41 protein-coding genes and 4 pseudogenes (1 of these 45 running past the window's edge) are annotated in these 57,671 nt (G+C 43.1%); 34 read left to right on the forward strand and 11 right to left on the reverse strand.

All coding sequences use genetic code 11. The features are described from left to right. Together tnpA and tnpB are read left to right on the forward strand one after the other, a co-directional pair. A partial coding sequence (gene tnpA / locus C6H66_RS08590; protein WP_105395356.1) for an IS66 family insertion sequence element accessory protein TnpA occupies nt 1-270 on the forward strand: 270 nt, incomplete at its 5' end. Beyond that, nucleotides 264-467 (forward strand): annotated as a pseudogene (gene tnpB, locus C6H66_RS08595) (IS66 family insertion sequence element accessory protein TnpB); the annotation flags it as partial. The gene tnpA and the pseudogene tnpB, both read left to right, overlap by 7 nt. A 207-nt stretch (nt 468-674) precedes the next feature. Here tnpB and C6H66_RS08600 read toward each other — a convergent pair. Further along, complete coding sequence (locus C6H66_RS08600; RefSeq protein ID WP_105395357.1) at nt 675-1,553, reverse strand: LysR family transcriptional regulator; 879 nt, start codon at nt 1,551-1,553, stop codon at nt 675-677. A 169-nt stretch (nt 1,554-1,722) separates the two neighbouring features. On the opposite strand from C6H66_RS08600, the gene C6H66_RS08605 reads away from it, so the two are divergent. Further along, nucleotides 1,723-2,934, forward strand: coding sequence for an MFS transporter (locus tag C6H66_RS08605; protein WP_105395358.1), 1,212 nt, complete (start codon nt 1,723-1,725; stop codon nt 2,932-2,934). A 64-nt stretch (nt 2,935-2,998) separates the two neighbouring features. Beyond that, nucleotides 2,999-4,018, forward strand: coding sequence for an alpha/beta hydrolase (locus tag C6H66_RS08610; RefSeq protein ID WP_105395387.1), 1,020 nt, complete (start codon nt 2,999-3,001; stop codon nt 4,016-4,018). Nucleotides 4,019-4,738: 720 nt separating this feature from the next. Here the strand turns inward: C6H66_RS08610 and C6H66_RS08615 are convergent. Both C6H66_RS08615 and C6H66_RS08620 read right to left on the reverse strand, forming a co-directional pair. Further along, the gene (locus C6H66_RS08615; RefSeq protein WP_105395359.1) at nt 4,739-5,479 is read right to left on the reverse strand and encodes an SDR family NAD(P)-dependent oxidoreductase; all 741 of its coding nucleotides are present in this window, start codon (nt 5,477-5,479) and stop codon (nt 4,739-4,741) included. A gap of 670 nt (nt 5,480-6,149) precedes the next feature. Continuing rightward, the gene (locus C6H66_RS08620; RefSeq protein WP_105395360.1) at nt 6,150-6,890 is read right to left on the reverse strand and encodes an SDR family NAD(P)-dependent oxidoreductase; all 741 of its coding nucleotides are present in this window, start codon (nt 6,888-6,890) and stop codon (nt 6,150-6,152) included. A gap of 1,631 nt (nt 6,891-8,521) precedes the next feature. Between C6H66_RS08620 and astC the strand changes: the two genes are divergently transcribed. From astC to C6H66_RS08690, 13 genes and pseudogenes are all read left to right on the forward strand, one after another. Then, on the forward strand, nt 8,522-9,730 hold the full coding sequence (astC, locus tag C6H66_RS08630; protein WP_105395362.1) for an aspartate aminotransferase family protein: 1,209 nt from the start codon (nt 8,522-8,524) through the stop codon (nt 9,728-9,730). Nucleotides 9,731-9,771: 41 nt separating this feature from the next. Then, nucleotides 9,772-10,804, forward strand: a pseudogene (astA, locus tag C6H66_RS08635) (arginine N-succinyltransferase). 2 nt (nt 10,805-10,806) lie between these two features. After that, the gene (gene astD, locus C6H66_RS08640) at nt 10,807-12,282 is read left to right on the forward strand and encodes a succinylglutamate-semialdehyde dehydrogenase (RefSeq protein WP_105395363.1); all 1,476 of its coding nucleotides are present in this window, start codon (nt 10,807-10,809) and stop codon (nt 12,280-12,282) included. A 49-nt stretch (nt 12,283-12,331) separates the two neighbouring features. Beyond that, the gene (gene astB / locus C6H66_RS08645; protein ID WP_105395364.1) at nt 12,332-13,675 is read left to right on the forward strand and encodes an N-succinylarginine dihydrolase; all 1,344 of its coding nucleotides are present in this window, start codon (nt 12,332-12,334) and stop codon (nt 13,673-13,675) included. A gap of 12 nt (nt 13,676-13,687) precedes the next feature. Further along, on the forward strand, nt 13,688-14,674 hold the full coding sequence (gene astE / locus C6H66_RS08650) for a succinylglutamate desuccinylase (RefSeq protein ID WP_105395365.1): 987 nt from the start codon (nt 13,688-13,690) through the stop codon (nt 14,672-14,674). A 94-nt stretch (nt 14,675-14,768) separates the two neighbouring features. Continuing rightward, nucleotides 14,769-16,223, forward strand: a complete 1,455-nt coding sequence (locus C6H66_RS08655; RefSeq protein ID WP_105395366.1) for an amino acid permease — start codon at nt 14,769-14,771, stop codon at nt 16,221-16,223. Between the two features lie 721 nt (nt 16,224-16,944). Then, entirely contained in the window at nt 16,945-17,829 is an 885-nt protein-coding gene (locus C6H66_RS08660) for an LPD16 domain-containing protein (protein WP_046395973.1), read from the forward strand. Nucleotides 17,830-17,841: 12 nt separating this feature from the next. Next, a complete protein-coding gene (locus tag C6H66_RS08665; protein WP_105395367.1) occupies nt 17,842-18,996 on the forward strand; it encodes a cysteine desulfurase family protein in 1,155 nt (384 codons plus the stop codon). Nucleotides 18,997-19,007: 11 nt separating this feature from the next. Next, nucleotides 19,008-19,832, forward strand: coding sequence for a class I SAM-dependent methyltransferase (locus tag C6H66_RS08670; RefSeq protein ID WP_046395975.1), 825 nt, complete (start codon nt 19,008-19,010; stop codon nt 19,830-19,832). 672 nt (nt 19,833-20,504) lie between these two features. Then, on the forward strand, nt 20,505-21,137 hold the full coding sequence (locus tag C6H66_RS08675) for a hypothetical protein (RefSeq protein WP_065389793.1): 633 nt from the start codon (nt 20,505-20,507) through the stop codon (nt 21,135-21,137). 621 nt (nt 21,138-21,758) lie between these two features. Continuing rightward, nucleotides 21,759-22,403 (forward strand): hypothetical protein, encoded by a 645-nt coding sequence (locus C6H66_RS08680; RefSeq protein WP_046395977.1) that lies wholly within the window; start codon nt 21,759-21,761, stop codon nt 22,401-22,403. Nucleotides 22,404-22,911: 508 nt separating this feature from the next. After that, a complete protein-coding gene (locus C6H66_RS08685) occupies nt 22,912-23,562 on the forward strand; it encodes a hypothetical protein (RefSeq protein WP_036781393.1) in 651 nt (216 codons plus the stop codon). A 612-nt stretch (nt 23,563-24,174) separates the two neighbouring features. Further along, entirely contained in the window at nt 24,175-24,819 is a 645-nt protein-coding gene (locus tag C6H66_RS08690; RefSeq protein ID WP_105395368.1) for a hypothetical protein, read from the forward strand. Between the two features lie 113 nt (nt 24,820-24,932). Here C6H66_RS08690 and C6H66_RS08695 read toward each other — a convergent pair. The 3 genes and pseudogenes from C6H66_RS08695 to ackA all read right to left on the reverse strand — a co-directional run. Then, nucleotides 24,933-25,049 (reverse strand): annotated as a pseudogene (locus C6H66_RS08695) (type II toxin-antitoxin system HicB family antitoxin); the annotation flags it as partial. 72 nt (nt 25,050-25,121) lie between these two features. Beyond that, nucleotides 25,122-27,248, reverse strand: a complete 2,127-nt coding sequence (gene pta, locus C6H66_RS08700) for a phosphate acetyltransferase (protein ID WP_219847611.1) — start codon at nt 27,246-27,248, stop codon at nt 25,122-25,124. An 87-nt stretch (nt 27,249-27,335) separates the two neighbouring features. Beyond that, nucleotides 27,336-28,538 carry an acetate kinase gene (ackA, locus tag C6H66_RS08705; protein WP_036781389.1) on the reverse strand — a complete coding sequence of 401 codons (1,203 nt, stop codon included), beginning with the start codon at nt 28,536-28,538 and terminating at the stop codon, nt 27,336-27,338. 392 nt (nt 28,539-28,930) lie between these two features. Here ackA and yfbV point away from each other — a divergent pair, with 392 nt between their 5' ends. Further along, a complete protein-coding gene (yfbV, locus tag C6H66_RS08710) occupies nt 28,931-29,386 on the forward strand; it encodes a terminus macrodomain insulation protein YfbV (protein WP_036811929.1) in 456 nt (151 codons plus the stop codon). Nucleotides 29,387-29,561: 175 nt separating this feature from the next. Next, nucleotides 29,562-31,394 (forward strand): SLC13 family permease, encoded by a 1,833-nt coding sequence (locus tag C6H66_RS08715; protein WP_105395370.1) that lies wholly within the window; start codon nt 29,562-29,564, stop codon nt 31,392-31,394. Here the strand turns inward: C6H66_RS08715 and yfbR are convergent. Beyond that, nucleotides 31,391-31,984 carry a 5'-deoxynucleotidase gene (yfbR, locus tag C6H66_RS08720; protein WP_065389800.1) on the reverse strand — a complete coding sequence of 198 codons (594 nt, stop codon included), beginning with the start codon at nt 31,982-31,984 and terminating at the stop codon, nt 31,391-31,393. The two genes, C6H66_RS08715 and yfbR, sit on opposite strands and share 4 nt — an antisense overlap. A 682-nt stretch (nt 31,985-32,666) precedes the next feature. Continuing rightward, on the reverse strand, nt 32,667-33,887 hold the full coding sequence (locus C6H66_RS08725) for a pyridoxal phosphate-dependent aminotransferase (RefSeq protein ID WP_036781379.1): 1,221 nt from the start codon (nt 33,885-33,887) through the stop codon (nt 32,667-32,669). Between the two features lie 811 nt (nt 33,888-34,698). Here C6H66_RS08725 and hexA point away from each other — a divergent pair. The 14 genes from hexA (at nt 34,699) to nuoN (ending at nt 51,345) form a co-directional block, all read left to right on the forward strand. Further along, nucleotides 34,699-35,628: a transcriptional regulator HexA gene (hexA, locus tag C6H66_RS08730; RefSeq protein ID WP_036781377.1), complete on the forward strand. Its 930-nt coding sequence runs from the start codon at nt 34,699-34,701 to the stop codon at nt 35,626-35,628. 706 nt (nt 35,629-36,334) lie between these two features. Continuing rightward, complete coding sequence (locus tag C6H66_RS08735; RefSeq protein WP_011147306.1) at nt 36,335-36,784, forward strand: NADH-quinone oxidoreductase subunit A; 450 nt, start codon at nt 36,335-36,337, stop codon at nt 36,782-36,784. Between the two features lie 17 nt (nt 36,785-36,801). After that, nucleotides 36,802-37,476 carry a NuoB/complex I 20 kDa subunit family protein gene (locus C6H66_RS08740; RefSeq protein WP_011147305.1) on the forward strand — a complete coding sequence of 225 codons (675 nt, stop codon included), beginning with the start codon at nt 36,802-36,804 and terminating at the stop codon, nt 37,474-37,476. Between the two features lie 118 nt (nt 37,477-37,594). Then, nucleotides 37,595-39,394: an NADH-quinone oxidoreductase subunit C/D gene (gene nuoC / locus C6H66_RS08745; protein ID WP_105395371.1), complete on the forward strand. Its 1,800-nt coding sequence runs from the start codon at nt 37,595-37,597 to the stop codon at nt 39,392-39,394. Between the two features lie 2 nt (nt 39,395-39,396). Further along, on the forward strand, nt 39,397-39,945 hold the full coding sequence (gene nuoE / locus C6H66_RS08750) for an NADH-quinone oxidoreductase subunit NuoE (RefSeq protein ID WP_105395372.1): 549 nt from the start codon (nt 39,397-39,399) through the stop codon (nt 39,943-39,945). Beyond that, complete coding sequence (nuoF, locus tag C6H66_RS08755; protein ID WP_036811921.1) at nt 39,942-41,306, forward strand: NADH-quinone oxidoreductase subunit NuoF; 1,365 nt, start codon at nt 39,942-39,944, stop codon at nt 41,304-41,306. Before nuoE ends, nuoF begins: the two co-directional genes overlap by 4 nt. A gap of 75 nt (nt 41,307-41,381) precedes the next feature. After that, nucleotides 41,382-44,105, forward strand: a complete 2,724-nt coding sequence (gene nuoG / locus C6H66_RS08760) for an NADH-quinone oxidoreductase subunit NuoG (RefSeq protein WP_105395373.1) — start codon at nt 41,382-41,384, stop codon at nt 44,103-44,105. Then, entirely contained in the window at nt 44,105-45,082 is a 978-nt protein-coding gene (nuoH, locus tag C6H66_RS08765) for an NADH-quinone oxidoreductase subunit NuoH (RefSeq protein ID WP_046395986.1), read from the forward strand. Before nuoG ends, nuoH begins: the two co-directional genes overlap by 1 nt. Nucleotides 45,083-45,096: 14 nt before the next feature. Then, complete coding sequence (gene nuoI / locus C6H66_RS08770; RefSeq protein ID WP_036781362.1) at nt 45,097-45,639, forward strand: NADH-quinone oxidoreductase subunit NuoI; 543 nt, start codon at nt 45,097-45,099, stop codon at nt 45,637-45,639. 12 nt (nt 45,640-45,651) lie between these two features. Beyond that, nucleotides 45,652-46,197, forward strand: coding sequence for an NADH-quinone oxidoreductase subunit J (gene nuoJ, locus C6H66_RS08775; protein WP_036781359.1), 546 nt, complete (start codon nt 45,652-45,654; stop codon nt 46,195-46,197). Continuing rightward, nucleotides 46,194-46,496 carry an NADH-quinone oxidoreductase subunit NuoK gene (nuoK, locus tag C6H66_RS08780; protein ID WP_011147297.1) on the forward strand — a complete coding sequence of 101 codons (303 nt, stop codon included), beginning with the start codon at nt 46,194-46,196 and terminating at the stop codon, nt 46,494-46,496. The genes nuoJ and nuoK overlap by 4 nt, the downstream gene beginning before the upstream one ends. After that, nucleotides 46,493-48,340 carry an NADH-quinone oxidoreductase subunit L gene (nuoL, locus tag C6H66_RS08785; protein ID WP_105395374.1) on the forward strand — a complete coding sequence of 616 codons (1,848 nt, stop codon included), beginning with the start codon at nt 46,493-46,495 and terminating at the stop codon, nt 48,338-48,340. Before nuoK ends, nuoL begins: the two co-directional genes overlap by 4 nt. Nucleotides 48,341-48,360: 20 nt before the next feature. Beyond that, nucleotides 48,361-49,881, forward strand: a complete 1,521-nt coding sequence (gene nuoM / locus C6H66_RS08790) for an NADH-quinone oxidoreductase subunit M (protein ID WP_046395988.1) — start codon at nt 48,361-48,363, stop codon at nt 49,879-49,881. Between the two features lie 6 nt (nt 49,882-49,887). After that, nucleotides 49,888-51,345 carry an NADH-quinone oxidoreductase subunit NuoN gene (gene nuoN / locus C6H66_RS08795; protein ID WP_036811909.1) on the forward strand — a complete coding sequence of 486 codons (1,458 nt, stop codon included), beginning with the start codon at nt 49,888-49,890 and terminating at the stop codon, nt 51,343-51,345. A 1,197-nt stretch (nt 51,346-52,542) separates the two neighbouring features. Here nuoN and C6H66_RS08805 read toward each other — a convergent pair. The 3 genes from C6H66_RS08805 to C6H66_RS08815 all read right to left on the reverse strand — a co-directional run bounded on the left by C6H66_RS08805 (nt 52,543) and on the right by C6H66_RS08815 (nt 55,727). After that, nucleotides 52,543-53,073: a hypothetical protein gene (locus C6H66_RS08805; RefSeq protein ID WP_046395990.1), complete on the reverse strand. Its 531-nt coding sequence runs from the start codon at nt 53,071-53,073 to the stop codon at nt 52,543-52,545. Between the two features lie 318 nt (nt 53,074-53,391). Beyond that, complete coding sequence (locus tag C6H66_RS08810; RefSeq protein WP_046395991.1) at nt 53,392-54,453, reverse strand: alpha-xenorhabdolysin family binary toxin subunit B; 1,062 nt, start codon at nt 54,451-54,453, stop codon at nt 53,392-53,394. A gap of 47 nt (nt 54,454-54,500) precedes the next feature. Continuing rightward, nucleotides 54,501-55,727 carry an alpha-xenorhabdolysin family binary toxin subunit A gene (locus C6H66_RS08815; protein ID WP_105395375.1) on the reverse strand — a complete coding sequence of 409 codons (1,227 nt, stop codon included), beginning with the start codon at nt 55,725-55,727 and terminating at the stop codon, nt 54,501-54,503. A gap of 1,017 nt (nt 55,728-56,744) precedes the next feature. Here C6H66_RS08815 and menF point away from each other — a divergent pair. Next, a pseudogene (gene menF / locus C6H66_RS27245) lies at nt 56,745-57,671 on the forward strand (isochorismate synthase MenF) (it continues 394 nt past the right edge of the window).

The following is a 57,671-nucleotide window of genomic DNA, read 5'->3' on the forward strand; positions in this document are numbered from 1 at the left end:
CAACACCATGTGGCCCAATGGCGCCACAGTAACCTGACCCGAAAACAGTATTGCGAACAGCATCAGCTGAGTTTTTCCTCTTTCCGCGACTGGATTGCCGACAGTCACAAAATGCGCCAACCTCTCAGCCAGACACTGCCCGCCCTCTTGCCGGTTTCACTCCAGCCTGACGACGCGCCCACCGTCACCCTGCATACCCCAGACGGCTATGCCATCGCCTGTCCCTTGACGCTGTTGCCTGACGTGATGCGGGTACTGGCCCGATGCTGAAACCGCAACAGCTTTTTCTGGTGCGAGAGCCCGTCGACATGCGCCGGGGCATTGATGCCCTGACCCAACACCTCGAGGGACTGAATTTACGCTGGCAGGACGAAGCCGCTTTTGTCTTCTGTAACAAGGCCCGCTCCCGTCTCAAGGTGTTGCGCTGGGACCGACACGGTGTCTGGTTGTGTATCCGCCGTCTGCATGCCGATACCGATATCGCGGTGCTGGAGACCCAGCTTTCACGCCTGCATCTCCCGGAAGCTCCCCGGCGGCCCGCCCCAAACGACAGCCTTTACCGACGACTTTATCCCGAGAAGATATCCGGCTGGAGATGGAGCCTTACTTTTATTACCAGAGAACCGTTGATATTTTTTCTATCTCCGCCCCGGAGACAGTTATGCTTATTTACTCTAGACGTGATACCTGACGGCTTCCACAAAAGCCATAAAAGCCGGTGAAGCTTGTCGCCGGTTGGGATAATAAAGATGAAATCCCTGAAAATATGGGCACCAGTCTGCTAAGACTTCTTTTAGTTTCCCGTCGGCAATGTAGGGTTTAGCTAAATATTCAGGAATATAAGCCAGCCCTATACCATCCAGTGCGCTATTCAGAAGATGAATAGTACTATTTGAGGTAAATTGCCCATTGACCCGAATATTCAGCTTTCTGCCATCTTTCTCAAATTCCCACACGTAAACACCGCCAACAACTGAATAACGGGCATTAATACAACGATGGTTTGTCAGATCATGAGGAGATTGCGGAATTGGATGCCGCTCAAAATAGGCGGGCGCCCCAACTACGGAGAGGCGCCAATCCGGACCAAGACGTACTGCTATCATGTCTTTACTGATAGCTTCGCCAAGCCGGATTCCTGCATCAAAACGCTCACTGACAATATTCGTGAAGCCGTAATCGATATTGACCTCCACGTTGATGTCAGGATATCTGGCAAGAAACTTGGCAAGCATGGGCCTCAGGATCATCTGTCCCGCATCGTCTGAACAAGTGATCCGAATTGTACCCGCAGGTTTATCCCGAAGTTCACCCAATCTTTCAATTTCAGCGTTAATCTGCTCAAAAAGAGGACTAATAGAATGTAATAATCTTTCCCCTGCTTCTGTCGGTGCGACATTACGTGTTGTGCGGGTTAATAAACGTACCCCGAGTCTTTCCTCCAGAGCTTTAATGGTGTGGCTGAGTGCTGATGGCGTGACGCCCATTCTTGCCGCAGCCTTTGTAAAGCTTCGCTCCCCTGCCACTAACAAAAATGCTTGCAGATCATCCATCCTGAAACCTCAATTGTTGAATTTTTCTCACAAGAGCATGCTAATTATAGCGTCTAATCAAAGAAACACTATGCAATTAAGATCTACATGAGTTTGATTATCGCCATAGTTGTTTGGGATGCATAAAGCACGTCATTCCGTTCTGCTATCAAATGAATGCCGGAGAAAAATGAAAACTGTTGATATTGATGTAAGACCATACACGCATTCAACACAGCCTCCTGCATGGGGAGCGGTCTTTTCGATGGCTCTCTGTGTTGTTGTATTGATTGCGTCAGAATTTATGCCCGTCAGCTTGCTAAGTCCAATCGCACAGGACTTGCAGATGAGCCAGGGGCAGGTGGGTCAGGCTATTTCAGTTTCAGGCTTTTTTGCCGTGCTGACCAGCCTACTAAATACTCCCCTGACAGGTAAATTCGACCGGAAAAAAGTGCTGCTGAGTTTCACGCTGCTTCTGACAACATCCGGGGTGATTGTGACACTGGCCGCTAGTAACGTGGAGTTCATGGTCGGACGGGCTTTATTGGGCATCGCCATTGGTGGTTTCTGGTCAATGGCTACGGCGACTGTGATGAGGCTGCTTCCACCTGATTCTGTTGCGAAAGGGTTGGCTCTGATAAACGGTGGCAATGCGCTGGCAGCGACCATTGCTGCCCCGCTAGGTAGTTTTTTGGGACAGTATATTGGCTGGCGAGGCGCCTTTTTTATGGTAATCCCACTTGCCATACTGGCGTTTGCCTGGCAATGGCAGGGGATTCCTGCGATGGAAGCCAGTAAAAAAAATGAAGTAGTCAATCCATTCAGGTTGTTGAAGAGAGCGCAGGTTGCTCTGGGTATGGCTGGCATCATGTTGTTATTCATGGGGCAGTTCGCTGTTTTTACCTATCTGCGGCCGTTTCTGGAAACGATTACTGGCATCAGTGTGACTGAATTATCCCTCACGTTCCTTCTGTTGGGTGCTAGCGGTCTGGTTGGAACATATTTCATCGGATTGTTGTTAAAAAAACGGTTGTTTGCCTACCTGATTGCTATCCCTCTCGCGATGGCAGTGGTTGCGGTAGTCCTTACCATTTTCGGAAATTCTGGCATAGCGGTTGCGGCGTTACTGGCAACTTGGGGATTAGTCGCCACGCCAGCACCGGTTGCCTGGGGACTCTGGTTGAGCCGCGCACTGCCGGATGATGCGGAAGTTGGTGGTGGCTTGATGGTCGCGACTATTCAGCTAGCTATTACGTTGGGAGCCAGCTCCGGCGGAGCAATGTTTGACGTCATGGGTTGGAAAAGTCTCTTCGTCTTTGGCGCGGTATTACTGTCGTTATCTGCCATTTTTACCTGGGCTGCACAACGTTCAGCCCATCCTGGCGTTATTGCTTATGGGTAAGCATGGACAATAGCAGAGAAAAACGTACTGACTTTTATATTTCATTAAAGGCAAATATATGAACATGAAAAAGATAGTTTCAGCAATAGCTTTGAGTACGATGTTATCAACATCGGCAGTAGCATCTGCCGCGGATACGCTGGCTTGGGATAAAACATTTGCGCAAAGTGACAAGGTAATCCACCAGAAGGTGTCGTTCTATAACCGTCTGGGAATTAATCTGGTTGCCGATATGTATATTCCAAGAAACTTGGATATGTCGAAAAAACACCCAGCTATTATTGTTGGTCATCCTTTTGGTGGCGTCAAAGAGCAGAGCTCAGGTTTATACGCCCAGACAATGGCAGAGCGTGGTTTTGTCACTCTGGCTTGGGATGCATCCTATAACGGCGAGAGCGGCGGTGAACCTCGTTCGATTACCTCCCCAGAAGCTTTTGTGGAAGATTTCAGTGCTGCTGTTGACTTTATTGGCACCCGCTCATTTGTTGACAGAAATCGCATTGGTGTCATTGGTATCTGCGGGAGCGGAGGGTTTGCACTCAGTGCTGCAGCTGTCGATCCTCGGATGAAGGCCATAGTGACTATCAGTATGTATGATATGGGCCGGGATCGCCGTCAGGGATTGGGGGACACAATGATCAAAGAGGATAGGATCAAAGCACTTGAAGACATTGCCCAGCAACGCTACGTCGAATTTGAAGGTGGGCAGAAACGCTATGTTATCGGGACTCCGGAAGAAATTACCGCCGAGTCACCCGCTGTAGCTCGCGAGTTCTATGATTACTACCGGACGCCGAGGGGACACCATCCTCGTTCAACAACAGCAATGTCTCTGACCAGCAACCCGGCATTAATGAATTTCTTTCCGTTCTCTCAAATAGAGGCAATCTCGCCCCGTCCGATTCTGTTCATTGCGGGTGAGAAAGCTAATTCCCGTTACTTCAGCGAGGATGCTTACAAATTGGCGGCTGAGCCTAAGGAACTTTACATTGTTTCCGACGCATTGCATGTGGACTTATATGATCGGACGAAATTCATTCCATTTGACAAGATTACATCATTTTTCACTCACAACTTGAAATAAGATAATAACAAACTAAAGGCGCCTTTAGTTCCAGGCTGCTGATAAATCGCGTTTAAAATAGAGAGGTTCGTCAGCGGCCTGAATACCCTTTTTATAACAGGCATCAACAATGTGGAGCATATCAGCCGTATTGCGCCTAGATTTTAGGATATATACCTAATGAACTTCAAGATGCTTGAACAACAAGATATAAAAACATTTAAATTCAACAATATAGTTGTTTTTCAAACATGCACCTTGAAGTGTTTTGAGTATATAGTTTGTTTTTTAGGTAGTGATCAAAATAAAATTTTTTTGTTTAATCTCATTTGATATTTTTTTAATAATTTTGTTTGGTATTAATGGGGGTGGAATAAAGTATAGTCTGATTTAGTGTTCATGCATAATAAATGCAGATAACTGTTTTGTTTTTAATGATGAAATTCAGTGTATGCTAATGAAAATTGCAGAAAATGAAAGGAAATTATTTAAGAAATAAAAACCAAAATGAAATATTTTATTTAGAATGACAAATTGATAGTTAAGATAAGACACCGTATGGTTAATTTGTTACAAACAATCTAAGTATATTTTGTCCTGAAAAATTGATACGGACAAAGCAACAATAATTTCCTTGTCAGGCTTATTACGGCTAAAGGAGGCTACTGTCTGCTTTGCCCGGTTTTAATATGGCTCAGAGCTGAATGATGATGCTCCGCTAAAATCTAAGATATAAAGAGATCAACGTGCGGTATATCCACCATCAACGAGGTGGTAACTACCGGTAATGAAAGACGCATCCTGAGATAATAAGAAGCAAACTAGTGCAGCGACTTCATCTGGTGTTCCGCGGCGGCCGATAGGATGATCATTGATCATCTCTTGGACTACATTGGTGTCGAGCCTAGATAACATAGGTGTGTCGGTGCAAGCGGGCCCGACGGCGTTAATCCGGACCCCTTGTTTTACATACTCCAGCGCGGCGGTCTTTGTCATGCCTAGCACTGCATGCCCGGCGGCTGCGTATGCAATCAAGTTGACGAGACCAACACTACTTGCGGCCGAGGCCATGTTAACAATTGCACCACCACCAGAAGCCAGCATTGCGGGGATCTCGTACTTCATTGAGTACAGCACACTGTGCATGTTGGTGTTGATGACCTGATGCCAATCATCCAACGGATAGTCCGCGGTCGGATGGAGCGGGCCGGCTATCGCTGCGTTGTTGACTGCCAGGTGTAGCGCCCCAAAGGTCTTTACTGTTTGGGCCACTAAGCGCTCTACCGCAGACGCTTGGGTAACGTCGAGCTGAATGGCGATAGCATTATCAAGGTCATTGGCAAGGGCTTGAGCTGCGTTGCCGTCGATATCGGCTACGACAATTTTTGCACCGTTTGCCGCCAGTCTGCGGCAGATTGCAGCACCAATACCCATTGCACCGCCGGTAACGATTGCCACTTTATTATTAAAATCTAATGTCATATAATTCTATTCCTGCAAGTGAATGATACAAACTAATTAGTTTTAGCTTGCGTTGGTTTTTTTTCTATATTGTCGTAAAATAACGTCTAATAAATATTTTTTCAACTTAGCCTTATGTTTTTTTGTGATCTGGTATATTGGATGATTTTGTGAATATTGAGTAAGTTGTATTATTAATTAATATTGCGCCAATTTTTTAGGATATATAGTTTGTTTTTTAGGTAGTGATCAAAATAAAATTTTTTTGTTTAATCTCATTTGATATTTTTTTAATAATTTTGTTTGGTGTTAATGGGAGTTGAATAAAATACAGTCTGATTTAGTGTTCATGCATAATAAATGCAGATAACTGTTTTGTTTTTAATGATGAAATTCAGTGTTTGCTAATGTAAATTGCAGAAAGTTAAAGGGAATTATTTAAAAAATAGAAACGAAAATGAAATATCTTATTTAGAATGACAAATTGATAGTTAAGATAAGACACCGTATGGTTAATTTGTTACAAACAATCTAAGTATATTTTGTCCTGAAAAATTGATACGGACAAAGCAACAATAATTTCCTTGTCAGGCTTATTACGGCTAAAGGAGGCTACTGTCTGCTTTGCCCGGTTTTAATATGGCTCAGAGCTGAATGATGATGCTCCGCTAAAATCTAAGATATAAAGAGATCAACGTGCGGTATATCCACCGTCAACGAGGTGGTAACTACCAGTAATAAAAGACGCATCCTGAGATAGCAGGAAGCAAACTAGTGCAGCGACTTCATCTGGTGTTCCGAGGCGGCCGACAGGATGATGCTTGATAGCTTTTTGGACTACATCGGCGCCGAGCCTGGACATCAATGGTGTGTCGATGTAACCAGGCCCGACAGCGTTGATCCGGATTCCTTGTGTCGCGTATTCTAGCGCGGCGGTCTTTGTCATGCCTAGCAATGCATGCTTGGCTGCTACGTATGCAATCGAGTTGGCGAGACCAACACTACTTGCGGCCGAAGCCATGTTAACAATCGCACCACCGCCAGAAGCTAGCATCGCGGGGATCTCGTATTTCATCGAATACAGGACACTGTGCATGTTGGTGTTGATGACCTGATGCCAATCATCTAACGGATAGTCTACGGTCCGATGGAACGAGCCGGCTATCCCTGCGTTGTTGACTGCCAGGTGTAGTGCCCCAAAGGTCTCTACCGTTTGAGCCACTAAGTGCTCTACCGCAGACGCTTGGGAGACGTCGAGCTGAATAGCGATAGCATTATCAAGGTCATTGGCAAGAACCTGAGCTGCGTTGCCGTCAAGATCGGCTATGACAACTTTTGCGCCGTTTGCAGCCAGTCTGCGGCAGACCGCGGCACCAATACCCATTGCACCGCCAGTAACGATTGCTACCTTACCGCTAAAATCTGAAGCCATATTCTACTCCTATAAATGATATGGAATAAGTCATGTTTTGGAAGATGAATTGATCCCATTATTCAAAGTTTGATCTTAAACGAACTCGTGTTGTCACGTTCCAGCATGAGAAATCAAGGGGCTGGAATACCCTTTAGTGGAATTGGCAGTAAATAGATTTTTTTTATTTTTCGTTATAGAACATCTGGAAATGCAATATTTTTAATAGTTGGTCAGATTAGTTTTAGTTTTTATTGATATCTTTCTATTTACATTAACGATATTACCTTATTTTCTGTAAAATAATGCTTAATAAATTATTTTTCAACTTAATCTTGTGTTTTTTTATAATTTGGCATGTTGGATGATTTTGTAAATATTGAATAAGTCGCATTTTGGATTAATATTGCATCTGTTTTTTAGAATAGATCTCTAATTTTATTGGTGTTTTTCAAAATAAAATTTTTTATAATTAAATATAAAATTTTTAGTTTATATGTCAAAACACTTAATATTTTTAAATAATCTCGGTTGGATATTAGTATAAAGAAAATAAAATATAAAGTGATTTGACATTCACTCATAATAAATGCAGATAACAATTCTACTTTTAATGATAGAATTCAGCGTCCGCTAATGATAATTTCAGAAAATTAAATGAGAACGCTTAAATGATAAATTGATAGCAAAGATTATATCTATTATTTCAGCTGTACAGCAATACTATATATTAACGCCTTAGCGAGCCAGAAAAGTAGTCACTTTAAGCTCTGAATAGAGAGTTGGTGATCAGTTGTGATGGAAAAGTTTCATAATGCTAATATGTTAAGAAGTAATGAATTTTTTTGCGTCGGTATGATCATTCGGTATAAATTGTATTTCGGTTTTTTCTGGATAAAAATAAGATTGAGGAAAGTGATAATCTCTATTGAATAGTTTTCACTTGAAAAGGCTTTACCTGTTTCTCTAATCTAAGTAAATCATTGAGGTAGGGTACAATAAAGTCAATTTGTGAAAAATAATCTCAATAGGCAGGGGTATTATTGTTGTCTGAAATTTAAGAGCATTTGGATATAGTCAATTTTCTTAACTGGATAGTTAATTCTACATTAAATTATTGTCAGATTGTTCACTTCTTTTGTTGTTTTGGGTTATCGGTTTACTCTGGTTTTTAAAAGTTAAATTACGTCAAATTTTATTTTACATTTAAGTAAATAAATTCCTAGCGTTATTAATGAATAATTATTTATTTATTCTTTTCATCTATATGTAGCAGATTTCATTTATGCACAATTTATTCGCTTTTTATTCACTAAAAGTGCATAAATTGTGCATAAAAATACTTTTTGGAATTTTGAACGAGATCAAAAAGTATTTTTTTTTGTGTATAACTTGTGTTGACTTTGTTAAAGGCGGGCAACAGTATCTGTCTAGTGGCTGTGCAGCTATTTTTGGGAATAGTCATGGGATTAATAAGAATAATATTAAAAAGATCCTGTAATTCTATTATTTTTAAGGATTTTTAGGTTTCAGTTTGGTAAACCTTTTCCTCGGCATACATTAATAAGTTGTGTAAGTGTGAGACGAAAAATGATGCGGGGTATATTACTTTCTTTCGTCCGTGTACTCTCTATTTTAAGGGGAAATGATCTATGTTAGAAAATATTCAGAGAAGTTGGTTTGATCACTATATGGTTCCTTGTTTCTCTCCTGCCAGGTTCATACCTGTTCGGGCCAAAGGTTCGAAAGTATGGGATCAGGATGGTAAGGAATATATCGATTTTGCAGGTGGAATTGCCGTTAATTCATTAGGGCATGCACATCCTGAATTAAAGGATGAGTTAATTTCTCAGATTGAGAAAATATGGCATATAGGTAATGGTTACACCAATGAACCTGTCCTAAAATTAGCAAAAAAACTCGTGGAAGGTACTTTTGCTGATAAAGCATTTTTCTGTAATTCAGGAGCGGAAGCTAACGAGGCAGCATTAAAGTTAGCCAGAAAATATGCCTCTGATAAATATGGAAAAAATAAAAGTGAAATTATTTCGTTTAAAGATTCTTTTCATGGGAGAACATTATTTACCGTTACAGTAGGAGGGCAGCCAAAATATTCACAAGATTATGCCCCCCTGCCGCAAGGAATTACCCATATTCCTTATAATGATTTATCGGCAATTAGAGAACACATTTCTGAAAATACCTGTGCGGTTATTGTCGAACCTATTATCGGTGAGGCCGGTGTTATTCCCGCAGATCCTGCGTTGTTGCAGGAATTACGTACTTTGTGTGATCGTTTTCAAGCGTTGCTTATTTTTGATGAAGTTCAAACTGGGGTAGGTCGTACAGGGTATCTTTATGCTTATCAGGAATATGGTATTGAGCCTGATATTCTTACCAGTGCTAAAGGTCTCGGCGGAGGCTTTCCTATCGGCGCCATGTTAACAAAACAACATATTGCAGCGGTTTTTCAACCAGGAACGCATGGTACTACGTTTGGTGGTAATCCTTTGGCGGCAGCAGTTGCCAATAAGGTGCTTTCCATTGTTAATCAGCCAGAACTGCTCACCGGCGTTTTGCAACGTCATGATTACTTCATGGATAAATTGTCGAAACTGAATCAGCGTTGCCGAATATTCAGTTGTTTGCGCGGTAAGGGGCTGCTTTTAGGCGCTGAATTGGATAAGGCTTGGCAGGGTAAGGCGAAGCAATTAACTAATTTGGCCGCAGAGGAGGGGTTAATGGCCTTAATCGCGGGTCCAGATGTATTGCGCTTTGCGCCGGCATTAAATATCGACTTTGCTGATATCGATGAAGGTCTGGCTCGTCTTGAAAGCGCCATCATGCGGTTTGTCGGTTAATAGTAAGGTTTATAGGTTAATAGTAAGTTGAAGGTGACGTTATGATGCTTTTCCGAGCTGTCCGGCATAGTGACTTAAATGGGGTTCAGTCTTTATCTCAACGCGCTGGTATAGGTTTGACATCTTTTCCCAATAACCTGGAGCAGCTGCGCGCACGTATTGCGCGTAGCGTTGATACTTTTGATGGAAAACTGTCCAGGGCTCAACAGGGATTCCTTTTTGTGCTGGAAGATACGGGCGTGAATCGGGTGGCGGGTGTCAGTGCCATCGAAGTGGCGGTTGGGCTGGAGGAGCCGTTTTATAACTTTCGGGTACAAAAAACCGTTCGCTCATCACGTGAATTGGGGATTTATAAATCTATTGAAGCGTTAACTTTGGAGCAAGATCAGACCGGTAACAGTGAATTATGTACCTTGTTTCTCGATCCAGAATATCAGAAGGGGAAAAATGGAACATTTCTCTCCAAAGCTCGTTTTCTTTTTATCGCTGCATTTAGGGATATTTTTTCTAAAATTATATTCGCTGAAATGCGGGGAGTTGCAGATGAGCAAGGAAATTCCCCTTTCTGGAATTCATTGGGACAACATTTTTTTTGGTATTCCTTTTTCTCAGGCAGATTACTTAACCGGTATTGGATCGAAAACCTTTATTGCAGAGCTAATGCCCCTTCATCCTATTTATATATCCTTATTATCGGCTGAGGCTCAGAAGGTGATTGGGCAGGTCCATGAGAAAACTGTACCTGCCCGGGCCATTCTTGAAAAAGAAGGTCTTGCCTATCAAGGCAATATCGATATTTTTGATGGCGGCGCTTTATTACAGGCTGAGATTGACCGGATACGTGCGGTAAAAGAGAGCCGCCTCGTTCCTGTTAGTAAAGCAGCATCAGTGACCAGAGATGATGGTGTTTCTTGCATCGTTGCCAATCAGCAGTTTAGTGAATTCCGAGCGCTTTTATTAAATGTGGCGTGTGACAGTAATGAACTGTTTTTAACAACCGCTGAGATGGATGCACTTCAAGTAAGCGATGGGGAGCAGGTTCGACTGGTTAGTCTCTTTCCAAAGGAAAATTAAACATGAATTATAAAGCACATTACATTGGGGGAAGATGGATTGAGGGGCAGGGTGAGTCAATAACTAAATTTTCCCCAATAGATCAACAGATTCTGTGGCAAGCTAACAGCGCTGATGTTTCTCAGGTCAGAGCCGCTTGTCATGCTGCCCGCGAGGCGTTTTATGTCTGGTCGCATTTGCCCGCCAGTGAGCGGATTAAAGTCGTTCAGACGTTTGCGGCTTTACTGAATGAGGAGAAAGAGACGCTCGCTCGTGTTATCAGTCAGGAAACCAGTAAACCGTTATGGGAAACGCGGACTGAAATACAATCTATGATAGGTAAAGCGGCTATTTCTATCGAAGCGTGGGAACAGCGTACCGGTGAATCAGAAACGATTATGCCAGACGGCCGTGCCTTACTGCGTCACCGTCCTCACGGTGTGATGGCGGTTTTTGGTCCGTATAACTTTCCCGGGCATTTGCCTAATGGTCATATTATTCCTGCGCTTATTGCGGGTAATACGCTGGTGTTTAAACCGAGTGAATTGACGCCGATGACCGCGGAAGAGACGGTGAAACTATGGAAAAAAGCGGGTTTGCCCGCCGGTGTGCTCAATCTGGTTCAGGGAGCGCGCAGTACCGGGACTGCATTACTGGAGGATAAGCAGATTGATGGCGTGCTGTTTACGGGGAGCGCCAATACTGGCTTTCACTTTCACCGCGTGCTTGGCGGTCAGCCGGAGAAGATGTTGGCGCTTGAAATGGGGGGAAATAATGCATTGATCGTCGATGGTTGCGACGATATTGATGCCGCGGTTTACACCATTGTGCAATCAGCATTTATCTCAGCCGGTCAACGTTGCACCTGTGCCCGCAGATTGTTAGTGAAAAATGGCGTGCACGGAGATGCGGTGATTAAGCGTCTGGTGGAGGTGACAGAACGGATCGTGCCATCCCATTGGGATGCTCAACCTCAGCCGTTCATCGGTGGCGTCATTTCTCTACAGGCTGTGCAAAATCTATTGGAAGCTCAAGATCGGTTGCAAAAACTGGGAGGCATCTCTTTGGTTTCACTGGAGCAATGTCAGCCGCAATCAACGTTTCTGACCCCAGGAATTATTGATGTTAGCCAAATCATTGATGTTCCTGATGAAGAGTATTTCGGGCCGCTACTCATGCTTATGCGTTATGACACATTTGATGAAGCGTTGGCAATCGCCAACAACACCCGATTTGGGCTGGCGGCCGGTTTAATTTCGCCGGATGCCGCCTTGTTCCAGCGCCTGTCAGAAGATGCCAGAGCGGGCATTGTGAACTGGAATAAGCCGTTAACCGGGGCTTCCAGTAAAGCGCCTTTCGGCGGCATTGGTGCGTCAGGAAACTACCGACCTAGTGCTTATTATGCTGCCGATTATTGTGCCTGGCCGATGGCATCTCTGGTTGCCGACGAACTTACTTTTCCTGAGACGCTTGCGCCGGGGATCTGCTTCCCTGATTAACCGTTTAACGGAATAGGTTTCAATTTATACAATTTTTTCAGAGGGATTTATGGCTGGTTTTGAAGCGAATTTTGATGGGTTGGTCGGCCTGACCCATCATTATGCGGGGCTTTCTGTGGGTAATAAGGCTTCGATTAATAATAAGGATAGCGTATCTAATCCGCGTAAAGCCGCGTTGCAAGGTGTGATGAAAATGAAAGCGCTGGCTGATGCGGGGTTTATTCAGGGAGTGCTTCCGCCGCAACAACGCCCTAATATCCCTGCCTTACGTAATTTAGGTTTTGTCGGCAGTGATGAGCAGATACTTCATAAAGCGGCCAAATATTCTCCGGTGTTATTATCAAAACTGAGTTCTGCTTCATCAATGTGGACGGCAAATGCGGCAACCGTGTCGCCTTCGGCGGATAGTGTTGATCAGCGAGTTCATTTCACGGTGGCAAATTTAAATAACAAATTGCACCGTTCGCTGGAAGTGGAAACGACAGCCGCCGCGTTAAAAGCCACGTTTGCTGACCAAAACTATTTTGTCCACCATCAGGCTCTTCCACAACATGAAGATTTTGGTGATGAAGGGGCGGCAAACCATAATCGCCTTGGCGGTGATTATGATACTCCCGGCGTACAGGTGTTTGTTTATGGCCGTAGTGTGTTTCGCGGCGGCCCGGTGCCCAAACATTATCCGGCGCGGCAAACATTGGAAGCCAGTGAAGCGATTGCCCGACTGCATCAACTTAATCCGGCGCAAACCGTTTTTGTCCAGCAAAACCCGGTCGCCATTGACAGTGGTGTTTTCCACAACGATGTGATTGCGGTCAGCAACCGAAATGTCCTTTTTCATCATCAACATGCTTATCTTCATCAATCTCAGGCACTGGCCGAAATTAAGCAGAAACTGGCGGTGTTGGGACAGGATTTTGTCTCAATTGAGGTGCCGTCTGAGCGAGTAAGCATTAAAGAGGCCGTTAATTCCTATCTTTTTAATAGTCAATTGTTGAGCAAAACTGACGGAAAGATGATGATCGTTGTTCCTGAAGAGTGCCGTCAAAACGCTGTTGTTTGGAGCTATTTACAGTCGCTGATTGCGCAATCCTCTTCACCGATTAATGAAGTTTGTGTTTTTGATCTGCGGGAAAGCATGCGCAATGGCGGCGGACCGGCTTGTTTGCGTCTGAGGGTGGTACTCAATGATGCTGAATTTCGTGCTGTTAATCCTGCAACATTGTTGAATACGCCGCTCTACAATCGCCTGACCGAATGGATAACGCGCCATTATCGTGACGAATTATGTGCCGGTGATTTGGTTGATCCTCAGTTACTTCGTGAAGTTTATACCGCTCTGGATGAGCTAACGCAGATCCTGAATTTAGGGTCGATCTATGAATTTCAGCGCTAAATTGGAGCAGATATGGATCTGTTAACATTATTGCTTGAAAAAAAACTTGCCGACCACCTGACATTTCCAGAAACAATGAGCGCACATTGGTTGTCAGAAGGGGTATTGCAACTGATTCCCCATGAGGGAGAAAATCGGTCTCTGGTGATTTCTGCCGGCATTCACGGTAATGAAACCGCGCCCATTGAAATATTGATTCAGTTACTCGCGCAGTTGGCGGATGGTACGTTAACACTAAAAAATAACTTGTTGATCATCTTCGGTAATTTGCCTGCGATACGGGCGAATCGACGTTATTTACAGCATGATTTGAATCGCATGTTTAGTGGCCGTTATCTGGATTTCCCGCAGGGAGATGAGCGATCGCGTGCGGCTGAACTTGAAGATGTCGTGAGTCGTTTTTTTGCTGAACCTTCGGTGTCGTCGACAAATATTCGCTGGCATATTGATCTGCATACCGCTATCCGTGCTTCTCACCATGAACAATTTGCCTTGTTGCCTGTCAAGAGCCGTCCCTTTTCCGCTGAATTTATGCAATGGTTGCATGACAGCGATATTGATGCACTGGTTTACCATCGTGAGAAAGCCGGGACTTTCAGCCATTTTCTGAGTGAAAAGTTTGGGGCGGATAGTTGTACGATGGAGATGGGTAAAGCAATGCCTTTTGGGGAAAATGATTTAACCAGATTCCAAAAAATTACCGATGCTCTTTATAACTTAATTTCTTTATCACCAATAACTGCACGTATTAAATCTGAGTTGAAACATTATCAGGTAATTGACTCTATTATTAAGAGTGATAATAGTTTTCAGCTTCATATACCCACAGATACCTTGAATTTTACCGAATTGCCAGAAGGATTTGAAATCGCCAGCCAACATGATCGCCATTGGAAAATTAAATTTCCGGCGAAATTTATTTTATTTCCTAATGCTGAGGTAGCTAATGGATTAAGGGCGGGACTGTTACTTGCATTAAATGAAAAAATAATTAAATAAGATATTACTCTAATTTCTTCCTGAAGCCGTGGTAACTTCTTATTTGGGAAGATTTGGCAGTCAACTGCTTCTTTAATGACGGACGGGTATTATCATGATAAAAAACAATAAAACTCAACAAAACCTTTCGGCAGAGAAATTTGCTGATACACAAACGCTTCATAGAGGGCTGAGTGCGCGTCATATTCAATTGATTTCTATTGGTGGTGCTATTGGCACAGGTTTATTTATGGGATCAGGAAAAACCATTGCCGTATCGGGTACATCGATCATTATTACCTATGCGATTGTTGGTTTTTTTGTCTATATGGTAATGCGGGCAATGGGAGAATTACTCCTGACTAAATTGAATTATCGCTCTTTTGCTGATTTCGTTTCCGATTATTTAGGCACCAAAGCCAGTTTTTTTCTCGGCTGGACTTACTGGATGAGTTGGGTTGTCTCTTGTATTGCTGATGTTGTTGTATGCGGCGGCTACATTCAATATTGGTTTCCCGGCGTTTCTCTTTGGGTGCCCGCATTTATAACGCTAGGTTTACTGGGTACTTGTAATCTTCTTTCTGTCCGCTTATTTGGCGAAGCTGAATTCTGGTTCGCCATGATTAAAGTCATTGCGATTTTAGCGCTGATTATTATTGGTGTTGGTATGGTGATGGTAGGTTGGCAATCACCGGATGGTATGATCGCTTCTGTGAATAATTTAACTGATCCATCGGTATTTCTGCCAAATGGTATTTTTGGTTTTTTTGCTGGTTTCCAAATAGCGATTTTTTCTTTTACCGGTGTTGAGCTAGTTGGCACGATGACGGCAGAAACCAAAGATCCGGAAAAGATATTACCGAAAGCCATTAATAATATCCCGATAAGAATTATTATTTTCTATATTTTCTCTATGTTAAGCATCATTGCTGTCACTTCTTGGGGGCGAATTTCAGCGGAAGTTAGCCCTTTTGTGACGCTATTTGCCTTGGCTGGTCTGCCTGCCGCTGCCGCAGTGGTTAATTTTGTTGTGTTAACGTCGGCAATGTCCTCTGCTAATAGTGGATTATATGCCTGTACACGTATGCTTTATGGCTTATCAACAGAAAAGAATGCCCACCGGAAATTTAAAATTCTTTCCCGTAATACCGCAATTCCTGTACATAGCCTGATGTTTTCTTGTTTCTGTATGGTGATTGGTACGTCGCTTTTATTTATCATACCGAATGTCATGCAGTTGTTTACTATTGTATCCACCGTTGCTTCGATTATGGTGATTTATAGCTGGTGTGTGATTTTGATTGCCTATTTGGTTTATCGTAAGAATTGCCCTGATGTGCATAAACGTTCAATATTTAAGATGCCTTTGGGGATGTTAATGACTTGGATAACCCTGACCTTTTTCATCTTTACCATAGTAGTAATGGTTTTTGACCCGGATACACTGGTTGCACTTTGTGTCACGCCTTTATGGTTTATTTTGTTAAGTATTTTATGGCGCGTAAAAAAGAGAAATGAGGCACAGGAAGAACAACGTTATCAGATATCAAAAGAGAGTTTTCGTTCATAGACAGGAATGAAGAAATAATGAATTGAAACAGATAGAAAAATGGCTTCAATGGTGATCTCATATTAGCCGAAACGGATCATTTGATTGTACGATATTCAACGGATATCAAACAATTACCTCAGGTGATAATCAAATCGTTTGCGAGCAGGGGCTTGCCTTTGCAGATATTTTAGTCAAAGTTGCGTTATTTCTTTTGACCTATTTCCAATTGAGAATTTGTTCAGTCCATTAATTTTCACCTGCTAAGTGTTTAGTCCCTTCAATGCCAAATAGGCTTCCATGCTACCTGTATTATTAGTCGAATCTAGCATTGGATATTCATGACCTCGGTGCTTTTATTAAATTTTAAATTAAATTTATTGATGATTTATTTTGTTTTTCGTCAAATTTTTTAATTCATTTTGAATCGTTGACCGTTTTAGTTAATGCCTTTGGTCTCTCAGAGGCAAGGATATACAACATTAATCTTGGCTATTAGTGTATATTAAATAGTACAGGGTATAGATTTAATAATTAATATTATTAATTGTTGTATGGTAGATTATATGTAAATATATTATCTATTATCAGTCGATAATTGATAATTGTTGTGTGGGAGGATGTTCATAGTGAGTGAAATTCAGCAATCCACCAGGAAAGTTGAAATGGGTTATACGGTTTCCATAACTATAATACAGCCTTTAAATTTCTAATAAAATCAATAATATAAATATAGGCACATATGCAGCAAATTAATATCTCAAACAGCCACCGTTTGGTTCAATCCGAGGCTGAGCTACTCGACCTTATTCTCGCCGAAGTAACTAATACTCCACATCCAGATCTCGTCATTATGGCAGGGCATTTCATGCTCTTCCTTGACGAAGAACGGGGATGCCTTGTACCGGGGGTTATTGAAGAAAATAGTTCGCCCATGCGAGAAAAAATTGAACGACGCGTAGGAATCTTTCCAGGATATACTTGGGAACTTGGTGTTCGAATCGCAGAGCAGCTTGATCCCCAATTCGAAGCGATTAAATTTCTGTTGCTTATCAACGATTGGCAATATGTTTCGCGCGATAATGGGCCTGCATCCGAATTAAGACGTGCTTTCTACGAGCAATTCTCCGCGCTTCCGGCCTCATACCAATCTGTCTTAGAGCGCAGCGGGCGATTCTCTGAACAAAACATACTTGCAAGCCGCAAGCACCCTATTGCCTACCCGGAGACTTGGCTGAAATATCGGTTCCAGAAAAGCGCCGATAAGTTGGTCAAAGCGGGGCTTTTAAATCGTCGGGTTCTCGACAATGGTCCTGATGCCGGAACCGAAATTTCTCTTGTGGATGAAAACGGCGACTATCGGCCTCTCATTACCTGTGGTGTTACCGGATGTGCGGGAGAGATCACGGAGATGATCTCTGAGGTCTACAACGCGCAACATCGTCTTCTGGTGATTTTTGCCCCCGGCGAATGTTTCCAACCGGTCAAAACAGGGGTAAGTACCGCGCTCTCTCTGTATGGGCTTTCGGGCATGAAGGTGATTGTTGCAGATCCCGGTGGAAGCGGAGAGATGCAGCAGCAAGAGATCTACTCGAAGCTTGTTAACGTTGCCGTCTTCACTTCCTGATAGGGAGTCGCTATGAATGTCAATGAAAACCCGACTGGCACAATCTATCTGGATCATTGCGCCACGACACCATGTTTTCCAGAGGTTGTCGACATCATGCGATTCTATATGGAGCATGAATTCGGCAATGCTTCTTCCGCTCATGTGATGGGGCGTCGTGCCAGGCATGCGATTGAGAACGCCACCCAACAAGTTGCGTCTCTCATCGGCGCCCGCCCGGAAGAGATCGTCTTCACATCGGGCGCTACAGAAGCCAACAACATCGCTCTTTTTTCGAGTTTTGCCCACAACGAATGCGCTCCTGCGGGAGCGCTGCTTTGCCCCATCGACCACAAATCTGTGTTGCTCGTCGGTAAAGAGTTGGCTCGTCGGGGGCTTGATGTCGAGTATCTGCCGGTTGCCGCCAATGGTCGGGTAAAACCGGAAGATGTCATGACTAGACTGACCGCCGACACCCGTATCGTCAGCGTTACTCATGTGAATTCTGAGCTAGGCACCGTTCAGCCGGTGGATGAAATCGCTGCAATCACGCGTCGGTTAGGCACTTGGCTGCATGTGGATGCTGTCCAGTCTGTCGGTAAAATTCCTATGAATGTCAAGGAAACGGGAATTGATATGCTTTCATTTTCCGCCCACAAAATGCGGGGGCCGAAAGGAGTCGGGGCACTTTTTGTCGATGCACGTATTGCCGCACGTTTGAGGACCTTTATCTATGGCGGCGGTCAGAATCATTTGCGTAGCGGCACTTTGCCAACGCCGTTGATTGTAGGGTTTGGCCTTGCGTGCCAGATGGTTCAGTCGACCCTCATGCAACGCCAGGCAAAAGTCACCGCATTGAGAGACTATTTCATCACTCGTCTGCATCAAAGAGTGCCGAACGCAGTGTTGAATACCGATCTCTCTTGCAGTTCCCCATATGTCGTGAACGTTCAGTTCAAAGGTATTGCTTCGGAGGCGTTAATATCCGGGTTGCATCAGGTGGCTATATCGTCAGGTTCAGCCTGCAACTCCTCGGAACTACAACCTTCGCACGTGCTCACAGGCATCGGCTTAAGCTCGGCTCAGGCCAATGCGTCGGTTCGGTTCTGTTTTGATTCGGATCTCGATAATGCGATACTGGATACCGCAATTGAACACCTTGTCTTCCGATTAAATTCTATTTGCTAGGAGCATTATCTATGACTATGCAAACTTCCTCCTCAAGCCCTGGCACTGGTTTTTACGAACGGGCTTTCGGTAGTTTCTCTGCGGAAGCGGTATCTGAGGTACGCAAAGAGACCTATGGCGAAGATCTGGGGCAGAACAACTGGTCTTCTGCTGATGAGTTTAGAAAGTTCTCCCAATGGCTTCAATTATCTGACCGCTCTCATGTGCTGGATGTATGCAGTGGGTCTGGAGGGCCGGCTCTGTTTCTGGCAAGGAGCAACGGTTGTAGGGTGACGGGGGTTGACATTAATCCTCACGGTCTCCTTACCGCCCGGCAACTTGCGGTAGATTTCGGACTGGAGGATAGAAGCAACTTCGTCGACAGTGATGTTCGTCAGCCTTTGCCATTTCCTGACGGCACCTTTGACGCGCTATGGTGCATCGACTCGGTAATTCATATTCCGGATCGGTTGGCCTTGCTGAGTGAGTGGTGTCGGCTACTGAAGCCTGGCGGACGGTTTTTGTATACTGATCCTACCTTGGTAACGGGCATGCTCAGTAAAGAAGAGATAGTGATACGTGGCATGCCAGGTTATTTCCTTTATAGCCCAGTCGGATTGAACGAGCGCCTGATCAACGAGGCGGGCCTTTGCCTTGAAATGCAAGTGGACCTGACACAAAGCGTTGTTGAACTCAGCGAACGCTGGAGTGCCGGGCGTGAGAAGCGCAAGGAGCAGTTTATCGCAATAGAGGGTGAAGAGACGTTCGAACGTATGCAGAACTTCTTGTCCACCACTCGGTTAGTCTCAATCGAACGCAGGTTGTCGCGCGTGGCTTTCGTTGGTTATCGTCCGTGATTGCTCTCTGTTGATTAGGTCTCTTACCTCTTTTATCTTCATTATTGCCGGGCTGGATGCCCGGTTTAATCGTTCTGGTTAGACAACATATCATGCTTACTTCTTCCTTGATTTCTTTAAATGAAAAACTAATATGAGTTATTATTTAAATAGCAGGAAATATTTTCGTTGAGAGATATATTATAAAGAGAGATAAATAATTATTTTTCTTTATTATCAATGGACTTTTATAAGTTTTTACGATGTCATTACAATAATGAGAAATTATTCTTTAGATTATTATGGTATAAAAATATAATGATTATTTGATTGTATATATAATATTGTAAGAATTCTCGGGTTGTTAATTATATAGGTGATTGAAATTATTTTATTTTTACTTTTTGTCATTTTATTTTTATGTTTAAATCAAACTTTTATTGATTATATAGAGGTTTGTCTTTTTTGATTTAATAACCTATTTTTATTTAAGTTGGGAAATAACAAGATAAACGCATTAAACAAAATGGTTTATATTGTAATATTATTTTGTTGTTAAGTTCTTATTCATAGCATGATGGTGTATTAAGTTATTGTTCCTGTTAAAGACTGTATGGGTATGTTAATGATAATAATGAGGGTTATTCTTATTTCATTGGATACCGAAATCATAATTAAAGCAAGGAAAAAAGTATGAATTTAAATAAAAAGGCTTTTCTTATTTCCCCTTTTTTATTCGCTATTAGTTACGCTAGTCAGGCATGTAATGTTGATCCACAGATAGAAAGGATAATAACCCAAAATGGGTTAGCTAATACTAAAGTGATGTCCATGTATAGAAGTTGCACACTTACCGTCACGGCAGACACACCGAATAAAGTCACATTAACAAACAGTAAAGCGGCAAAGCGTGATAATGTAGCAGAAAAAGCGATGTACTGGTATCGAGGAATGGGGATAAATGAATATATAGCATTTGATCAGAATAAGTATAAAAATGTCCCTTGTGTTACACAAGCAAGTTTCTGTGGCATTGCGCCTGAATATACTTATTCACAGAGTTATCTGACAAATAGAAATCCGGGTGTTGTTATTGAGTTTAGTACGATAGAACCCAGTTGGTTATATAACGATTTTACAGTTAAACATCAGTGCCAATATAAAGCTGAGGGTGGAGGAACATATGGGCTGGGTGTAACAGGAACATCGGCAAGTTGCGATGCTGAATATAAGAGAATTGGAATAGGAAATATATTTAATGGATGGTTATCAGGAAAACCAGCCAAAATAGACGTTATAATCTCTTATGTATTGTTAGCAAAATAGATTTTAGCCTTAAATGATTTATGTTGAAATATATTGCACCGAGTGTTTATAACTTCGGTGCTTTTTATTGGCGATGTTTTTTATGTAAAAATATACTTTACAGGCAAGATATTATCATGTAGTAAAAGAAAATTATAATTAGTAGATATTCTACAATAAGTATGAATAAAGATTTTATCTTTTTGAATTATTTTGATGACTATAATTGCAATTAGATAATGTTATTTATATTGATTTTGAATGGTAAATAGGTGTTTTTTTATTTACATGATATTGTAATAAATAAAAAAGTATCTATTTTAAATGTTATTGAAATTATCTTTTTTTGTGTTTTTCCTGTTTTTTATTTAATTATTATAGGGCTTGTTTTTTTTTGATTTCATAATCTACCTTTATTTAATAAGGCTAATAACAAGAGAAACTGATTAAATGATATGATTTATATTGCAAAGTTATTTTGTTGTTGGTTTCTTATTTGTGGTGGAATTTTATTTATAGTGGAATTGTACGTTAGGTCATTATGTGTCGGTAAAGATGATGACTGGATTTATTAATAACGGCTATGAAATATATCTTCGTTCTTTTGGGTATCAATACCATCGATAAAGTAAGGAGAGAAGTATGAGTTTTAATAAAAAAACCTTTCTGATTGCCACTTTATTAGTTGTGAGTCACTTTAGTATGGCATGTAATACTGATCCAATGGTGGAAAATATAATAAACAGCTATGGTCTACAAGAGACTAAAGTGATGTCTATGTATAAAAATTGCGAATTTGAGGTGGTGAATAGTGGCAATAGAGTGATATTAACTAATAATAAATCCGAAAATAGAAATGAACGTGCAGAAATAGCGATGTATTGGTATAGGGGAATGGGAATAGAAGAATTTAAGTTATTTGATAGTAATAAATTTAAGAGTATTCCTTGTGTTAACGTGCCAAATCGCTTTTGCGGCATTTCCCCTGAATATATTTACTCCAAGAGCTATCCAATTAGAGAAGATAAAAAATTTGTTATAGAATTTAAGACGATAGAGCCTGGTTGGCTATATAATGAATTTACAACTAAGCATGACTGCGAAATTGATGTTGAGTCAAGAGGAAGATCATATGGGCTTGGTGAAATAAATGCCTCGAAAAAAGATGAATCAAATTGTAAGCCTAAAGGTTATAAGATAGGAGATGAGTTCAATAAGTGGCTATCAGAAAAACCAGCTAAAATAGAGGCGATAATTGCTTATGTACAATTAACCATACCAGACTAATCCTTAATATCTGTTATATAATCGTGTCATTATCAGCTTTAAACTCTCTTTTTAGCGCCAAATGTCTTATCGCTTTGGTGCTTTTTGGGTTAAATTTCATCCTCCTTGCGGGAGGATATAACTGATAGTACTCGATAGAATGTTAAAGGAATAAGTGTAAATTGCAGCAAGAATTCTATTAAGTCACAAAGAAATTTTTTATTGAGAAATGTTTTTCAAAATACGTATTTTCATATAACTATTGGTTTTTTTCTTATATACCGTTACTATATCTTTTTGTATATATTATAATGACATATTTTTTAATTTAATTATATTGGAATTTGTTTTTGTTTTTTATAGCTAAATAATCTATCTTATTTCAGGCAGATAATAACAATGAAGATTAATGCAGCAGGTTAATTTATTGTATGTTGTCTGTAATAGTGTTTTTTAGTCAATATATAACAATGAAATCTATTTTAATCTAATTAGGTACCAAAACTATAAATAAAGCAAGGAGAGAAATATGAGTTTGAATAAAAAAGTTTTCCTTATTTCCCCACTTTTATTAGCTATTAGCAGTTTTAGTATGGCTTGTATGAAAGATCCGGAGAACATCAGAAATCAGGTAAAAGATGCAATAACTGCAAATGGATTGGCAAAAACCAAAGTAATGTCTTTATACACAAATTGTGTTCTTAGAGTTAAAGACAACACACCAAATAAACTTACGCTAAAGAGTAGTAAAACCTCAAATAGTGATAATGAGGCAGAAAAATCGATGTACTGGTATCGAGGAATGGAGATAAAGGAATATCAAACATTTGATAAAAATAGGAACGAGAAAATTTCTTGCGTTCAAGAAAACAGTTTCTGTGGAATTGCGCCTCAATTCACTTACTCACAAAGTTATCTAACGAATAAAAAACCAGGTGTTGTTATTGAATTTAAGACGGAAAAGGCTGGTTGGTTATATAATGACTTTACAACTAAAAATGGATGTAAGACTAAAGCTGAAGGTGGAGGAACATACGGGCTTGGTGTAACAGGAACATCGGCAAGTTGTAATTCTGCATATAAGCAACGCGGAATAGGAAATATATTTAATGGGTGGTTATCAAAGAATAAAGTACAAGCCCAGGTCGCGTATGTATTATTACAGAAAAAGAAAAAATAGGCTTCTCTGTGCTGAAACTATGCAATTATCAATCTTGAATATACACAGATAACTATAAAGGTGAGGTGCCGCATGTATGCGGCACGATTAAATTGTTTTTTGTATTTAATTGTGTTCAGTTAGATAGCAGAAAAACTTTCATTGAAAAATATTTTACAATAGTGATAAATAATTATTTGATTTTTATGTATTTTATAATCGAGCATAATTGCAATCTTGTGAAAGTTATTTAGATTGTTATGATATAAAAAACCAGTGGTTATGATGTTATATATATAACATGTGAATGTTGATAAATTATTCATTTTATATATTGTTGAAATTTTTCTATATTTATTTTTATGTGTTTAAGTAAGATATTTTTCTAATTTAATGATTCTGTGATTTGTGTTTTTTGATTTAATAATCTATTCTTACTTAAGAAAGGAAATAATAACTAATTGAATTAAGTGATTTATATTGTAATTCCCTATTGTTGTTGATTTCTTATTTGTGTCTGAATTGTGATTTAAATTATTATTTATATCGTAAATTATATATTAGTTTGATGATAACGAAATTAATTTTTGTTCCATTTAGTGTTGAAACTATAAATCAAGTAAGGAAAGAAATATGAATTTGAATAAAAAGATTTTCTTTATTGCACCATTTTTATTAACTATTAGCAGTTTCAGCATGGCCTGTATGCAAGATCCGGAGAACATTAGAAATCAGGTGAAAAATGCAATAACTGCAAATGGATTGGCAAAGACTAAGGTCATGTCTTTATATGAAAATTGTGTTCTTCGAGTTTCAGTCAACACACCGAATAAACTTACACTAACGAGTAATAAAACTGTAAATAGTGATAATGAGATAGAAGAATCGATGTACTGGTATCGAGGAATGCAGATAAATGAATATCAAGGATTTGATAGGAATAGTAATGAAAAAATTTCTTGTGTTCAAGAAAACGCTTTCTGTGGAATTGCGCCTAAATTCACTTACTCTCAAAGTTATCTAACCAATAATAACCCAGGTGTTGTTATTGAATTCAAAACGAAAAGAGCCGGTTGGTTATATGGTGATTTTACAACTGCACATAATTGCCGCCCTAAAGCGGAAGCTGGAACATCATCGTATGGGTTAGGTAGAAAAGGGACATCGGAAAGCTGTGATGCCGAATATAAGCAGCGTGGAATAGGAAATATATTTAACGAGTGGTTATCAACGAATAAAATACAAGCTCAAGTTGCGTATGTATTGTTAAGAAAATAGGATTTAACATCTATTATATTATCATGTCATTATCAATCTTAAATTTGTGCGGATAACTATAAAGGTAAGGTGCCGCATATCTGCGGCACGATTAAATTTCTGATTCATTTTGCGAAATGTATCTCAATAGCACTTTTAGCATCTTGCCAGGCTTCTTCAAGTGTATCGCCAGCAAAATAACAGCCGGGTACATCAGAAAACCAGCATCTTTCCGGGAATAAAAAGAAAATAAAAAGGCCAAATCCAGGGAAGTACAGGATTCAGCCTTTGTCAGCGATTAATCTTCTACGGATAAGAAGCGGTTACGCTTCTCCCTGTGCTGATTGAATCGCGGTCAGTGCAACGGTGTAAACAATATCGTCTACCAAAGCGCCACGAGACAGGTCGTTAACCGGTTTACGCATACCTTGCAGCATTGGTCCGATTGAAACCAGATCCGCAGAACGTTGTACCGCTTTGTAGGTGGTATTACCGGTGTTCAGATCAGGGAAGATGAACACGGTAGCTTGACCGGCAACCGGTGAGTTTGGTGCTTTGGATTTCGCTACATCTGCCATGATTGCGGCGTCATATTGCAATGGGCCATCAATGATCAGGTCTGGGCGTTTTTCCTGTGCCAAACGAGTTGCTTCACGAACTTTTTCAACATCACTACCGGCGCCGGAGTTGCCGGTAGAGTAGGAGATCATGGCTACGCGCGGTTCGATACCAAATGCTTTAGCTGAATCCGCAGATTGGATAGCGATTTCAGACAGTTGTTCAGCCGTCGGATCTGGATTGATTGCACAGTCACCGTAAACCAGAACCTGTTCCGGCAGCAGCATAAAGAACACGGATGATACCAGCGAGCTGCCCGGCGCCGTTTTGATTAACTGCAATGGCGGGCGGATAGTGTTGGCCGTGGTGTGTACCGCACCGGATACCAAACCATCAACTTCGCCCTGTTCCAGCATCAACGTACCCAGAACAACGTTGTCTTCCAGTTGTTCACGTGCGACGACTTCGGTCATGCCTTTGCTTTTACGCAGTTCAACCAGACGTGGAACATAACGCTCACGTACAGCAACCGGATCAACAATTTCAATACCCGCGCCCAGTTCTACCCCCTGAGCAGCGGCGACACGGCGGATCTCTTCTGGATCACCAAGTAGAACGCATTGCGCAATACCACGGTCAGCACAGATAGATGCCGCTTTCACGGTACGAGGTTCGTCACCTTCCGGCAGAACAACGCGTTTGCCTGCTTTGCGCGCAAGTTCGGTTAATTGATAACGGAATGCAGGTGGAGAGAGGCGATGTGGGCGTTCAGAGTTCGCTGTCAGGGAGTCGATCCACTCTTTGTTGATATGGTGTGCGACGTAGTTTTGCAGTTTTTCAATACGTTCATGGTCATCTACCGGAACTTCCAGGCTGAAACTTTGCAGGCTCAGGGAAGTCTGCCAGGTGTTGGTATCAACCATAAAGACTGGCAGGCCAGTGTTGAAGGCACGTTCACACAATTGCTTAATCGGCTCATCGATGGCATAGCCGCCGGTCAGCAGAATTGCACCGATTTCAACGCCATTCATAGCCGCCAGACAGGCTGAAACCAGAACGTCTGGACGATCAGCCGAAGTGACCAGCAGAGAACCGGGACGGAAGTGCTCTAACATGTGTGGAATGCTGCGTGCACAGAAAGTCACGGATTTCACACGACGGGTTTTGATCGCGCCTTCGTTGATAATACGGGCGTTCAGGTGTTTTGCCATATCAATTGCACGAGTTGCAATCAGGTCAAAACTCCACGGAATGCAACCCAGAATCGGCAATGGGCTGTTTTTAAACAGCGTGTTCGGATCGATGTTAGCTACGGTGGCTTTTGAGGATTCGTCAAAGATCTCTGACAGATCAGGACGGGTACGGCCTTGATCGTCAACCGGCGCATTCAGTTTGTTAATAATAACACCGGTAATGTTCTGGTTTTTGCTGCCGCCAAATTCAGCACGAGCCAGTTCAACACGTTCTTTCAACTGTTCCGGGGAATCGTTGCCTAGCGCCAATACGAATACGATTTCAGCATTCAGCGTTTTGGCAATTTCATAGTTGAGAGATTGGGCGAATGAATGCTTGCGGGTTGGAACCAGACCTTCAATCAGAATGACTTCTGCATCTTTGGTGTTTTCGTGGTAAAGGGCCACGATTTTTTCCATCAGTACATCTTTCTGATTGGTTGTCAGCAAAGATTCCACATGCGCCATGTCCAGCGGTTCAGCGGTTTTTATGCTGGAATGAGAGCGGATGATTGTCGTGGTTTGATCTTGGGCGCCACAGCAACGGGATTGGGCGATAGGTTTGAAAACACTCAGGCTAACGCCTTTTTGCTCCATTGAGCGGATTACACCTAAACTAACACTGGTCAAGCCGACGCTGGTGCTAGTAGGGATCAACATAATTGTACGGGACACGGAAACCTCTTTACGGTTGCTCGTTGGTCAAAAAATAGTACCGCCAGCAGTGGCTGGCGGTTGGTCAAATTATTACGCGGTCAGACGCGCTGCGTCTTGAGCGATCACTAATTCTTCATTGGTTGGGATCACCAAAGCAAGACGGCTGTTGTCAGTCGTGATAGCGCCGGATTTACCGAAGCGAGCCGCCAGGTTACGGTCGTGATCGTATTCAAAGCCTAACAGAGCCAGTTTTTTCAGTACCAGCTCACGAACCAGTGCGGAGTTTTCACCAATACCACCGGTAAAGATAATGGCATCCAAACGGCCTTCCATCAGTGCGGAATAAGAGCCGACGTATTTAGCCAGACGGTGGCAGTAAACGTCCATCGCGCGTTTAGCATCGGCTTTAGTTTCATAGTTATCTTCTATATAACGGCAATCACTGGTGACTTCGGTCAGACCTAGCAGACCAGATTCTTTGGTCAACAGTTTGTTGATTTGTTCAACGCTCATGCCCAGTGAATCATGCAGGTGGAAAATGATAGCCGGGTCGATGTCACCGCTGCGGGTACCCATTACCAGACCTTCCAGTGGCGTCAATCCCATAGAGGTGTCAACACACCGGCCATTAACGATAGCGGAGATGGAACCACCATTACCCAGATGACAAACGATAACGTTCAGCTCTTCAACCGGTTTGTTGAGCGTTTTTGCCGCTTCACGGGAAACGAAGAAGTGGCTGGTTCCATGTGCGCCATAGCGACGAATGCCGTGTTCTTTGTACAGGTTGTATGGCAGGGCATACAGGTAAGCCTCTTCCGGCATGGTCTGATGGAACGCAGTATCGAATACGGCAACGTTTTTGTCAGTCAGGTGTGGGAACCCTTTTTTCGCTTCTTCGATACCAATCAGGTGAGCCGGGTTGTGCAATGGTGCGAATGGAACCGCATCTTTAATCCCTTGAATCACTTCATCATTGATGGCGACGGATGCTGTGAATTTTTCACCGCCGTGAACAATACGGTGGCCGATTGCGGTGATTTGATCAGAAAGTTCTGGTTTTTCCGCCAGAATAGTATTAACAATAAAGTTCAATGCTTCACTGTGGGCTGCACCAGCACCTAAAGCGGCTTCATGTTTCGCGCCATCCATTTTCCACTTAATGCGGGCTTCGGGCAGGTTAAAACATTCAGCTAGACCAGAAAGATATTCTTCACCGTTAGCAGGATCGATGATAGCAAATTTCAGAGAAGAGCTACCGCAATTGAGGACCAGTACCAGCTTACTTGACATGGAAATACCTATATCGTGTTTGTCATTGAGTCTTACAGATAAGACATGTTGATTAATAAAACGTCAATTACTTATGAGCGTAGCGCGTAAGGTGATGACATTAAATGATTAACATCATGCTCTATGCAAAGAGCATGATGTTAAGGTTTCGATTTTCAAAACCCCTTTTTTGCCAGCCATGATGTTAAGAGATAGCGTGATTTGTTAACAAAATGAACCTAAATGCAGTAAAAAAGGTAAAATGTGTCACTTTACTGCTGTGTATAACACAAAAGTGGATGTAGGATACCGATAGCCAGCAGTAAAGACAAAATATACTTAATCCTACAAAAAATATTTTATCATTTACAATGTTTTTTTAAAAAATGTGTTTTTAATTGATTGAGGTCATAATGAGCGCAATACCTCCCACCAGTAATGGATGGCTGAGAAAGATGCAACTGGGACAGCAATACATGAAGACTTGGCCGATTGAGAAACAATTGGCGCCCATGTTTCCTGAAAACCGGATTATTAAGGCAACTCGTTTTGGTATCCGGTTTATGCCGCCGTTGGCTATTTTTACGTTGACGTGGCAAATCGCACTGGGTGGTCAGCTTGGTCCGGCTGTGGCGACGGCGTTGTTTGCCTGTAGTTTACCGATGCAAGGGTTATGGTGGTTGGGGAAACGGGCATCAACGCCACTACCGGCGGCATTGCTGAAATGGTTCCATGAAATCCGTGATAAATTTGCCGCAGCCGGTATTGCAATGGCTCCGGTGCAGCAAACGCCAACTTATCAATCTCTCGCAGAATTGCTGAAACGCGCGTTTAAACAACTCGATCGTTCGTTTCTCGATGATGTTTAAGCCAGGAGAAATCCGTTTAGATTATTGCCGTCAATGTATTGAAAAATCAGAAATGATGATTCATGGCGAAAAGTGGGGGCATTGTTGATCGCAACCGGAGATTTTCCCTCAATAAAATGGTCTACTAGCCAAGTTTTCGACACTAACATCTTCTTCTTTGTTGATAGAGGCCATTTTGAATAGCGAACTCTTGTGGGTATTGACCCTGCTGTTGATAGCTATTGTTCTTTTTACCACCAATAAACTGCGCATGGATATTGTTGCATTATTGGTGATTATCGCGTTTGTCATGAGTGGAACGTTAACGCTCGGTGAAGCGACCAGCGGTTTCAGTGATCCCAATGTGTTGTTGATAGCTGCCCTGTTTGTTATTGGCGAAGGGTTGGTAAGGACTGGCGTTGCTTATCAAATGGGGGACTGGCTGGTAAGAGTTGCCGGAAACAGCGAAACCAAAATGTTGGCGCTACTGATGATGACGGTGGCGGGTCTTGGTGCTTTCATGAGCTCTACAGGAGTGGTCGCAATTTTTATTCCTGTGGTGCTCAGTGTGGCGGTAAGAATGAAAATTTCGCCGGGGCGGTTGATGATGCCTTTGAGTTTCGCCGGGCTTATCAGTGGCATGATGACATTGGTAGCAACGCCGCCCAATATGGTGATTAACAGTGAGTTGATACGGGAAGGGCTTCCCGGTTTCAAATTTTTCTCTATTACACCGATTGGTATTTTGATTCTGTTTGCCGGTATTGGTTATATGTTGATCGCTCACCATTGGTTGGGAAATGATCAATCGGATAAAGGTCATGACAAATGGAATCGCCGCACTTTCCGTGACCTTATCCGCGACTATAAATTATCCGGTCGCGCGCGTCGTCTGGCTATCCGTTCAGGTTCCCCGCTGATTGGCCTTTCTCTTGATGAGTCAAATTTGCGTGCCCGCTATGGGGCTAATGTCGTTGGTATTGAGCGTTGGCGACGTTTTCGGCGCGTTATGGTCAGTGCAGTGGGCAATACCGAATTGAGAGCGCGGGATGTGTTGCTGGTTGATATGTCAGACAGCGAAGTGGATCTGCGTGAGTTTTGCAGTGAGCAATTATTAGAGCCGATGGTGCTGCGTGGGGAGTATTTCTCTGAACAATCTCGTAATGTGGGAATGGCGGAGGTTTCTCTGATCCCGGAGTCAGATTTATTAGGAAAGTCGCTGCGGGAAATCTGTTTTCGTACCTGCTATGGCTTGAATGTTGTTGGTATTCGACGTGATGGTGAATCGTTGCCGGGTAAACTGGTCGATGAGCCGTTGCAACTGGGCGATATTTTGCTGGTTATTGGTGACTGGAAACTGATCCGTGTCCTGCAAACCAAAATGCGCGATTTTATTGTCCTTAATCTGCCGGTTGAGATCGAAGAAGTAGCCCCGGCAACGTCCCAAGCTCCACATGCGCTTTTTAGTTTGGCGCTGATGGTAGCCATGATGCTTACCGATGAAGTACCCAATGTAATTGCCGCATTGATAGCTTGCCTGTTGATGGGAAAATTCCGCTGTATTGATATGGAAAGTGCGTACCGCTCTATTCACTGGCCCAGTATTATCCTGATTGTCGGGATGATGCCGTTTGCACTGGCATTACAGAAAACCGGCGGGATTGATCTGATTGTTCGCGGCCTGATGGATATTGCCGGTGATATGGGACCGAGGGTAATGCTGGTATGTCTATTTGTACTTTGTGCGGTAATCGGTTTGTTTATTTCTAATACGGCAACGGCGGTATTAATGGCGCCGATAGCCATTGCTGCCGCGCGTGAAATGGCAGTCTCTCCGATGCCATTTGCGATGATTATTGGTGTGGCGGCTTCCGCCGCATTTATGACCCCGGTTTCATCCCCAGTGAATACGCTGGTTCTTGGCCCCGGTGGCTATAAGTTTTCCGATTTTGTCCGTTTGGGCGTGCCATTTACCCTGCTGGTGATGGTGATAAGTGTGCTGGTCATCCCTTGGTTGTTTCCATTCTAATGTGGAATATCAAGGCTAATTTCATCCAGTGACAAGCTGAACCCTGGTACAAAAACTTTCATAAAGTAATCCATCTCCTGGCTGTGACGATCAGCCAGGGTTTTTTCAAGCCGGGCTTTCGCCAGATTGAATTCATGGTTACCTGCCGATAACTCTTCCAGACATTTCAGATAAGCGCACAGGGAATCGGCCTGCTTAATGATAAAAGTTTCTTCTGCTGTATGCTGACTATCATCCAGGATTGGGAGGAAATCCTTTTGTAGCTCTGCGGGCAGCATTTCCAATAATTTCTTCTGTGCGATTTTTTCTATCTTTTTGTATTCCCGTGCGATATGTGGATTGTGATATTTGACCGGTGTGGGTAAATCTCCGGTGATAACTTCGCTGGCGTCGTGATACATAGCCAACAACGCAATGCGTTCAGCATTCACATTGCCGCCAAATTTGCGGTTTTTGATAATGGCTAAGGCGTGTGCGACAAAGGCTACCTGTAGGCTGTGTTCAGACACGTTTTCTGTACGTACATTGCGCATCAAAGGCCAACGGTTAATCAGTTTCAAGCGGGAGAGGTGGGCAAAAAAGTGGCTCATAATTATCTCTTACAGTAAACATTGCTGTTATTGTGAGCTGTGGGTGGGGTGAAGTAAACCTTAAAATCGTTTCTTAATTTTTATCCCTTTATTTTGTAGGGGAATGTGCTATTTACCTGGAGCACATTAAAACGGGTATCCAGACCGTATAGTAAGGGCGATAGGGTTAATTTACATTTACCATTAACTGGCAATGTTATAATCGTGATGGATATATTTTTTAAAAGAAATTTATTTCTCTACTCCATTTTATATACAATTCATATACAAAAATTTCATATAATTTACAATGGGTTATTATTTATTCAGGTGTTCTCTTTTATCAAGTTTAATAAATGCAATGTTTAATTCTTTTGTATCTTGCTAATGCCTTATATAATCACTGCAAGAGTCCTCTATAAAATAAAAAAATTAGTCTGTGTTACCGGTAAAAAATGAAAATTTATTGGTCTTATTTTGCAGAGAGTCATCATTTGGCATCAATAAAGAAAGCTATGGAAATGGTTATCAAGGATTTCTCTCTGACAGGTGAGGTTTTCCTCAGTGAGGGAAAAACGGGTAGGCTAGGTTTATCGGACAGACTAGATTTATCGGAATAGAAGAAATAGGTTTTCTTCTACACCGACAGAACGTATGGTATGAATAATCTCCGTTATCAGTAATCTCTTTCTGTGAACGGAGATTATTTTTGCTGGTGATATTTGCCAATAAATCGAGCGAATTTTTGAATCGCCATCTCCAGTTCGTCGAGCCTTGGTAACGTCACGATGCGGAAATGGTCAGGTTCCGGCCAGTTAAATGCGGTTCCTTGCACTAACAAAACCTTCTCTTGTAATAAAAGGTCAAGCACCATCTTTTGGTCATCATGAACATTAAAGCGCTTCGTATCAATTTTGGGAAACATATATAAAGCGCCTTTAGGTTTTACGCAGGAAACGCCGGGGATTTGATTAATTAATTCCCATGCCCGGTTACGCTGCTCATACAAACGACCACCAGGTAAAATGAATTCACTGATACTTTGGTAACCACCCAAAGCAGTTTGAATAGCATGCTGCATTGGCACATTGGCGCATAAACGCATTGATGCCAGCATCTCTAAACCTTCAATATAGCTCTTAGCGTGTTTCTTCGGGCCGTTTAATACCATCCAGCCTTGACGAAAACCTGCTACCCGATATGTTTTGGATAGCCCGTTAAATGTTACCGTTAACAGATCAGGGGCGAGTGCGGCAATTGAATGATGCTCTGCATCGTCATATAAGATTTTGTCGTAAATCTCATCAGCAAAAATAATCAAATTGTGTTGACGGGCTATTTCAACAACTTCCAACAGCAATTCTTTACTATATACAGCACCCGTTGGATTATTAGGGTTAATAATCACGATCCCACGTGTACGAGGTGTAATTTTGTTGCGGATATCGTTTAAGTCAGGAAACCAATCTGACCCTTCATCACACATATAATGTACGGCTTTGCCGCTGGAAAGTGAAACCGCCGCAGTCCAGAGAGGATAATCAGGAGCGGGAACCAGCATTTCATCACCGGTATTCAGTAATGCTTGCATTGCCTGAACGATTAATTCAGAAACGCCATTGCCGATATAAATATCTTCAACGGTCACATCCATCATATTCCGAGCTTGATAATGTTGCATGATAGCTTTGCGTGCGGAATACAGACCTTTCGAATCTGAATAACCCTGCGCGGTTGGTAAGTTACGGATAACATCTACCAAGATTTCATCTGGCGCTTCAAAACCAAAGGGGGCTGGATTACCAATATTTAATTTGAGGACTTTATTACCTTCTTCTTCAAGGCGTTTCGCTTCCTTGAGTACGGGGCCGCGGATGTCGTAACAAACATTATCCAATTTGCTGGATTTTTTAACTGCTAGCATAGAGAGTCTTACCTTATCTTGGCAAAAAAAGGGGCGCCTGGCACATAGCGTGTAACATTTAATGTACTCTTCCCGCTGAATGTTTTGAAGATGCCTTGATATATTTGGTTAAAATGGTTGTTTTAGTAGGGAAGTTGTTATTTGAGTATCTTTTTATGCAAATTATGTCAGTGTTAAATTCTGAATTTATTAACAAGATTAAATTTATAATCTTAATTGTGGGTGTTTTCTAGTGTGGAAATGGAGTGTTTTTAACGTGATAACGGCTTGATTGCTCCATTTTGGGCAGAAAGTGATCATGGTTCAATTTGCCAATAAAAGTTGTTGTGTTTGTATAATTTATTCTTATGTATAAGATTTGCCTTGAATTGGCAATTCAGAACTATATATTTTAGAAAGATCGAACAATATTTTTGATCATTTCTGGAAACTAGTTGTAAATTTATCTGAATAGGATTATTAAACATTAGTGATATTGTAGATTTTTACTTTATATTTAGTTTTTCTGATATAACTTATGTTATTCTTTGACGTGAGTCAGAAAACAAAATAACCAAACTAGAAATCACATATAGGGTGTTGTAAATAGGGATTGTCCCCAATTTATTTAGGAATCCGAGTAACTTTTGCTAACGAAGAGGAGAAAATAAAACCCGCAATGGGTTGAATAGGTAAAAAAACAGCAGTAAATCTTTGCCCTATTTAATAGAGTAGAGTACTGTCTAAGCGATGTTAATTTAATTTGATAGTGCTTACGTAAAAACACCAGGTTAGTTAGTAATTAAAATCAAAAAAAAGTGATGAATAAACAATGATAAATGCAAATCGTCCGATAATGAATCTCGATCTCGATCTGCTAAGAACTTTTGTTGCTGTTGCTGATTTAAATACTTTTGCAGCAGCAGCAGCAGCAGTATGCAGAACGCAATCGGCTGTAAGTCAGCAAATGCAACGTTTGGAGCAGTTGGTGGGCAGAGAGCTGTTTGCCCGCCACGGCCGTAATAAGCTTCTTACAGAGCATGGTCTTCAACTTCTTGGTTATGCAAGACAAATTCTGCGCGCTAACGATGATGCCAGCGCATCATTAACCTATAGCGATGCAGAAGGCGAACTAAGAATCGGTGCATCCGACGATACGGTGGATACACTGCTCCCTTTTTTGTTAAATCGCATCGCTTCTGTTTATCCGCGGATGGCAATAGATGTCCGTATAAAGCGTACTCAATTTATTGAAAGTATGCTGGATAGCCATGAGATCGATTTGGCGCTCACAACCGCGAAGATCAGTCATCATCCAAGGACTGTTCTGCGCTCAACACCGGTATTATGGCATTGCGCCCCTGATTTCCAGCTACAACCAAATGAGCCTGTGCCACTGGTTGTGATGGATGAAACCAATCCATTCCGTCAGTTGGCGTTGGATACGTTGGATGAGGTGGGAGTATCGTGGCGGATTGCTTATGAAGCCGCTTCTCTGTCGGCGGTTCGCACGGCGGTGAATGCAGAAGTCGGTATTACTGCCCGTCCTCTGGAAATGCAAAATGCCGATCTGCGTATTTTAGGGGAGAGTGAAGGGCTTCCTCGTTTGCCTGAAACTCAATTCTCTCTTTATAGACATAGCAATGAACAAAATGAATCTGTTCTGACGGTTTTTAGTGCTATAGAGAATAAGAAAACGCCATACACGATATCGGGTGTTCCAGAAGAACTTCCTGATGATGACGATATTATTGATGAGTAATATCTGAAACGCTTGTCTTTGCTAATACCTCCATTATGGACGGAAGGAGGTATTAGCTCCCTAGATATATTTATAAGAAATCATCAACTGAATTCATCTTATTTTGTTGTTATCGTAATCATTAAATATACGGTGGCATTTTTCTTAACACCCCCCTGATTTGGTTAACAAATTGTTATATTGTTAACAAAGTAATAATTCGCTGAATTGATGAAATAAGAATTTCTGTAGTGAACGGGAACTTTTCTTGTCGCTAATGGATAAAAAATATAATTTCTTCAGATTTGAATGAATTATCATCAGCAGTAAAATTTTTTTCTGTCAAATTGTGTACTTGATCAAAGAAATACTCCCTATGTAGCAGTGGAAAGGCAGGTTTTTCCTGAGATAATGATGTAGTAAAAGCGAGTTATCGGTTAGACTAGTTTCCGCCGCTATTCGCATGCCAGTTTACTGACACGTTTTAGCAGCGCGGCAGCACGATCCGTTAAGACTAAGTTTGTTGTTTGTAAATAAATGTTAGATTAATTTTGTCATAACAGACAAAATATTGTTGAGAGGAGTAAAAACCAAGAAGATTCACTCCATCAATCATTGATTAACAGTGTTTCAGATTTGGTTATTACCCCTTCCCTTGAATCGATGTGGTGCAACACTGCCAGACAAAAGAGCAGACACTTTTGACACCACTTTTGATGAGTAAGCAATGAGTATGTCAACATCCACTGAACTCTTTGCCCATCACTGGGCATTCGCGGTATTTCTTTTAGGTGCTTTCGGTCTGTGTGCTTTGATGCTGTTAGGGGCGTTTTTCTTGGGCGGAAGAGCGAAAGCCCGGGCAAAACATGTCCCTTATGAATCCGGTATTGATTCTGTCGGTAGTGCTCGTCTCCGTATGTCGGCCAAGTTCTATCTGGTCGCTATGTTCTTTGTCATCTTCGATGTTGAAGCGCTGTTTTTATATGCATGGTCAGTTTCTATCAAAGAGAGTGGCTGGTTAGGCTTTATCGAAGCAAGCATTTTCATTTTGGTGTTACTCGCAGGCTTGTTTTATCTGGTGCGTATTGGGGCGCTGAATTGGACGCCATCTCGTTCAAGCCGCCAGGTAAGTAAACCAAGTGTTGTGATTAACATTAACAATAGTCATCCGCAGTAATAGCGAGGCATTTAAAGATGGATTATACGCTCACCCGCATAGATCCGAACGGTGAGAATGACCGTTATCCCCTGCAAAAACAGGAAATTGTCGCAGACCCACTGGAGCAGCATGTTCACCGTAGTGTTTACATGGGCAAACTGGAGCATGCTCTGCATGATATGGTGAACTGGGGACGTAAAAACTCCCTGTGGCCCTACAACTTTGGTCTTTCCTGCTGTTATGTGGAAATGGCCACATCATTTACCGCTGTTCATGATGTCGCCCGTTTTGGCGCTGAAGTTTTACGTGCATCACCCCGCCAGGCGGATTTTATGGTGGTCGCTGGCACTTGTTTTACCAAAATGGCGCCGGTTATTCAGCGCTTGTATGACCAGATGCTTGAGCCGAAGTGGGTTATCTCTATGGGAGCCTGCGCCAACTCTGGTGGTATGTACGATATTTACTCTGTAGTTCAAGGCGTCGATAAGTTTATCCCCGTTGATGTTTATATTCCTGGTTGTCCTCCTCGTCCTGAAGCTTATATGCAAGCTCTGTTGCTGTTACAGGAGTCGATCGGCAAAGAGCGTCGTCCGCTGTCTTGGGTGGTGGGAGATCAAGGGGTTTACCGTGCCAATATGCAGTCAGAAAGAGAACGTAAGCACGGGGAACGTATCGCAGTGAAAAATCTGCGTACGCCAGACGAAGTTTAGAATCTGTCTTTTAGACAGTAGGCGTGACTCAAAGTAGCCTAATGAATGTAACCAGAGCAATGTGTTGCGATACTAATCCTGATCAAAACGAACACTGATCAAAGCGTTGTGGTGAAAAATGATGATAGATCAGATAGCGCAAGAAAGCGCCCGGCCTGCGTGGCAAACTCACGACCATCTTGATGATCCGGTTGTGGGTGAGCTGCGTAACCACTTTGGCCCGGATGCCTTTACTGTTCAGCCAACCCGTACTGGTATGCCAGTTGTCTGGGTGAAGCGTGAACAATTACTGGAAGTAATGATTTTCCTGAAGAAGCTGCCCAAACCGTATGTCATGCTGTTCGATTTACATGGCATGGATGAGCGTCAGCGTACTCACCGCCAGGGTCTGCCAGAGGCAGATTTTTCTGTGTTTTATCACCTACTTTCTATTGAGCGTAACCGCGATGTTATGTTGAAGGTCGCCCTCAGTGAAAAAGACCTGAATCTCCCGACTGCAACCCCTCTGTTCCCAAATGCCAACTGGTATGAGCGTGAAACATGGGAAATGTTCGGCATTGTCTTTAACGGCCATCCAAACCTGCGTCGTATTATGTTGCCGCCGACTTGGGAAGGGCATCCGCTGCGTAAGGATTATCCCGCTCGTGCGACGGAATTTGATCCTTTCGAACTGACCAGACAGAAAGAAGATCTGGAAATGGAAGCGCTGACTTTCAAACCAGAAGAGTGGGGAATGAAACGAGGTACCGAGAATGAGGACTTCATGTTCCTTAACCTTGGTCCTAACCATCCCTCTTCTCATGGTGCATTCCGTATCATTTTGCAACTGGATGGTGAAGAGATTGTCGATTGTGTCCCGGATATTGGTTATCACCATCGTGGCGCGGAGAAGATGGGAGAGCGCCAATCTTGGCACAGTTATATTCCCTATACAGACCGTATTGAATACTTAGGCGGTTGTGTTAATGAAATGCCTTATGTGCTGGCGGTGGAGAAACTGGCGGGAATTGAAGTGCCTGACCGGGTAAAAACCATCCGCGTTATGTTGTCGGAATTGTTCCGTATTAACAGCCACCTACTCTACATCTCGACCTTCATTCAGGACGTTGGCGGGATGACGCCGGTGTTCTTCGCCTTTACTGACCGCCAGAAAGTGTATGATCTGGTGGAGGCGATTACCGGTTTCCGTATGCACCCGGCGTGGTTCCGCATTGGCGGTGTCGCTCATGACTTGCCGCGTGGTTGGGATAGATTATTGCGCGATTTCCTGAACTGGATGCCTAAACGCCTTGATTCCTACGTGAAAGCAGCGCTGAAAAACAGCATTTTGAAAGGCCGTTCTATTGGGGTTGCCGCTTATAATTCCAAACAAGCTCTTGAATGGGGCACCACTGGCGCTGGGTTGCGGGCAACGGGCATTGCGTTTGATGTGCGTAAATGGCGCCCATACTCCGGCTATGAAAATTTCGATTTCGACGTGCCGATTGGTAATAACGGCGACTGTTATGATCGCGTGATGTTGAAAGTGGAAGAAGTGCGTCAGAGCTTGCGAATCTTGAAGCAGTGTCTGGACAATATGCCTGAAGGTCCATTCAAAGCAGATCACCCACTGACGACGCCACCACCCAAAGAGCGTACTTTGCAGCATATTGAGACCATGATTAACCACTTTTTGCAAGTGTCATGGGGACCGGTAATGCCGGCAAATGAATCTTTCCAAATGATTGAGGCCACCAAAGGCATCAACAGCTATTACCTCACCAGCGACGGCAGTACTGTGAGTTACCGTACCCGCGTCCGTACACCGAGTTATCCGCATTTGCAGCAGATCCCATCGGTAATCCGCGGTGGCTTAGTGTCTGACCTGATCGTGTATCTGGGCAGTATCGATTTTGTTATGTCTGATGTGGATCGCTAACTATGCAAAGTGAAATTAACGCGAGTGCTCAACAAGCGCGCCTTGATGTGGTTAACGTAACAGAGTCTCAGGCAAAAACAGATTTTGTGCTGAGCACCGAAGAGCACGATGCTATCGAGCACGAAAAACACCACTACGAAGATCCGCGCGCCGCTTCGATAGAAGCATTGAAAATTGTACAGAAACATCGTGGTTGGGTACCGGATGGCGCCATTTACGCGATTGCTGATGTGCTTGGTATTCCCGCTAGTGATGTAGAGGGTGTGGCAACATTCTACAGCCAGATTTATCGTCAACCGGTGGGCCGCCATATTATTCGTTATTGTGACAGCGTGGTTTGTCATATTACCGGTTATCAGGATGTCCAGGCTGCGATTGAAAAACATCTGAATATCTGTCCGGGGCAGACGACGAAAGATGGGCGTTTTACGCTGTTGCCAACCTGTTGTCTGGGTAACTGCGACAAAGGCCCGACCATGATGATCGATGACGATACGCACAGTTCTGTCAGACCTGAAGAGATTGAAAAGTTACTGGAGCAGTATCCATGACAGCATATTCAGGAATAAAAGAAATTATTCTTACCGAGGAAAACCATCCTCTTACCTGGCGTTTACGGGATGATAAACAACCGGTATGGCTGGATGAGTACCGTAGCAAAAGTGGTTATCGTGGTGCTGAAAAAGCACTGAAAAGCATGTCCCCAGATGAAGTGGTTTCTTTGGTAAAAGACGCCGGGCTGAAAGGCCGTGGCGGTGCAGGTTTCTCTACTGGTTTGAAGTGGAGCCTGATGCCAAAAGATGAAAGCATGAATATCCGTTATCTGCTATGCAACGCAGATGAAATGGAGCCGGGTACTTACAAAGATCGTTTGCTGATGGAGCAACTTCCTCACCTGCTGGTGGAAGGGATGTTGATCAGTGCGTTTGCCTTGAAAGCTTATCGTGGCTATATCTTCCTGCGTGGTGAATATGTGGAAGCGGCTGTGCATCTGCGTAAAGCCATCGAAGAAGCTAAGGCAGCGGGTTTGTTGGGTAAAAACATTATGGGCAGCGGCTTTGATTTTGAGTTGTTTGTTCATACCGGCGCAGGGCGTTATATTTGTGGTGAAGAAACCGCGTTGATTAACTCACTGGAAGGCCGTCGAGCAAATCCTCGCTCAAAACCGCCATTTCCAGCCACTTCCGGCGCATGGGGCAAGCCTACTTGCGTCAACAACGTTGAAACCTTGTGCAATGTTCCTTCAATTCTCGAATACGGTAAAGAGTGGTATATCGGCCTGAGTGCGGGCAAGAGTAAAGATGCCGGTACCAAACTGATGGGCTTCTCTGGTCGGGTGAAAAATCCGGGCTTGTGGGAGTTGCCATTTGGTACGACTGCTCGTGAAATTCTTGAAGATTATGCCGGTGGTATGCGTGACGGCTTGAAATTCAAAGCATGGCAGCCCGGTGGTGCAGGAACTGACTTCCTGACCGCTGAACATCTGGATCTGCCAATGGATTTCGAAAATATCGCTAAAGCGGGAAGCCGTTTAGGCACTGCCTTGGCAATGGCGGTTGACCATGAAATCAACATGGTTTCTTTAACCCGTAATCTTGAAGAGTTCTTTGCCCGTGAATCTTGCGGCTGGTGTACTCCATGTCGTGATGGGTTGCCGTGGAGCGTGAAAATCCTGCGTGCAATAGAGCGTGGGGAAGGGCAACCCGGGGATATTGAAACGTTGGAACAACTCTGTCGCTTCCTAGGGCCAGGTAATACATTCTGTGCTCATGCTCCAGGGGCCGTGGAACCACTACAGAGTGCCATCAAATATTTCCGTGATGAATTCGAAGCTGGAATTATAACCAAAGACTATGGGAACACTCATCTCATTGCGGGTATCCAGTCAAACCTGTTGAAGCAGCGTTGGTAATGGGTTCTTCACGAAATTAGCAGAATTTTTGATTAACACTTGCTGAAAAGCAGGTCATTTGGAAGCATGCTGACTATGGCTACGATACATGTAGACGGCAAAAAATATGATGTAGACGGGGCTGATAACCTGTTACAAGCTTGCCTCTCTTTGGGGTTGGATATTCCTTATTTTTGCTGGCATCCAGCGCTTGGAAGCGTTGGCGCTTGCCGCCAGTGTGCGGTGAAGCAATATCAAAATGCGGATGATACGCGCGGTCGTTTGATAATGTCCTGTATGACTCCGGCAGCGGATGGCACTTTTATCTCTATTGATGATGAAGAGGCTAAAAAGTTCCGTGAGAGTGTGGTTGAGTGGTTGATGACTAACCATCCGCACGATTGCCCGGTGTGTGAAGAAGGGGGCAACTGCCACTTACAGGATATGACCGTGATGACCGGTCATACATTCCGTAAATACCGTTTCACTAAGCGTACTCACAACAATCAGGAATTGGGGCCGTTTATTTCTCATGAAATGAACCGCTGTATTGCCTGTTATCGTTGTGTGCGTTACTACAAAGATTACGCCGACGGCACTGATTTTGGTGTCTATGGCGCTCACGATAATATCTATTTTGGTCGCCCTGAAAGTGGCACGCTGGAAAGTGAGTTCTCCGGTAACCTGGTAGAAATTTGTCCAACAGGGGTATTTACTGATAAAACCCACTCTGAACGTTATAACCGTAAATGGGATATGCAGTTTGCGCCAAGTATCTGCCAACAGTGCAGCATTGGTTGCAATACCAGCCCGGGAGAGCGCTATGGTGAATTACGCCGTATCGAGAACCGTTATAACGGGACAGTAAACCACTACTTTATGTGTGACCGTGGTCGTTTCGGTTACGGTTATGTCAACAGTAAGGATCGTCCTCGTCAGCCACAGCAATTGCGTGGTGATCATTGGATCTCGCTTAATGCTGAACAGGCTATGCAGGGCGGGGCGGATATTTTACGTCAGGCGAAGAATGCCATCGGTATCGGTTCCCCACGCGCCAGCCTGGAAAGTAACTTTGCACTGCGTGAACTGGTGGGCGCGGAAAACTTCTATAGCGGGATTGCTGCGGCTGAACAACAACGCCTTGATATGATGTTGGAAATTCTTCAACAGGGCGGCGTTTATACACCATCGCTGCGTGAAATTGAAAGTTATGATGCGGTACTGATTTTAGGTGAAGATCTAACGCAAACCGGCGCCCGGATGGCATTATCTGTTCGTCAGGCGGTGAAAGGCAAAGCCCGCGAAATGGCGGCCGCTCAGAAAGTTGCTGATTGGCAAATTGCCGCTGTGATGAATATTGGTCAGCGTGCGAAATATCCCCTGTTTGTGACCAACGTGGATGATACTCGTCTGGATGATATCGCCGCGTGGAATTATCGTGCGCCGGTTGATGATCAGGCGCGTTTTGGTTTTGCAATCGCTCATGCGTTGGATAACACTGCGCCGGCAGTCGAGAATTTGCCTGACGAACTGAAAGTTAAAGTGGAAATGGTTGCGCAAGCGTTGATTGGCGCGAAGAAACCACTGATTATCAGCGGCAGTAACGTCGGTAGTGATGCGATTATTCAAGCAGCGGCCAATGTTGCCTGGGCACTGAAAGACCGAGGTTCAGATGTCGGTTTGTCGTTTGTTGCAATCTATGCGAATAGTATTGGATTGGGAATGATGGAGGCTCAACCACTGGATGTTGCGTTGCAACGGATAAGCAGTGGTGAATCTGATACGGCTATCGTAATGGAAAATGATCTCTATCGGCATGCCGCAGCAGATAAGGTAGACGATGCACTGAGCAAGCTGAAAAACTTGGTTGTGGTTGATCATCAACGCACTGCCATCATGGATAAAGCCCATTTGATTCTTCCAGCTTCCAGCTTTGCAGAAAGTGACGGTACGCTGGTAAATCAGGAAGGCCGGGCGCAGCGTTATTTCCAAGTTTTTGAACCCTCTTTCTACGACAAATCGGTGGTGATGCTGGAGAGTTGGCGTTGGTTGCACTCCTTGCACACAACTTATACTGAACGCCATTTAGATTGGACGCAGCTTGACCATGTTATTGATGCCTGTGTTGAAACAATGCCACAGCTTAAAGGTATTGTTGATGCCGCGCCTGATTCTACATTCCGCATCCGTGGTCAGAAACTGGCCCGTTCACCGCACCGTTACAGTGGTCGTACTGCAATGTTGGCGAATCTCAGCGTACATGAGCAACGTCAGCCGCAGGATGTCGATTCGCCATTCGCTTTCTCAATGGAAGGTAACAATAGCCCAGATGCCTATCGTCAGCAGGTGCCGTTTGCATGGGCGCCGGGCTGGAACTCACCACAGGCTTGGAACAAATTCCAGGCGGAGGTAGGTGGTCATCTGCGCTTTGGTGATCCCGGTGTGCGTCTGATTGAAACCACTGACGGCGGTTTGAACTATTTTGATCAGATCCCGACAGCCTTTACGGCACAAAATAACCAATGGACAGTGGCTCCTTACCACCATTTGTTTGGTAGTGAAGAGTTAACTCAGCGTTCTGATGTGATTCAGGAACGTATGCCGGAGCCTTATGTGATGCTCAATAGCAAAGATGCGGATCAATTGGGTGTGAAAACGGGTTCTGTTTTAGAGTTTGATTGTTTTGGTCAGCAACTGCGTCTGGCAGTTCGTCTGAGTGAAAATCTTGCTCAAGGGCAGATTGGTTTGCCAATGGGAATGCCGGGTATTCCTCCGGTACTGGCGGGTGTTTCCGTGAATAATTTACGGGAGGTTGCATAATGAGTTGGTTAACCCCCGAAATTATTGATGTGCTGATCGCTGTTCTCAAGGCCGTGGTGATCTTGGTAGTGGTGGTTGTCTGTGGGGCATTGATGAGCTTTGGCGAACGTCGTTTGCTAGGGCTGTTTCAAAACCGTTATGGGCCAAACCGTGTAGGTTGGGGCGGGTCGTTACAGATCGTCGCTGACATGATCAAAATGTTTTTTAAAGAGGACTGGGTACCCCGGTTTGCCGACAGAATGATCTTTACCTTGGCGCCGGTGATTGGTTTCGTTTCTCTATTGCTGGCATTTGCCATTGTGCCGATCACGCCGACTTGGATGGCCGCCGACCTGAACATAGGTATTTTGTTCTTTATGATGATGGCGGGTCTGGCTGTCTATGCGGTGCTGTTTGCTGGATGGTCAAGTAACAACAAATACTCATTACTGGGGGCAATGCGTGCTTCTGCGCAGACACTGAGTTACGAAGTGTTTATCGGCCTCTCTTTTATGGGCGTGGTTGCTCAGGCTGATTCCTTCAATATGGTGGATATCGTCAATGCACAGGAACATATGTGGAATATCATTCCTCAGTTCTTCGGTTTCTTAACTTTTGCTATTGCCGGTGTGGCGGTGTGTCACCGTCATCCATTTGACCAGCCGGAAGCAGAACAGGAGCTGGCTGACGGCTATCATATTGAATATTCCGGTATGAAATTCGGTCTGTTCTTCGTTGGTGAATATATCGGTATTGTCACGGTTTCTGCCCTGATTGTGACAATGTTCTTTGGTGGCTGGCATGGTCCGTTCTTGCCGCCGTTTGTCTGGTTTGCGTTGAAAACGGCATTCTTCATGGTGATGTTCATCTTGATACGTGCCTCTTTACCACGCCCACGTTATGACCAGGTGATGGCGTTTGGCTGGAAAATCTGTCTTCCGCTGACCTTACTTAACCTGCTGGCGACTGCGGCAGTGATTTTGTACAACGCTCAATAAGGGGGGAATGAACCATGACATTGAAAGAGTTAGTGGTTGGTTTTGCCACCCAGGTACGCAGTATTTGGATGATTGGCTTGCATGCCTTTCATAAGCGCGAAACCCAAATGTATCCAGAGGAACCGGTTTATCTGCCGCCCCGTTACCGTGGCCGTATTGTGCTAACGCGCGATCCGGACGGTGAAGAGCGTTGTGTTGCCTGTAACCTGTGTGCGGCGGTTTGTCCGGTGGGGTGTATCTCACTGCAAAAAGCTGAACATAAAGATGGTCGTTGGTATCCAGAATTTTTCCGCGTTAACTTCTCACGTTGTATTTTCTGTGGCTTATGTGAAGAAGCTTGCCCGACGACTGCGATCCAATTAACGCCGGATTTCGAAATGGGGGAATTTAAGCGCCAGGATCTGGTGTATGAAAAAGAGGACCTGACGATTTCAGGTCCGGGTAAATATCCTGATTATAACTTTTACCGTAAGACAGGTATGGCGATTGACGGCAAATCGAAAGGTGAAGCTGACAATGAAGCGAAACCTATCGACGTTAAAAGCCTGTTGCCGTAAGGAGCGATATTCATGGAATTTACGTTTTATACTGCCGGGCTGATTGCCATATTGGCAACTATCAGGGTGATTACCCATACCAATCCGATACACGCGCTTTTGTATCTGATTGTGTCTCTGCTGGCGCTTTCAGCGGTGTTTTTTTCGCTTGGCGCTTATTTTGCCGGTGCGCTAGAGATCATCGTCTACGCCGGGGCCATCATGGTGCTGTTTGTTTTCGTGGTGATGATGCTTAACCTTGGCAAATCTGTTGTTGAACAAGAGCGTGTCTGGTTGAAGCCGAGGACCTGGATTGGTCCGGGGATACTGTCAGCGGTGCTGCTTGTTGTGCTGGTGTATACCATTATCAATGTTTCTCATGGCGATATTGCTGACAATATCACCGGTGAAGTTATCAGTGCCAAAGAAGTGGGTATTAGTTTGTTTGGTCCGTATGTATTGGCCGTTGAACTGGCTTCTTTGCTATTACTTGCCGGTATGGTGGTGGCGTATCACATAGGCCGTGAGCATAAACAGGGTGAAGTGCTCAGCAACCGAAATGCGGAGGAACAACCATGATACCTCTTCAACATGGACTGATTTTGGCGGCCATTCTATTTGTGTTGGGCCTGACCGGGCTCATCATTCGCCGTAATCTGTTGTTTATGTTAATTGGGCTTGAAGTGATGATTAATGCTGCGGCTTTGGCTTTTGTTGTGGTAGGCAGCTATTGGGGCCAGCCAGATGGTCAGGTGATGTTTATTTTGGCTATCAGCTTGGCGGCAGCCGAAGCGAGTATTGGCCTGGCGCTGTTATTGCAGCTCTATCGTCGTCGCCAGAATCTGAATATTGATACAGTCAGTGAGATGCGCGGATGAACTTACTCTATTTAACAATTCTGCTGCCACTGCTGGGATTTTTGCTGTTGGCATTTTCCCGTGGCCGCTGGTCTGAAAATACATCAGCCACCATCGGGATTAGTTCTGTTGGTTTGGCTGCGTTGGTTACCTTATGGGTTGCTATCGATTTCAACAGTCAGAATGGTGCGGGTGATCTGGTTTACAGTCAGAACCTGTGGAACTGGATGGAAGTTGGGAATTTCAGTATCCCGTTTACTCTGGTGCTTGATGGTTTATCCCTTACCATGTTGAGTGTGGTGACTGGCGTTGGTTTCCTGATCCATATGTATGCCTCGTGGTATATGCGTGGTGAAGAGGGTTATTCCCGTTTCTTCGCTTATACCAACCTGTTTATCGCCAGCATGGTGATACTGGTTCTGGCAGATAACATGATGCTGATGTATCTCGGTTGGGAAGGGGTAGGGCTGTGCAGTTATTTGCTGATTGGCTTCTACTATACCAACCCGGCGAATGGCGCTGCGGCAATGAAAGCCTTTGTTGTTACTCGTGTGGGTGACGTCTTCTTGGCTATCGGCATGTTCATTCTGTATGACAATTTGGGAACGTTGAACTTCCGCGAGTTGGCGATTTTAGCTCCACAGCATCTGGAAGCCGGTTCTTCAGTGATTACTTGGGCAACCCTGATGATATTGGGGGGAGCAGTAGGTAAATCAGCCCAGTTGCCGTTACAAACTTGGTTGGCCGATGCGATGGCAGGTCCAACGCCGGTTTCTGCGCTGATTCACGCCGCGACGATGGTAACCGCCGGGGTTTACTTGGTTGCACGTAGTCACGGCCTATTCTTAATGGCGCCGGAAATCCTGCAACTGGTTGGCACTATCGGTGCTGTCACGCTGGTGTTGGCAGGTTTTGCCGCGTTAGTGCAAACCGATATTAAGCGTGTATTGGCTTATTCAACCATGAGCCAGATTGGCTACATGTTCTTAGCATTGGGGGTTCAGGCATGGGATGCGGCAATCTTCCACCTGATGACTCACGCTTTCTTTAAGGCGCTGTTGTTTCTGGCATCGGGTTCCGTCATCCTGGCCTGTCATCACGAGCAGAATATTTTCAAAATGGGAGGATTGCGTAAATCCATTCCGTTGGTTTATGTCTGTTTCTTGGTGGGTGGCGCGGCGTTATCAGCGTTGCCAATCGTCACTGCCGGTTTCTACAGTAAAGATGAAATTCTGTGGGGAGCGATGTCACATGGTCATATCAACCTAATGCTGGCGGGTTTGGCGGGGGCATTTATGACTTCCTTGTACACCTTCCGCATGATTTTCATCGTATTCCACGGTGAGGCGAAAACAAAAGCCCATCCTGTTAAAGGTATTACCCATCACCTGCCGTTACTGGTATTGCTGGTGCTTTCCACCTTTGTGGGCGCACTGATTGCGCCGCCATTGGCGGGTGTGTTGCCGGGAAGCCATGCAACGGATCACACAGGTAAAATGACCTTGGAAGTGGTTTCTGGCGTGATCGCTGTGGCGGGTATTTTGCTGGCAATGGCACTGTATCTGGGTAAACGTCAGTTGGTGAATGGTGTGGCACAAAGTGCTCCGGGGCGTTTCTTCTCCGTATGGTGGTTTAATGCTTGGGGCTTTGATGTTCTCTATGACTGGGTATTTGTTAAGCCGTTCAAGAACATTACACATGTATTGCGAAACGATCCGCTAAATTCACTGATGAATATTCCTGCGGTGTTATCACGCTGGAGTAACAAAGGTCTTAGTCTGAGTGAAAATGGACAGGTCCGTTGGTACGTTGCCTCTATGGGGTTGGGTGCAGTGCTGGTTTTAGCTCTGCTGCTACTGGTTTAATTTAAGGGATACATTGCGCCATGCTATTACCTTGGCTAATTCTTATGCCCTTCATCGGTGGCCTGTTGAGTTGGCAGGCTGAACGCTTCGGTACCCGTGTACCGCGTTGGATCGCGTTAATCTCGATGGGGTTGACTCTGGTACTCTCTCTGCAACTGTGGTTGCAGGGGGGCTACACCTTGGCTAATCCACAAGGGATACCTCAATGGCAAGAGGAATTTCTTATGCCGTGGATCCCACGTTTTGGCATCAGTATTCACCTTGCTCTGGATGGCTTATCGCTGCTGATGGTGGTGTTGACCGCGCTACTGGGGCTGATGGCTATTCTCTGTTCATGGACGGAAAATCAGCCATATCAGGGCTTTTTCCACTTGAACCTGCTGTGGATCTTGGGTGGTGTGATGGGGGTGTTCCTCGCTATCGACATGTTCCTGTTCTTCTTCTTCTGGGAAATGATGTTGGTGCCGATGTACTTCCTGATTGCACTTTGGGGGCACAGAGGCTCAGGCGGTAAGACTCGTATCACCGCGGCGACCAAGTTTTTCATTTACACTCAGGCGAGTGGCTTGGTGATGTTAATTGCGATTATGGCGCTGGTACTGGTTCACTATAATGGAACAGGCGAGTGGACATTCAGCTATCAAGAACTGCTGAATACACCAATGTCACATACCGTTCAATACTTACTGATGCTCGGTTTCTTCATTGCATTTGCTGTAAAAATGCCGGTTGTGCCTTTACATGGGTGGTTGCCTGATGCGCACAGTCAGGCGCCAACAGCGGGTTCTGTTGACTTAGCCGGCATCTTGCTGAAAACCGCAGGTTATGGTCTGTTGCGTTTTGCTTTGCCGTTGTTCCCGGAAGCTTCTCATGAGTTCACACCGATTGCGATGTGGTTCGGTGTGCTTGGGATCTTCTATGGCGCATGGATGGCGTTCAGCCAGACAGATATCAAACGCTTGATTGCTTATACCAGTATCTCTCATATGGGGTTTGTGTTAATCGCGATCTATTCTGGCAGCCAGCTTGCTTACCAGGGGGCGATTATTCAGATGATTGCTCATGGTCTGTCAGCCGCAGGTATGTTTATTCTCTGTGGACAACTTTATGAGCGCTTACATACCCGTGATATGAATCTCATGGGGGGCTTGTGGAAACGTGTGCAGTTCTTGCCTGCGTTATCGCTCTCTTTCGCTGTTGCGACACTGGGAATGCCGGGGACCGGTAACTTCGTCGGTGAATTTATGATCCTGTTTGGTAGTTTTAGTGAATTTCCGTTAATTATAACGATTTCTGTATTTGGTCTGGTTTTCGCTTCTGTTTATGCCCTGTACATGATGCAGCGTGCTTACTACGGTGAGGCAAAATCAGACGAACCACTAAGACGGATGGATATGCGAGAAGTATCCATTGTAATGGTGCTGTTGATATTACTGGTGGTGATGGGTTTTTACCCACAACCTATCCTTGATACTTCAGCGGCAGCGATGGATAACATCCAGACCTGGTATTCAGCTTCAATTTCAACTACAAGGCCGTAATTCGCCATGACAATAACTCCTCAACAACTGATCGCGCTGTTACCGCTGTTGATCGTCGGATTGACGGTAGTGGTTGTGATGCTGTCCATTGCGTGGCGACGCGATCACTTTATTAACACTACTCTGACCGTGGTAGGTTTGAATCTAGCTTTGCTGTCTCTCTATTTTGTCGGACAGCAAGAAGCGATGGATGTCACCCCACTGGTTCATGTGGATCGCTATGCTATGCTCTATATCGGTCTCGTGCTGGTTGCGAGCCTGGCAACGACGACTTTCGCCTATTCTTGGTTAGAAAATTATCCAGATAACAAAGAAGAATTCTATTTGCTGGTGCTAATTGCGACAGTAGGCGGGATTCTTCTGGCTTGTGCAAACCACCTGGCATCATTGTTTATCGGTATTGAGTTATTAACTTTGCCGCTGTTTGGTTTGATTGGTTATGCATATCGCCAGAAACGCTCTCTGGAAGCGGCTATCAAGTATATGCTGCTGTCCGCGGCAGCCTCTTCTTTCATGCTGTTTGGTATAGCGTTGTTATATGCGGAATCAGGCGATCTCTCTTTTGCCGCATTGGGGCATCGTTTGTCTGACAGCTATATCTATCAACCTTTGATACTGTCAGGCTTGGGTATGCTGGTTGTTGGCCTTGGCTTCAAATTATCACTGGTTCCTTTCCATCTCTGGACACCGGATGTTTATCAGGGAGCGCCGGCTCCGGTCTCTACCTTCCTGGCAACAGCCAGTAAGATAGCGATTTTTGCAGTAGTGGTGCGCTTGTTTGTTGAAGCGCCAATGGCGGATAGCGAAGCATTGCGCACGGTATTAACCGTTATTGCCATTGCTTCTATGCTGTTCGGTAACTTGATGGCGTTGACCCAGACAAATATCAAACGTCTGCTTGGTTACTCTTCTATTGCTCACCTGGGTTATTTGTTGGTGGCGCTGGTGGCGGTACAGAATCACCAGCTTTCAGAAGAGACGGTCGGTATCTATCTGGCAGGTTATCTGTTTAGCAGTATCGGCGCATTTGGCGTTGTTAGCCTCATGTCCAGCCCATATAAAGGGCCGGATGCAGATTCCCTCTACTCATATCGTGGCTTGTTTTGGCATAAACCTATTCTGTCCGCGGTGATGACGGTAATGATGTTGTCGCTGGCGGGGATACCAATGACATTTGGCTTTATTGGTAAATTCTATGTCATTGTGTTGGGTGTGAAAGCGGAACTGTGGTGGCTGACGGGGGCTGTGGTGGTAGGTAGTGCTATCGGTTTGTATTACTACCTGCGGGTGATGGTCAGTTTGTACCTGCCTGCGCCAAAGGCCCTTAACCGCGATACACCAAGGAACTGGGCATCAACTGCCGGCGGGATCGTTGTTCTGGTTTCCGCATTATTGGTATTAGCGTTAGGTATCTGGCCTCAACCGCTGATTGATGTGATACAGCAAGCGAAAATTATTCTCTAAATAGCCAGTCGATTGTTACGGATTATTTGGAATATAAAAACCCGGTAAGATTATTCTTACCGGGTCAGTTTTGAAAAGACTTGGGTTATAAAAATAAAATATTTTATTTATTAAAATAGTCTCGTCATATGATTTTAGGTTTTCTCTTAAAACCATGTCTATTTAAATGATGTTTAAATAAATCAGTAAATTCATTTAATAATATTTTATGTTCTTATTTGCCTTTTTTACGGGGTATAAATGAGATTTCAAAATGGTTATACATCTTATGTCACTTATAATCAGGTGGCAATTACACAGAATAATGTACAGACTCTTAACCTCTGGTTTTAATCGTTGTTCTTACTGCCTGATTTCTATTAAGTTTAATCATCATGGTATATTGTGTTTTACGTTTAATCAACGTTAATCATACTTGCTTTTTATCTTTGTTGATGCTGTTTCATTGGCAATTTTGAACAGTTTTTATAAGTTATCACTCTTTCTTTTATCTTTATAAATCAACCAATAAATAGCTTGATGGTATAAATATTCCCCTTTGTGTTTTTTCGGATAATATTCTTTTTTCGCTGATTTCTTTTCAATCTGCTATTAATAGTTAATAGAATTGGATTAAGTTTGATTAACGTGTTTTTAAAAATATGCATTTATAGTTAAATCCGTCTTTTATATGAGATCTTTAATATTTTTGTTTTTGTGATTTCAAATGGTCATGTCAGGTTAGGTAAATGTAAAATAAGTGGGGGATAACATTGCCGATAAACGAATTAAATATGGATGTAAATAGGCTGTTAAAGGGGAATGCAGGTGAAAAGATAAAATGAATATGGTTAAAAAGGTGATATCGAGTAAAGCGATTTTCATTCCGAGAGTTTTCTTATTTTTCAATTAAAAATTCATTTAATGAGTGGTTTTTATTGAGCTATTTTGAGCCTGTAATTTAAATTTACCCATTTTCATTAAATCGATACTCTGATTTTCTCGTTTTTCCTTTTTCTTGTATTTTATTTTTAGGCTTAAAACCAAAGAGGGTAAGAAATATATTAATGGTATTAAAATTAAAGTCCATTTCTTTAATTGTCGCATCCAATCTGACTTCTTCAAGAATATATTCAGGATAACATCTTTCACAGTAAACAACGTATTTAGCAATGCACCTTTGGCACATATCCAAAGGTGCATCTTCGACAGTTCGTGTTAGTTGTAGTTTACCCAGCAGTCATAGGATGAAATGTACGGCGGCTGATACAACCCGCCCGTGATATTTCCGACTTTCATTTGCAGGGTAATCCTACAGTCTGCTGGAACATTAGCTCCTGCGGCATTGATTGTGGCTGAGTCGCTGGCTACATCCGGAAATGCTTCCCATGCAGCAGAATTATCCGGGGTGGTGATGAAAAGACGCAGCGTGATTTGATTTTGCCAGCCAGCCCAATTGATTCGGTCATAAGTACACTGAATGGTGTTCACAATTCCTGAAGGCGTCGGTCCGTTCAAGGGAGCTAAGGTTGTACCAGAAATATACTTTCCGCCTTGAGTTGGTTTAGGGCCGAAACCAGAGCGATACCAACGTGGTCCGGTCTGTTGCGTGAGACTGTCCTCGGCTTCAATTTGCTGTTGTAGCAACTCCAGCAGAGATGGGTCTTCTTTGGTTAGGTCTACTTGGGTCAACGAAACAGTTTGTTCCTCTTTCAACAACATATTAGAGGACAGAATTAGCTTGCTCATTTACATTCTCCTAATTTATATCGAAAAAATGGTGACGAGCATTAAAACATCACTCGATCATGCAATACAATCGATCATGTGACACAATCGATAATGCAGGACTGATGCTTATTAGAAGGGTAGATTTGTGAAAATCTTTCAGTTTTCGCGTAATGATATTATGCTCCCAATCTAGCAGACGTGCGGCCTTGCTTATGTCTTTGGGGATGTTTTTAAATGGGTTGGTCAATAACCTGACCCGGTAAGGTTTATTCCTACCGGGTTGTTTTTATCTCCTATTTTTTATCTCCTATATAGGAGAATGAGTCTTCTTAGCACTTAACTCAGTAGCATTGAGTGATATTGCAATGCTAAATCATCAAGGAAATCCAACTGTTTGTGTATGATCTTGGTTAGATCTTGTTGGTCGATTTTACCATCTATGGTGTTCTGTAATTGTTTGGCAAATATATTCCATGCTTGTTCTAATTTAGCTGCTTGAAGTAGTAATGTGGTTCTCTCCTTGTCGATTTGGTGCACATCCTCTATACCGGCAATCCGTTGTTCTACTCCTTTTAATTGGATTTTCAGGTCGTCGCAATCTTTGTTTATCTGATTGATTCGTTCATCCAATTTGGCTCTGGCATCAGCCAATTCTATATATTTCAATCCTTTGGAAATATTACCCAGAATCTTTTTAGCAATTTCAACTCCTTGCTTAATTGCCTGTTTGATCAGTTCTTTTTTAGGATTGGCTAAATCCAGTTTATCCAGATCGCTGATATTGGGAATATAGTCTTTGAACATGTCAGCCAAATTGTATTGACGGATAACGTCCTGGCTTTCGATGATTTTGTTGCGATCTACAACTAATTTGGCTTTATTTTTCTCTTGCTGAGCAATATCAGCCTGAATTTCTGCTTTTCGTTCTTGTTCCTCTTTCAGACTACTTTCCAGGCGTTCTAAGATCACGACATTGCTTACATCGGCAATCCTACTTGCCATTAGGTTCGCTTCTTTGCGTAAGCTGCGAATAACACCTTTGACATCTTTTTTTAGATTGCGGATATGTTCTGAGCGTGCTTCCAAAAGAGTATTTCGAGTTTCATCATCTAATTCGGGATCTTCCAGTTCTGTATCGATTTCAGTGAGGGTCAGGAAGTAGTCTTGAGGGGGTAGTTGTCTCAGGACAGTTTGCAATTGAGGCACAGAGGCACGAGCTGCTTCGTCGAGGTCACGGCTGTATAAGCTTATCCGTAGTGTTTTTTCCTGAATGATTTCAATGCCTGACTTTTGCTGGTGTGACAGCCGCCAGATATTTTTCACTGCTTGACTCAAGGTTTTTACGTTAATTTCTGGGTAAACAACAGTCTGCTGTGGAAAAGTGATGATCTCACTCATTCTAATACTCCTTTTTTCTATTTCTTATGTCATACGAGAGGAAACAATTAGTTGTAGCGATTTTTGTATTCTTTCAACGCCTCATCGAAAACTCTGACTAATTGTTTAGCGGAGCCTTCTACCTCTTTCCAAGGGCTTATCACTTGCTGGAATTTAGTGATGAAAGAGGTCAGTTTTAGTGCGTCGTTAATCTGAGAGAATTTATCCCTAGAGGCATTGATTTGAGTTAGCATGGATTGCCACATGTAATCCAAATGGTTCAATGCCACTTCTGCATCCAGCAAACGGGTATCAATGTCGCTAAAATCAAGAGATAAAGTGGTAATGGATTTTTGTAGGGCGCGTTTACCTTTAATGTTATCTTCCAGGCTGCGTACTTCTGCGATCAGTTCATTTTTCAGTTTACGTACTTCTTCTGCCTTAGAACCAAAAATACCGCCAGTAATTGCGAGACCTATAATCCCTCCGGCAATACCAGAAAAAGCCAGGCCAACGAATTTATTGTAATCTTGCTTGAGTTGGTCGATTTCCGCTTTCTTTTCGATAATTTTTTCGTCCAAATCTCCGATACTGACTGACATTTTATTGTCTCTCATCAGCTTTCTTTTACTTTCAACTTGTGGTTGCAAGCCCATAGCGATACTGCCATTTGACAGCCTGCCACCAATCAGTTTTAGTTTGAAATCGGATACTTCGTTTTTGACTTTTTCAGTTTTTTGCCGCTGTTTCTCAATATCGCTCTTCATGGTGTCGAGGATTTCTACCAGAGCATACGATACTTCTCTATCTTCGTAGGTATAGGTGATCTCGGAAAGTTGTCTTCTTGAGATATCTCCCAATCTTCTCTTGATGCGTTCAATAATTGGCATTTCATTGATGATACTGAGTATATTCTCTCCGGCTTCGGTAATTTGTTGACCAATAACTTCCAGATCAATGCTTTGTTGTAGAACATCTTCTTCTACTTCACTCCAGCTAAGAGAATGGATGCGGATTTCTTCAAACAAGGCATAAATATCCTCTGGTTCCAGTCCAGCGATATTGACTCTTTGGTAGCCGAGATAGCTCTTCACTTCCTCAAGATTAAAAGGTAGTGACAGACCTTTCTTGACATACAGTTTGATATTAATCAGGTCTTCTTTGGTAAATATTCCTCCGGGGCGTGCAACACCTTCTCGTTTACCAGTCAGTAATTGCAAGGTGGCCGAGGGAATATCTGTTTCGTTCAGTGTTTTTTCCGCTGGAAGTTGAGCTAATAACATATATTTCTCCATTAATGGTTCTTGCTTTATTGAAAAATTATTAAATACATCACGGCACAACCGAACGTCATAATACTCATGTTGTTAAATTAATGTTGTATTTTTTATTGAATAATCCGAATTAAAAATACACATATTTTCGGGATTGATTGTTGAAAAAATAGTTTTATTTATGAGTTTTATTAAATAATTTTTTGTCGTTTTCATTAATCTTAAATGAAATTGTTTATGATTTTTGTATATCTAATGTATGGAATTAAATAATATGAATTTTTATTATTTTAGTCATGAAATGTGAAAACATTCTTTTGTTTTTCTTGTTTATATGATTTTAAATTTCATTTTTTAATTGATGTTAATGTAAAAAACATAAAAAATTTTAATGTTGTTTTATAAAAGTCATTTTAAAACAATTAGTTGTGTTGGTTTGTGATGTGGGGGTTATGTGATTTTCACATTATTAATTTAAAAAGTGGGTAATATAGTCTTTTTATAAAGAATGAGTTAAATATTTTTTGATTTGTCATTTATGGCATGTTTAAAAAAAATGGGGTCGTAACCTATTTTTCTGATGTTATTGAATAAAGTCTTTTGTTATTTTCAGATCTATATTTCAATTAAATTGTTAATTATTCACACAATAGGTTAGAATTAACAAATAAGGTGGATGTTTTTATAATTCTATTTGGCTATTGTGAAAATAATATATGTTTTTTTATAGCGCGATTTTTTTAGAAAAATAAATATTTATTTCTTGGTTTATAATAACGCTATTTATTTAGTAAATTTTCCGTAGTAAGTAAAAGAGTCGTTTTTTTATAAATTGCATCGAAAGGATTGATCATACTAATGAACTTAATATTCCTTATCTAAAGGACAAAACGTCTGATGTAGCTTGTTTCAGTATTGGGATAATGGCATATCACTAACGGAATCGAACAAGCATAACTACATAAATAATCAGGACTTTAATTATTATTAATGCCCCGTATAATCTTACTTTTTATCACGTCTTTTGGGGCAGAAGTGATGAATCAAATTGCTAATGTTGTCGCTAATGTATGCAAGACACTGAATAATAAACAAGTTAGTGAAGTTGGTATCCAACAGATTTCATTTCCTCTGCCAGTAGGTTGCTGCACTTACTGGCTGGAATGGCTGGCAGCGCAGTCTCATTATCCGCAGTTCTATTGGCATCACAGAGAGGGCTATGAAGAGGTCGCTGCTTGTGGGCAAATCCATCTTTTCAGTGATATTATTTCAGCCGAAAATTTTTTGCACAGAAACCGTCAATTTCCACAGATACGGATCTGGGGGCTGAATGCCTGGGATCGGATTCAACCCGCTCGTATTACGCGATCCGAAGCAGGGGACGCGGGTTATCTGTTTTTACCCCGTATCGAATTACGTCGCTACCGTGACGAAAGCTGGTTGTATTTGAATATAGCTGGCCGACAGGATGTGAGAAATGCACAGGAATTCCTGCAACAGTTAGTTCCGCACCGGGAATTCTCCGCGTTACAGGCAGTGGTAGTGAATGCGGAGAATATACCGGAACGCGCCCGGTGGTGTGACTTGATTGAGCTGGCTTTGGAGACTATCACCCATCGTAAGATGGAGAAGGTTGTGATGGCGCGTAAGACGCAGTTAATACTGAGTGAGCCTTTAGCGGCTGCCCAATTTATGGCAGCGAGCCGCCAGATAAATCACCGTTGTTATCATTTTATGTTGGCGTTTAATCGGCATGAGGCATTTTTGGCGTCTTCGCCAGAACGGCTTTACTACCGTAAGCAGACTCAACTTTATACAGAGGCGCTAGCGGGGACGGTTGCCAATTCTGATAATACTCAGCACGCCGAAAAATTGGGGCAATGGTTGCTGGAAGATAAAAAAAAATCAACATGAAAACTTGCTCGTTGTTGATGATATTTGCCAGCGTCTTCAAGGTGCTGTGGT

This window comes from Photorhabdus hindustanensis (assembly GCF_002968995.1).
GTDB classification, from domain to species: Bacteria; Pseudomonadota; Gammaproteobacteria; order Enterobacterales; family Enterobacteriaceae; genus Photorhabdus; species Photorhabdus akhurstii.

Bases quoted from the DNA above. Each gene is read 5' to 3' on its own strand.
- nuoN (WP_036811909.1), top strand. From the start codon at position 49,888: ATGACAATAACTCCTCAACAACTGATCGCGCTGTTACCGCTGTTGATC.
- C6H66_RS08665 (WP_105395367.1), top strand. From the start codon at position 17,842: ATGAATGTCAATGAAAACCCGACTGGCACAATCTATCTGGATCATTGC.
- ackA (WP_036781389.1), bottom strand. From the start codon at position 28,538: ATGTCAAGTAAGCTGGTACTGGTCCTCAATTGCGGTAGCTCTTCTCTG.
- C6H66_RS08810 (WP_046395991.1), bottom strand. From the start codon at position 54,453: ATGAGTGAGATCATCACTTTTCCACAGCAGACTGTTGTTTACCCAGAA.
- C6H66_RS08815 (WP_105395375.1), bottom strand. From the start codon at position 55,727: ATGGAGAAATATATGTTATTAGCTCAACTTCCAGCGGAAAAAACACTG.
- C6H66_RS08675 (WP_065389793.1), top strand. From the start codon at position 20,505: ATGAATTTAAATAAAAAGGCTTTTCTTATTTCCCCTTTTTTATTCGCT.
- nuoK (WP_011147297.1), top strand. From the start codon at position 46,194: ATGATACCTCTTCAACATGGACTGATTTTGGCGGCCATTCTATTTGTG.
- C6H66_RS08680 (WP_046395977.1), top strand. From the start codon at position 21,759: ATGAGTTTTAATAAAAAAACCTTTCTGATTGCCACTTTATTAGTTGTG.
- C6H66_RS08685 (WP_036781393.1), top strand. From the start codon at position 22,912: ATGAGTTTGAATAAAAAAGTTTTCCTTATTTCCCCACTTTTATTAGCT.
- nuoI (WP_036781362.1), top strand. From the start codon at position 45,097: ATGACATTGAAAGAGTTAGTGGTTGGTTTTGCCACCCAGGTACGCAGT.
- C6H66_RS08735 (WP_011147306.1), top strand. From the start codon at position 36,335: ATGAGTATGTCAACATCCACTGAACTCTTTGCCCATCACTGGGCATTC.
- C6H66_RS08620 (WP_105395360.1), bottom strand. From the start codon at position 6,890: ATGGCTTCAGATTTTAGCGGTAAGGTAGCAATCGTTACTGGCGGTGCA.
- astB (WP_105395364.1), top strand. From the start codon at position 12,332: ATGGCTGGTTTTGAAGCGAATTTTGATGGGTTGGTCGGCCTGACCCAT.
- C6H66_RS08615 (WP_105395359.1), bottom strand. From the start codon at position 5,479: ATGACATTAGATTTTAATAATAAAGTGGCAATCGTTACCGGCGGTGCA.
- C6H66_RS08600 (WP_105395357.1), bottom strand. From the start codon at position 1,553: ATGGATGATCTGCAAGCATTTTTGTTAGTGGCAGGGGAGCGAAGCTTT.
- astD (WP_105395363.1), top strand. From the start codon at position 10,807: ATGAATTATAAAGCACATTACATTGGGGGAAGATGGATTGAGGGGCAG.
- yfbV (WP_036811929.1), top strand. From the start codon at position 28,931: ATGAGCGCAATACCTCCCACCAGTAATGGATGGCTGAGAAAGATGCAA.
- C6H66_RS08725 (WP_036781379.1), bottom strand. From the start codon at position 33,887: ATGCTAGCAGTTAAAAAATCCAGCAAATTGGATAATGTTTGTTACGAC.
- nuoE (WP_105395372.1), top strand. From the start codon at position 39,397: ATGCAAAGTGAAATTAACGCGAGTGCTCAACAAGCGCGCCTTGATGTG.
- nuoJ (WP_036781359.1), top strand. From the start codon at position 45,652: ATGGAATTTACGTTTTATACTGCCGGGCTGATTGCCATATTGGCAACT.
- nuoL (WP_105395374.1), top strand. From the start codon at position 46,493: ATGAACTTACTCTATTTAACAATTCTGCTGCCACTGCTGGGATTTTTG.
- C6H66_RS08660 (WP_046395973.1), top strand. From the start codon at position 16,945: ATGCAGCAAATTAATATCTCAAACAGCCACCGTTTGGTTCAATCCGAG.
- astE (WP_105395365.1), top strand. From the start codon at position 13,688: ATGGATCTGTTAACATTATTGCTTGAAAAAAAACTTGCCGACCACCTG.
- nuoM (WP_046395988.1), top strand. From the start codon at position 48,361: ATGCTATTACCTTGGCTAATTCTTATGCCCTTCATCGGTGGCCTGTTG.
- astC (WP_105395362.1), top strand. From the start codon at position 8,522: ATGTTAGAAAATATTCAGAGAAGTTGGTTTGATCACTATATGGTTCCT.
- pta (WP_219847611.1), bottom strand. From the start codon at position 27,248: ATGTTGATCCCTACTAGCACCAGCGTCGGCTTGACCAGTGTTAGTTTA.
- C6H66_RS08805 (WP_046395990.1), bottom strand. From the start codon at position 53,073: ATGAGCAAGCTAATTCTGTCCTCTAATATGTTGTTGAAAGAGGAACAA.
- C6H66_RS08605 (WP_105395358.1), top strand. From the start codon at position 1,723: ATGAAAACTGTTGATATTGATGTAAGACCATACACGCATTCAACACAG.
- nuoG (WP_105395373.1), top strand. From the start codon at position 41,382: ATGGCTACGATACATGTAGACGGCAAAAAATATGATGTAGACGGGGCT.
- C6H66_RS08740 (WP_011147305.1), top strand. From the start codon at position 36,802: ATGGATTATACGCTCACCCGCATAGATCCGAACGGTGAGAATGACCGT.
- C6H66_RS08655 (WP_105395366.1), top strand. From the start codon at position 14,769: ATGATAAAAAACAATAAAACTCAACAAAACCTTTCGGCAGAGAAATTT.
- nuoC (WP_105395371.1), top strand. From the start codon at position 37,595: ATGATGATAGATCAGATAGCGCAAGAAAGCGCCCGGCCTGCGTGGCAA.
- nuoH (WP_046395986.1), top strand. From the start codon at position 44,105: ATGAGTTGGTTAACCCCCGAAATTATTGATGTGCTGATCGCTGTTCTC.
- C6H66_RS08670 (WP_046395975.1), top strand. From the start codon at position 19,008: ATGACTATGCAAACTTCCTCCTCAAGCCCTGGCACTGGTTTTTACGAA.
- nuoF (WP_036811921.1), top strand. From the start codon at position 39,942: ATGACAGCATATTCAGGAATAAAAGAAATTATTCTTACCGAGGAAAAC.
- C6H66_RS08690 (WP_105395368.1), top strand. From the start codon at position 24,175: ATGAATTTGAATAAAAAGATTTTCTTTATTGCACCATTTTTATTAACT.
- hexA (WP_036781377.1), top strand. From the start codon at position 34,699: ATGATAAATGCAAATCGTCCGATAATGAATCTCGATCTCGATCTGCTA.
- C6H66_RS08610 (WP_105395387.1), top strand. From the start codon at position 2,999: ATGAAAAAGATAGTTTCAGCAATAGCTTTGAGTACGATGTTATCAACA.
- yfbR (WP_065389800.1), bottom strand. From the start codon at position 31,984: ATGAGCCACTTTTTTGCCCACCTCTCCCGCTTGAAACTGATTAACCGT.